Origin of the sequence: Haemophilus sp. UMB1048 (assembly GCF_030218125.1) — a bacterium.
Classification (GTDB): Bacteria; Pseudomonadota; Gammaproteobacteria; order Enterobacterales; family Pasteurellaceae; genus Haemophilus_D.
Genome location: NZ_JASOPB010000007.1, coordinates 1 through 57,671, shown reverse-complemented (window position 1 = coordinate 57,671; position 57,671 = coordinate 1). Strand labels below are relative to the sequence as shown.

Genomic DNA, 57,671 nt, shown 5'->3' with positions numbered 1-57,671 from the left:
GAATATGGTGCAAAAGCACTTTGTATCTGTACCGTTTCAGACCATATTCGTACACACGAACAAACTACCGCAGAAGAACGTCAATTAACCTTCAATGATATGATTGAAATTGCGTTAGAGTCCGTATTAATTGGCGATAAAGCATAATTTATCCGATTTTTAGAATAAAAAAGAGCGGTTAATTTGACCGCTCTTTTGTTTTTTCTACTTCGCTTTCGCTATTTTTCATACCAAATTCGATTCACATAAAGCACCACTTTTCCAGAGGGTGTCTCAACATGGATTTCATCGTCAACGCCTTTCCCGATTAAAGCACGTGCGACGGGAGAATCAATTGAGATCCAGTTTTTAGCGGGATCGAATTCATCGCAGCCGACAAGGCGATATTGCTTCACTTCACCTTCTTCATCTTCTAGCTCAACCCATGCACCGAAAAATACTTTGCCTTCTTGTTTCGGGTGGTAATCCACGATTTGTAGCACTTCTAAGCGTTTGGAAAGGAAACGCACACGGCGATCAATTTCACGTAAACGACGTTTACCGTAAATATATTCTGCATTCTCGCTACGGTCACCAAGCGCGGCAGCATCTGAAACCGCTTGGGTAACTTTGGGGCGTTCTTCTTTCCACAAAAATTTAAGTTCTTGGTCAAGGGCAAGCCAGCCTTGACGAGTAATGTAATTTGATTTTGCCATAATAAAAATAAAAGAAATTTTTTTGAATTATATTTGAGCCTGTTGTCTAAAACCAGTATTCTATTCCCGTTTTTATCGAATCCTTTAATAACAAAGAAGTATGACAATGTTAAATCAACAAATTAGCCAAATTATTGCGACAGAATTAACCGTTCAACCCCAACAAATCCTCGCTGCCATTCAATTATTAGATGATGGCAACACCATTCCATTTATCGCCCGTTATCGTAAAGAAGCCACTGGTGGCTTGGATGACACCCAACTTCGTCATTTTGAAACCCGTTTAATTTATTTACGTGAATTAGAAGATCGTCGTCAAACCATTTTGAAATCTATTGAAGAGCAAGGGAAATTGACCGATGAATTGCGTGACAAAATTCATGCGACACAAAGCAAAACCGAATTAGAAGATTTGTATTTGCCATACAAACCAAAACGCCGTACGAAAGGCCAAATTGCGATTGAAGCTGGTCTTGAGCCATTGGCTGATTTACTTTGGAATGAGCCGAAAAATGATCCAGAAACGGCTGCTGCGGAATTTGTGAATGCAGATAAAGGCGTAACAGATACTAAGGTAGCGCTTGATGGTGCACGCTATATTTTAATGGAACGGTTTGCTGAAGATGCAGGTTTATTAGCGAAAGTCCGTGATTATTTAGCAAAAAATGCCGTTATTGTATCTAAAGTGATCGAAGGTAAAGAAACGGAAGGGGCAAAATTCCAAGATTATTTCGACCATCAAGAATTATTGAAAAATGTGCCTTCTCACCGTGCATTAGCGATGTTCCGCGGACGTAATGAGGGCATTTTACAATTAAGCTTAAATGCTGATCCTGATGCGGAAGAGGGAAGTCGCCAAAGCTATTGTGAAGAGATTATTCGTGATTATTTAGATGTACGTTTCACGGGACAGCCTGCGGATAAATGGCGTGAGCAAGTGATTGCGTGGACATGGAAAATCAAAGTTTCGTTGCATTTAGAAACAGAATTAATGGCAAGTTTACGTGAAAAAGCGGAAGAAGAGGCCATTGATGTTTTCGCTCGAAATCTGACCGCACTTTTAATGGCAGCACCCGCTGGCGCGAAAAGTACCATGGGCTTGGACCCGGGCTTGCGTACGGGAGTGAAAGTTGCGGTGGTGGATAACACAGGTAAATTATTAGATACCACCACCATTTATCCACACACGGGCCGTGAAGCCGAAGCGCAAGTGACGATTTTCAGCTTAATCCGCAAACACAACGTAGAGTTAATTTCCATTGGTAACGGTACAGCTTCTCGTGAAACAGAACGTTTTGCGAAAGAAGTGATTAAAGAAATTAAAGAAAATAAACCACAAACTGTTGTGGTGAGCGAAGCGGGCGCATCGGTTTATTCTGCTTCTGAATTTGCAGCAAATGAATTCCCGAATTTAGATGTATCTTTACGTGGTGCGGTATCAATTGCGCGTCGTTTACAAGATCCATTGGCAGAATTAGTGAAAATCGAACCGAAAGCCATTGGTGTAGGGCAATATCAGCACGATGTAAACCAAACCCAACTTGCGCGTAAACTCGATGCGGTGGTGGAAGACTGTGTAAACGCGGTGGGTGTGGATTTGAATACGGCATCCGCGCCATTGCTCGCTCGCGTGGCTGGTATGACGAAAACCTTAGCGCAAAACATTGTGGAATATCGTGATGAAAATGGTCGTTTTGAAAGCCGTGCAGAATTGAAAAAAGTACCACGTTTAGGGCCAAAAGCCTTTGAGCAATGTGCAGGCTTTATGCGTATTGCAGACGGGAAAAATCCACTTGATGCTTCAGGTGTTCACCCAGAAGCTTATCCTGTAGTCGAAAAAATCTTGCAAGCCACCGCGCAATCTATTCAAGATTTAATGGGCAATGCCGGTGTGGTACGTCAGCTTGATGCAAAACAATTCATTGATGAGCAATTTGGTTTACCAACCGTTCAAGATATTTTCAAAGAATTGGAAAAACCAGGGCGCGATCCGCGTGGTGAATTCAAGACCGCTGTATTCGCAGAAGGTGTGGAAGAAATCACCGATTTAAAACCAGGTATGATTTTAGAAGGTACCGTCACCAATGTGACTAACTTCGGCGCATTTGTGGATGTTGGTGTTCACCAAGATGGTTTAGTACATATTTCATCATTGAGCGATAAATTCGTAGAAGATCCACATCAAGTGGTGAAAACAGGCGATATCGTAAAAGTGAAAGTATTGGAAGTGGATGTGCCGCGTAAACGTATTGCCTTGACGATGCGATTAGATGAAAGTGCGGTCAAAAATGACGGCAAATCTGACCGCACTTTAAGTGCAAAACCAAAAAGTAATTCGCCTCGCCAAGATCGTCATCCAAGAGGAAATAGTGCGATGGGCAATGCCTTTGCCGATGCGTTGAAAAATTGGAAAAAATAATTTCGTCATTTAGATGAACATTGTGGCCAAATAGGCGTACAATAAAGGGGATCTGGTCAATCATCCAATCCCCTTTTTTATTTCAACGAAAGGAATATTCTTATGGAAAAAGGTATTCTTGGGCCGCATGAAGGCAAGGAGCTGGAATTAATGTTAAGGGGCGAAAAGCAAGTGGCATTATTCAATCAGGAGCTCGGTATTCCTGACGCCTTTCTCCCTTATCTTGAGCAAGGAATGCTTCATTCAAAAACAGTGCAGCGTCATATTAATGATGTTTGCTTAATTGATTTTATTGTCTATTTACCCCAATCTCTTGCACTCGCTGAACAAATGGAAGTGTTACTTCCTGCAAGCACTGTGAATGGTTTTGATCCAAAAGTGGAACGTGAAATCGGACGAATTCTTGGCTACCGAGAAAAAGATATCGATTACTATATTCAGCATTTTCAAGATAATTTAGAGAAGTATCGGCAGCAGTATAGTTGATAATTAATGATGTGAACGTGTGATAAACATTTTATCTCTATCAGGGCGACGTCCAGCTCTCTCGTAAGCGGAGAGAGCTGAGTTTTTATTATGTTATTTGACTTTTTTTCCGCTGCTTACTTGTGGCCAGCATTCTACATCTGTTACACCAGCAGATATTACACCGCCAACAACCTTGCAGTTATATTTTTTTCCTGCCACATCAGCATTATAAGTTCCTTCAACAACACCGTTATTAAAATTAGAAATTTGCACTTGGCTAGCATCAACACCCAATTTAAATGCGGTATCTTTTTGAAGAGATGATTGGGTTACGCAAGCTGAAAGCGCACTTGCAGAAAGAATAATAAGAAATAATTTTTTCATAATACTCACTTAATAAAAGGTTAGATATATTTCTCAAAATGAGAAGTGGTGATCGGTTGACCAATTCTTATACTATAGTATTTTTGTCAGCTTCTCAAGTATGGCATTAATGTTGTAAGGAGCTTTAGAGATAATAAAAGTGCGGTCAAAAACACAAGCGATTTTGACCGCACTTTATTATGGATTAGAAGGATTACTCTGCATCTTCTTTTGCCCATTCTAATGAGCGTCTAACGGCTTTTTTCCAACCTTTATAACGACGTTCACGTTTTTCTTCATCATTATCTGGTGTAAAGGTTCGTTCTACACGTGCTTTGTCGTGAAGCTCGTCTAAATCTTTCCAGAAACCAACTGCAAGACCAGCAAGGTAAGCTGCACCAAGTGCAGTCACTTCTTTCACCACTGGACGCTCTACGTTCACATCCAAAATATCCGCTTGGAATTGCATTAAGAAGTTATTGTTGGTTGCGCCGCCATCAACACGTAAATATTGTAAGCGTTGGCCAGAGTCAGATTGCATTGCTTCTAATACGTCACGGGTTTGGTAAGCGATAGATTCAAGGGTTGCGCGTACAATATGGTTACGGTTAGAACCACGAGAAAGACCAAAAATTGCACCGCGTGCATACGGATCCCAATATGGTGCACCTAAACCGGTGAAGGCCGGAACAACGTACACGCCATTGCTGTCTGGAACTTTTTGTGCGAAGTATTCGGAATCGTGGCTGTCATGAACGATTTTGAGTTCATCACGTAACCATTGGATTGATGCGCCAGCGATAAACACAGAACCTTCAAGTGCGTATTCTGGTTCACCTTTAGCGTTACAAGCGATGGTGGTTAATAGACCATTTTTAGAGGTAATGGCTTTATCACCGGTGTGTAGCAACATAAAGCAGCCTGTACCATAGGTGTTTTTCGCTTGACCTGCGCGTGTGCATAGATGGCCGTAAAGTGCCGCTTGTTGGTCACCCGCAATACCCGCAACAGGAATACGTACGCCGCCTTTACCCCCGATGTTGGTTTGGCCATACACTTCGGATGAATTGCGTACTTCAGGTAGCATAGAGCGTGGAATATTTAATAATTCCAACATTTTGTCATCCCATTTTTTCGTATGGATGTTAAATAACATGGTACGGGATGCGTTGGTGTAATCCGTTACGTGAACACGGCCTTGGGTTAATTTCCACACAAGCCAGGTATCTACGGTACCAAATAGAAGTTCACCGCGTTCCGCTTTTTCGCGCGCGCCTTCTACATTGTCTAAAATCCATTTCACTTTTGTACCCGAGAAATAGGGATCCACCACTAAGCCCGTGGTATTGCGGATATAGTCTTCGTGACCATCCGCTTTAAGTTTGTCTGTAATATCTGCAGTACGACGACATTGCCACACAATCGCGTTATAAATCGGTGTGCCGGTTGCTTTTTCCCACACAATGGTGGTTTCACGTTGGTTAGTAATACCAATTGCCGCGATTTCGTCAGAGGTAATGCCTGCTTTTGCAACGACTTCGTTTAATGTTGAACTTTGTGTAGCCCAAATTTCCATTGGATTATGTTCCACCCAGCCTGCGCGTGGATAAATTTGTGTAAATTCACGTTGGGCGATTTCGACAACATTCGCATTGTGATCTAATAATACTGCTCGAGAGCTTGTGGTACCTTGGTCCAAAGCAATGATGTATTTTTTGTCTGTCATGGTTCTATTCCTTAGAGTGCTTGGCACTCTCATTAAATGAATGAAGAAATTTTGAGCTTAAACGAACAAATTGCGAACCTAACTTAATTGAATTCGAACCTAATTGGAACAAGCAATGTTGGGTTTTGTGATAGGTGTCACAGATTTCTCCCCAAAAAAATGTAAACGATTGCGTTAACGCACAAAATAATGTGATCGCTCTCTCATTTTTAGAAAATGGATCGGTTTTATCTATTGAATTAATTGGTAAAAACTAGATAATGAAGCCACTCACTTTGAGTATCTCAATATTTGATCAAACAACGAAACAAATTGCAAAGCAAGATTTCTTTAATGAAATCATTAAATTAATCATTATTTGGAGATTCTCTTATGAATGCCTATTTTGCAGAATTTTTTGGCACAGCACTTTTAATCCTTTTAGGTAACGGTGTGGTGGCTAACGTATGTTTAAATAAAACGAAAGGGCAAAGTTCTGGTTGGATTGTGATTACTACCGCGTGGGCATTTGCGGTGTATGTGGCCGTTGTTGTGACAGGTCCTTACAGTGGGGCACACTTAAATCCTGCGGTAACACTTGGTGTGGCAATGAAAGGTGCATTTGCTTGGGAACTGGTACCAGGCTACATCGCAGCACAAGTTGTGGGGGGCATGGTAGGTGCGTTGTTGGTTTACATTATCTATAAAGATCACTTTGCAGCGACCGAAGAAGAGGGCTTAAAACGTGCTTGTTTCTGTACTGAACCAGCAATTCGTAACTATCCAATCAACTTAGTGAACGAAATTGTTGGTACCTTCGTACTTGTCTTCGTGATTTTCTATCTTGCAGGGGCAAATATCACTTTACCTGGCACGGCAGAAAGCACGCCAATTGGTTTAGGCTCTATCGGAGCATTACCAGTAGCGATTCTAGTTTGGGCAATTGGTTTGAGCTTAGGTGGCACAACCGGTTATGCGATTAACCCCGCTCGAGATCTTGGTCCACGTTTAACCTTGGGTCTTTTCCTTGGGGGCACATTAAAGGCCAAAGCAGACTGGGGATACAGTTGGGTTCCTGTTGTAGGTCCATTTATCGGTGCGGCTTTAGCTGCAGTATTCTACAACGCCATTATGTAATTCATTCGAATAGAAAGAGCGGTCAAAATTCATGATGTTTTTTGACCGCTCTTTTTTATGTTTAATCTGGGATTAAATACAATAATCGTTTAATCCTGCAGGCATTTTAGCTTGCAATAAGAACTGCTTTGTACGTTCTTGTTGAGGGCGGCTGAAGAAGTTTGCCGCTGTATTTTGTTCAACAATTTGACCATTTTCCATGAGAATCACGCGATCTGCTACGTCTTTGGCAAAATTCAATTCATGGGTGACGATAATCATTGTCCAACCTTCTTGTGCGAGCATTTTGAGTGCCTGCAATACTTCACCGACAAGTTCTGGGTCGAGAGCAGAAGTGGGCTCATCTAACAAGATAATATCGGGTTTAACTGCTAAAGCTCGGGCGATCCCGACACGTTGCTGTTGACCACCAGACAGTTGAGAGGGATATAAATCCGCTTTTGCTTTTAAACCAACTTTTTCCAATAATGCCAATGATTTTTCACGTGCAGTCTCTTTCGGTTGTTTTTGCACAACCACCATGCCCTCCATAACATTTTCGAGTGCAGTGCGATGGGGAAATAGATTGTATTGTTGGAACACCATTGAGGAACGTCGACGCAATTTTAGTTCATCGGATTTGCTGATCTTCTTGCTGAAATCAATGGTTAAGCTTCCATCGGTAAATGCTAATATCCCTTTTTCCGGGCGTTCGAGTAAATTTAAACAGCGTAAAAAGGTCGTTTTGCCTGAACCTGACGGACCTAGAATGGCAACCACTTCACCTTTATTAATTTCAAAATCAATGCCTTTTAATACATAGTGGCCATTAAAACTTTTCTGAATATTCGTGACTTTTAACATAACCAGTCCTTATAAATGGCGAGAAAGGCGTTTTTCTAAACGGGTTTGCCCCATCGACAGCACAAAACAGAATACCCAATAAATGAGAGCTGCTTCACTATAAATTAAAATAAACTCATAGTTTTCAGCCGTGATGTTTTGCGCCACACGGAATAATTCAGCGATCCAAACGAGTGAAGCAAGAGAAGTATCTTTCACCGTGCTAATGAATGTGTTTGATAGCGAAGGGACGGAAATACGTAAAGCTTGCGGCATAATGGTACGCACGAAAGCTTGAGTGTAATTCATGCCTATCGCATAAGAGGCTTCCCATTGACCTTTAGGAATCGCAAGAATGGAGGCTCTCACCGTTTCTGCTGCATAAGCACCAATATTAATGGAGAATGCAATAATTGCAGTTGGGAAAGGCTCAAGTTTGATGCCAACTTCAGGTAAACCGTAGAAAATAATGAAGATCTGCACCAACATTGGCGTGCCACGAATAATTGAAATATAAGTGCGACAAATACCCTGTAGAATTTTGGTCATTAAATTGGGATGGGGTAATGTGCAAATCACAGCCACGATAACCGCAATGAATAAACCGCAAAAGAAGGAAATGACCGCCAGGGGAATCGTATATAAAATTGCCCCTTCCATCATAGGCCAAAACGAGCTGATTACATAATCAGCTCGTTCTGTGGTCATAAATGGAAGGCTTGCTAACCAATTATTGAGTAATGTCATCGCCAAACCATTTGATTGAAAGTTGTTTTAAAGTTCCGTCTTTGCGTAGTTCTTCAAGTGCTTGGTTCACTTTTGCAATAAGCGGTTCTTCACCTTTCAAGAAAGCAAAACCGGTCGGGATTTTTTTATCACTTTCTACAGCAATTTTTAAGCCTGCATTAGGTTGTTTTTTGAAGTAATCTAATACTGCTAATTTATCGTTTACTGTTGCATCAACACGACCTTGTTTTACCGCTTCAAGGTTTTGCGCCAAGCTATCAACGGTCACAATAATTGCACCATTATCACGTGCATCTTTGCTCCAGTTACTGGTTGCAGATTGTGCAGATTTTTTACCTTTTAAATCAGGGAATGATTTAATGCTATCGTTATCGGCTTTAGTCACGATTACGCCAGCAGAGTAGTTATAAGGTGCACTGTAATCATATTTTTTTAAACGTTCTGGGCTTGGATTGGTTTGGTTCGCAATAACATCAAAGCGTTTTGCATTTAAACCTGCATACATGCCATCCCAAGCGGTTTCTTTAAATTCAACTTTCCAACCTAATTTTTGAGCAACTTTTTCGATAATTTCCACATCAAAACCTGTTAACTTGCCATCTTTGTCGTGGAAAGTGAATGGTGCGTAAGTTCCCTCAGTACCGACTAATAAGGTTTTAGTTTGTTCAACGCGATCAGCAATTTCACCTGCGTTAGCAAAAGTAGAAAGGGCTAATCCTGCCGCTAAAAGTGCGGTGCTAAAAAATGATTTTTTCATAAGTATTCCTTTTTTAGATAAATAACGAAAGTGAAATGAATTATAAGAAGCGAAAAAGAAAAGAAAAGTATTATTTATTTATGAATTATTTCCTTTAGTTATATTAAATAGAAATTGTTTAATTAATAAACAAAAAAGGTCTGTGAAAACAGACCTTAGATAAAATGAATTCAATCAACAGATTAAGCTTCAATACCTTCAAATAACGCCGTACTTAAATAACGTTCAGAGGCAGAAGGTAAGATCGCAACGATTAATTTATCTTGGAATTCTGGTAGTTTTGCTAAGCGGTCAGCTGCTGCCACAGCGGCTCCAGAGGAAATACCCGCAAGAATCCCTTCTTCAGCCATTAAGCGGCGAGCGGTCGCAATTGCAGTATCGCTATCCACAGTTTCCACGCGATCGATGAGCGATAAATCCAAGTTTTTAGGAATAAAGCCCGCACCGATACCTTGAATTTTGTGTGGACCCGGTTTTACTTCTTGACCTGCAAGGGTTTGGCTAATAACGGGTGATTCTGTTGGTTCAACTGCCACAGAGGTGATTTTTTTACCGTGATCTAATTTGATCGCACGGGAAATACCGGAGATTGTACCGCCGGTACCCACACCAGCCACTACGACATCAACTTTACCTTCAGTGCCTTTCCAGATTTCTTCACCGGTAGTTTGACGGTGAATGTCTGGGTTAGCCGGGTTTTCAAATTGTTTTAGCATCACATAATGATTTGGATTAGACGCCACAATTTCTTCTGCTTTAGCGATCGCACCTTTCATCCCTTTTGAGCCTTCAGTGAGCACAAGATTGACGCCCAAACCACGTAATAAACGTTTGCGTTCAAGACTCATGGTTTCAGGCATGGTTAAGGTGATTTTATAACCACGTGCAGCAGCTACATAAGCTAAAGCAATACCGGTGTTACCGCTGGTTGCATCTACAATTTCTTTACCTGCCGTTAAAATGCCATCTTTTTCTGCTTGCCAAATCATATTGGCACCAATACGGCATTTCACGCTAAAGCTTGGGTTACGACCTTCAATTTTTACAACAACGTTACCATTGTGTCCGAAATGTTTTAAACGAACTAATGGCGTATTACCGATTGAGTATGAGTTATCTGCATAAATTGTCATCTTACTGTCCTTTTATATTTGGGAATTATTTGATGCAATAGTTATAACACCAGCTTTTAAATTCAAAAAATAGTTAATAGCTATATTTTATAACTAAATGCTATTTATTCACGATGCTGTTTCCCGAAGGCTTAATTTCCGTACTTGTGGAGCGTGTCACAATTTGTGTTGAACCTGAAGTGCGGTCAAAATTCATATCAAATTTTAATTGTGAGCGATAATTTTCCACCCACATTACGGTCGCACCACAGACTGCAACGGGAATAACGACTAAATTCACAATCGGTAATGCGGTACAAAGGGTGATTAATGCTCCGAATGTCAGGCTTTGTGTGCGTCTTTCGCCTAATGCATTTTTCATGATGCCAAAGGAAATCTTGTGGTTATCAAACGGATAGTCACAATATTGAATTGCCATCATCCAACAGGTAAATAAGAATGTCAGCACAGGAATAATGGTTTGTCCGATAACAGGGATAAAACTCAATAAGAACAAGCCTACAAATTTCGGTAAGCTGTACCATAGTTTTTGCCATTCACGATTTAGCATACGTGGCACATCTTTCATAATTTCGGCAAAACCATCATCATTAACTGCTTCACCAGTTAGCATTTTTTCGACTTTTTCTGCTAATAATCCATTAAACGGCGCGGCAATAAAGCCTGAAAGCGTTGTAAAGGTAAAATAGAAAAATAAGAGAATTGAGCCAATAGACAACACAAGCAAAATCACGCTTAAAAAGCTTAGCCAATCTGGAATAAAGCTCATCACCCAGTCAATCATCGTGGAGATTTGTGAGACAAATAGCCAGAATAAGCCTGTAAGCAGAACGACGTTAAGTAAAATTGGCATAATCACAAAACGACGGAGGCCTTTTTGCGTAATGAAATGCCAACCCATCACGAAATGATTGAAAGCAGATTTTATTTCATTTTGATCGATCATCATTGTTCCTTTAAATTGAAAAGTAAAAATACAAAATGTCACAGAAAGACAATATTTTTTGAGAAAAATTCCATCTCATCCCTTTTAATATCTTGTTTGCTTTCCTATTTTTTCACCTGTGGAAATGTGATAGGATTAGCAAAAATCATTGCGTTAAGGAGCAACAAGAATGGATTTAAATACCATTTTGATTATTTTAGGGGTAATCGCTTTAATTGCCTTAGTGGTACACGGATTATGGTCAAATCGCCGTGAGAAATCAAAATATTTTAAAAGCGCGAACACATTTAACCGCACTTCTAAAAACGGTGAGGTCAATCCTTTTTCGCAAGCTGCTGATCCTAATGCGGATATTCGTTTAACACATCGTGCTCAAGCGGCGCAGCCTGTACAACAACATGTTCAACCTAAAGTGGCACCACAGGCGACAAGCCAACAGCAATTTAATTTTGATGAGCAACGTGCTCAAGTGGATGCGCGTCAAATAGAAAAAAGCGTGGATGATATTAAAATCTCCTTACCAAATCAGCCGGTTTATGAGATGAATACAACGCAACCTGCTCCTGCGCCAGCTCCACAACCAGAACCCGTGGTTTATCCTGAAACGAATGTACAACCAAAACCGCGTGTAGCAGAAATGACAATCGAAGAATTAGAAGCACAAAGCAATGATTTTGACGGTGTGAATTCTTCTTCACCTGAATTGCGTGAGCAGTTAGCTGAGATGTCATTAAATCCAACTCAAGAACCTACTCATGAGAACGTGCATTTTAACTATCACGAACCGGTAGAAGTAGAAAAACCAAAACAAACCACTGGTTTTGTTCAACTTTATGTGATTTCGAATCAAAATCGTGAATTCTATGGTCCACAATTATCTCAATCTTTAGAAAACCTCGGTTTTATTTTTGGCGAGCGTCAAATGTATCACCGCCATTTTGATTTAAGTGTGGCAAGCCCAGTGTTATTTAGCGTGGCAAACATTGAACAACCAGGTACGTTTGATTATTACAATATGGCAGAGTTTTCAACCATGGGTGTGGTGCTCTTTATGCAGTTGCCATCACCAGGTAATAATTTGGCGAACTTACGTATGATGATTCGTGCAGCGAAAACCATCGCGGAAGATTTAGGTGGTGTGGTGCTGACTGATCAGCAAGAGATTTTTGATGATGTGGCTGAGCAGGATTACTTATCTCGCATCGCATAAAACGCACGAAAAAATAACCGCACTTTGGGCGAGCCGATGGTTCGCCCATTTTAATTCAATGAGCAAACTGTTAGAGAACATTATGAGCCTTCTGCAACAAATTGATACATTACGTCAGGATCTTCGTCGTTATGAATATGAATATCATGTATTGGATAACCCAACCATTCCTGATGCGGAATATGACCGTTTATTTCATCAACTTAAAGCCTTAGAAGCTGCCCATCCAGAACTCATTACGGCAGATTCACCTACTCAACGTGTGGGCGCCAAACCGCTTTCAGGTTTTGCACAAATTCGTCATGAAATTCCAATGTTATCTTTGGATAATGCTTTTTCAGACGAGGAATTTTATGCATTCGTAAAACGTATTGAAGATCGTCTTATTAGTTTGCCTGAACCACTCACTTTCTGCTGTGAGCCGAAATTAGATGGTTTAGCGGTAAGTATTTTGTATGTGAATGGCGTATTGACTCAAGCAGCAACTCGCGGTGATGGGACAACAGGGGAAGATATTACTGCGAATATCCGTACGATTCGAAATATTCCATTGCAACTTTTAATGGATAATCCGCCTGCACGTTTAGAAGTGCGTGGTGAAGTGTTTATGCCACATGAAGGCTTTGAGCGTTTAAATCAACAGGCTTTAGAGAAAGGCGAGAAAACCTTTGCTAACCCACGTAATGCCGCAGCAGGTTCGTTGCGACAGCTCGATCCAAAAATTACGAGTAAGCGTCCATTAGTATTGAATGCTTATGGTATTGGTATTGCTGAAGGGGTGGATTTACCGAATACGCATTATGATCGTTTGCAATGGTTGAAGTCTATTGGGATTCCAGTAAACCCAGAAATCCGTTTATGTAACGGCACAGATGAAGTGTTGGATTTTTATCGTGATATTCAAAATAAACGTAGTGCTCTTGGCTACGATATTGATGGTACCGTGTTGAAAATCAATGATATTGCGTTACAAGAGAAATTAGGTTTTATCTCAAAAGCGCCACGTTGGGCGATTGCTTATAAATTTCCTGCACAAGAAGAGTTAACTCGCCTAAATGATGTGGAATTCCAAGTGGGCAGAACGGGGGCAATTACACCTGTTGCCAAATTAGAACCGGTATTTGTGGCAGGGGTAACGGTAAGTAATGCCACATTACATAACGGCGATGAAATTGAACGCTTGGATATTGCTATTGGCGATACGGTAGTGATTCGCCGTGCGGGAGATGTGATCCCACAAATTATCGGCGTATTACACGACCGTCGCCCAGCAGATGCGAGACCGATCATTTTCCCTAAAACTTGTCCTGTATGTGATTCGGCCATTGTTCGTATTGAAGGTGAAGCGGTAGCGCGTTGTACGGGCGGTTTGTTCTGTGCAGCACAGCGTAAAGAAGCGCTTAAACATTTCGTTTCTCGCAAGGCCATGGATATTGATGGCGTAGGGGGTAAATTAATCGAGCAGTTAGTGGATCGTGAATTAATTCATACGCCAGCCGATTTATTCAAGTTAGATTTAACTACGCTAACCCGTTTGGAAAGAATGGGCGCAAAATCTGCTGAAAATGCGTTAGCAAGCCTTGAAAAAGCAAAAAATACGACGTTAGCACGTTTTATTTTTGCTTTAGGAATTCGTGAAGTGGGGGAAGCAACGGCATTGAATTTAGCGAATCATTTCAAAACCCTAGAAGCGTTGCAAAATGCAGATTTAGAAGCCTTGCAGCAAGTACCTGATGTAGGGGAAGTGGTGGCAAATCGTATTTTGGCGTTTTGGCATGAACCACATAATGTCGCGGTGGTGAATGACTTAATCGCTCAAGGCGTACATTGGGAAACCGTGGAAACCAAAGAGGTCACAGAAAACCGCTTTAAAGGCAAAACGGTTGTGTTAACCGGAACCTTAACTCAAATGGGACGTAATGAAGCTAAAGCCTTATTACAAGACATGGGCGCGAAAGTGAGCGGCTCGGTTTCAGCAAAAACGGATTTTGTGATTGCCGGTGATGCAGCGGGTTCTAAGCTCACAAAAGCACAGGAATTAGGTGTTACCGTTCTAACAGAAGAAGAATTTTTGGCTCAGATTTAACCATCTCAATCGAAAAAAAAACTAAAAAAATGACCGCACTTCATCTCATCTCAAGATTAAGTGCGGTTTAACTTTTCTTCTTAATAAACGATAGCGGACATTTTAAGCTCTTAATTTACTGGCTCCGCGTTCCAGTTGTTTTGCCAAGCATTCTTTTAAAGCAATAATCTGTTTACCAAAACGTTTATATAAACGTTGTTTTAATTTTGCCAACCCTTTCACTTTAGCACTTTTTTCTGCCCCAAATAACTGCTTAATATGGAGTGTCACCTGACCAATCTCTTGTAAGGCTATACCTGTTTTGGCTTTTAATTCGTTTAATTGGAACGTGATTTTTTCCTGTACATGCTGTTCCAATCGTTGCGTTAATTCTGTCGTATCGGCGGTTTCATTTTGACACAACTGTTCAAATTCGGTGATTTCTGTACTGAAATCTAGCTGTAACCCTTGTTCCAGTTCAATTAATACTGCCGTGCCGTATTCCAATTGTGATGTTAATTGCTTTTGGCTTTGAACTAATTGATTTTGAATGGCTTCACTTTGCTCAATACATTCATTTAATGACTGTTTCATTTCTGTTTGTTGCTGCATGGCAGAGGCTTTTATTGAATCAATTCGTTGTTGAATTTGCTGCATAAGATCTGACATTGTTTGTACGTTTTCCATTTTCTTCTCCTTTGGGATTTTTAACCGCACTTAAGAAAAGTGCGGTCATTTTGTTACTTATTTTTTGATGATTTGTTTCACATCCACTTCTGTTTTATTCCATTCTTTATCGACTTTACCGATAATTTGAATGTTATCTTGAGGTGCTATCGTTTCACCATTCCATGCTTTTTTGCTGACTTCAATTTGAATTTCTTTTCCACTTACGTCTTTAAATAAGAAATCCTTTTTACCAATTTGTTTTACAATTTGTCCGTCTAAACGAACTGGAGTGTCATCATTGGCATTTAATGCATCATCAACGGTTTTTACAATAACACTTTCATCGACAAAACCTTGTTGAGCGTTGTGCTTGTGACCATCATTAAATCCTTGTGCTATTGCGGTGTTATATACGGCAACAGAAGATAATGCGATAGCTGCAACAGTAAGTAATTTTTTCATAGTTTGTTCTCCTAAATAAGATAATCATAAAGTAAGTTGAAAGCTTTGCTTTCAGATGTATTAAATCATTCAAATCTTAATCTTTTCTTAAGTGATTAACATTTTTCAGATTTATTTATCGATTGGATTGTTTGCCTTTCGATGAGTGTATTTAAACAAGAGAATCTTAAGGAAAGATTAAGAGAGGTAAAAAAAATGAAAATTTTTTGAAAATAAAAAATAGGGCGTTTAAGCCCTACTTTTATGAGAAAAATGCCTTGGAAATCTACCGCACTTTAGCCTGCTACTGCAGGTAAATAACCTGCTTGAATTAAGAATGGTACGATCATAATGATTACGCCAATTACTAAGGCTATCACTAAGGTTACGTTTCCACCGATTACACGATAAGGCAGATTTGGATTTGCTTGACGTGTTTTCCATGCGAGACCAATAGGCAAAATCAAGCAGTAGAACGCACAGAGTAAACCCGCATAGCTTAATGCAGCGATAAAGCCTTCAGGATAATACAAGGCAAACGCAAGTGGTGGAGTAAAGGCTGCAACGGTAAGTGTTAACCGGTTGTGTGGCAATTTGTAACGTTTGAATAAATCGCCTAAACCTTCAAATACCCCTAGCATCACACCTAGGAAAGAAGTGATTAATGCAAGTGCAGAGAACACACGTACGATTTCGCCCATGATGTGAGAGTTCGTGATTTGGCGTGTTGCATTGACTAAGCCGTTAAGCGTTGGATCCGCTTGTAACACTTGCACGAATTCATTTTGACTTAATACGCCGTGAGTCGCTAATTGCCACACTAAATAAGCCACAAGTGGAATCGCTGTACCAATTAAAATCGCTTTACGGAATTGAGTAACGCTACCATCTAAATAGCTGTTTACGCTGCCCATGATGATGTGGAAGCCAAAGGAGGTAAAGAAAATTGGTGCCGCAGAGATCACGAAAGCATAATTTAAAGGTAAGGCCATCAGGTTATCGACAGATACTTTTGGTAACATCATGAACAACACAAATGCAAAGGCAATTAATTTACCGATGAACAGAATACGAGTGGCACCATCAACACCTCTTGTACCGACAACTACAAAGGCACCGAGTACGACAGTAAATAAAATGATTGAAAGTTCGGAGGAAAGACTTTCAAAACCAAAAGCGGTTGGTAAACCCGATAATAATGAACCGCCCCCGGTGATATAGGCCGCAGAAAGGGCATAAAGTAAAATGAGCAAGCTAAAAGTCGCTAAGACACGCCCTGTGATGCCGAAGTATTTTTCAGCGAGAGTCGCCACGCCATCATTCAAGCGATCTGCAGTTTGGTACACTTCAACAAAAAGCAAACCGCTGTAAACCAAAAGCGCCCATAAGCCGACTAATAAGAAAACGGTGTAACCAAAACCAATACCGGCAGAGGTTAATGGCATTGCGAGCATTCCCGCCCCGATGGTCGTGCCGGCAATGATTAAGGCACTGCCGAATGTTTTGTTTTTTAGCATAAAATTGTTCTCCGAGTATAAAATTGAAAAACGAGGTTAAAGCTGACCGCACTTTTCTTTGTAATGATAGCGGCAAACCGAAAGATAAGAGTCGTTTCCACCAATTTGGATTTGTTCCCCTTCCTTAATGACTTCACCTTGTTCATTTAAACGCAAAACGAAATTGGCTTTACGTCCACAATAACAGATTGTTTTTAATTCTTCTAGTTGGTCTGCCCAAGCAAGTAAATACTTACTGCCTTCAAATAGCTCTGCTTGGAAGTCGGTACGCAAGCCATAACAAAGCACAGGAATCTTCAGTTTATCCACGACATCGCTTAATTGATACACTTGCTGTTTCGTTAAAAACTGGGCTTCGTCAACTAAAACACAATGAATGTTTTCTTGTTGTAAACGTTGGCTTACTTCGGTAAAAAGGTCACTCGTTGACGTAAATAAATTGGCGTCTTCATGAATACCAATACGCGACGTGACTTTGCCTAATCCAAAGCGGTCATCAATGGCTGCCGTATAAACCATGGTGTTCATATTGCGTTCACGATAGTTATAGGAAGACTGCAGCAACGTGGTTGATTTGCCCGCATTCATCGTAGAGTAGTAAAAATAGAGTTTTGCCATTATTTAATCACCCATTTCCAGAAATAATAGGCAATAAATCCTGCAACAGGTGGACAGGCTGCTAGCATAAAGGTGCCGTAAGTTGCACCACCGCCAACCATTTTTCCGGCAGCTGAAAGCGCGCTAACGATATCACCACTTGGTGTGGTAAAAATCCATGCGCCAATAATAGCGAGCACTAAGAAACAAGCGATACCGGCTGCACGCATAGCTCTTACTTTAATCATATTTTCCATATTTTTTCCTTAAATTGCAGGGAGTTCAGTCATTGCCCAACGAGGTTTAACATCAATGGCGAGCTCACTATGCTGACCTTGTTTTAAGCGTAAAAAGCCCGTATAGGCAATCATGGCACCATTATCGGTACAAAATTGAGGTTGTGGATAAAATACTTCACCACCAAGATTTTTCATCATAGCGCCAAGGGTTTCACGTAATTTTTTGTTCGCGCTTACGCCGCCAGCAATGACCAAACGCTTATAACCGGTTTCTTTTAAGGCGCGTTTACATTTAATTGCAAGTGTATCCACGACAGAATCTTGGAAGGCAAAGGCAATATCAGCTTTGGTTTGTTCGGTTAATTCACCTTCTTGTTTGAGCGCTTGATTAATGGTGTTAGCCGCCGAGGTTTTTAAACCTGAAAAGCTAAAATCAAGGCCTGGTCGATCTGTCATTGGACGTGGAAATACAAAACGATCCGGCGATCCTTTTTCGGCTAAACGTGAAAGTGCCGCACCGCCAGGATAATCTAACCCTAATAATTTCGCGGTTTTATCAAAGGCTTCACCTGCCGCATCATCAATAGATTCTCCAATGACTTCATATTTTCCTATACCATCAACGCGTACTAACTGTGTGTGTCCACCTGAAACTAAGAGGGCAATGAATGGAAAGTGCGGTCGGTTTTCATCAAGCATTGGCGCAAGTAGGTGACCTTCCATGTGGTGTACGCCAATAGCGGGCACATTCCAGGCATAAGCCAGTGAACGCGCGATCGTTGCGCCTACTAATAATGCGCCCACTAAACCTGGGCCACTTGTATAGGCGATACCATCAATTTGATCAGCGGTTAAATTGGCTTCTTCTAATGCGGCCTTAATTAATGGTGCCGTTTTGCGAATGTGATCGCGGGAAGCCAGTTCTGGCACTACACCGCCGTAATCCGCATGCAAGGCAATTTGCGTGTAGAGTTGATTAGCAATTAAACCTTTATCTTCATCATAAATCGCGACACCTGTTTCATCACAGGAGGTTTCGATCCCTAAAATACGCATTTTCTTCTCATTTTATTAAAAAAATTGGCAAAGATTTTACCTTGTTTAGCCCGCTTAAACCAGTTCAAACGCCAAATTTTCAGCAAATAGGCGATCTTTCCTTTGCTTTTGCGGGGAAGATCGATTAGAATTGCGTCCTTTATTGAATTTGCCGTTCATTCGGCAGTAATAAAAATTTAAAATTGCAATTAAATTAAACTCATTGAGGTGATTGGCTTATGCCTGTAATTAAAGTACGTGAAAACGAATCATTCGACGTAGCTTTACGTCGTTTCAAACGCTCTTGCGAAAAAGCTGGTATTTTAGCAGAAGTTCGCGCTCGTGAATTCTATGAAAAACCAACTACAATCCGTAAACGTGAAAAAGCAACGCTTGCTAAACGTCACGCTAAACGTAACGCTCGCGAAAACGCGCGCAATACCCGTTTATACTAATTTGTAGTATTTTCTAACTCGAGTTAAGACAAACCGTGAAACCTTTTGGGTATCACGGTTTTGTTGCTTTAAACTCATCGAAAAAAGTCACGCAAAATCAACCGCACTTTCGCATCGTATTCAAGGAGGCAAGGCAATGAAAGGCTCAATTCCACGCCAATTTATTGATGATCTGCTCACAAAATCGAATATTGTCGATGTGATTAATGCGCGCGTGAAACTCAAAAAAGCGGGACGAGATTATCAAGCTTGTTGTCCGTTTCATCACGAAAAAACACCCTCCTTCACGGTAAGTGAAAAAAAACAATTCTATTATTGTTTCGGCTGTGGCGCGAAAGGTAATGCCATTTCATTTTTAATGGATTACGACAAGTTAGAATTTGTTGAAGCCGTTGAAGAACTTGCTGCTTCGGCAGGGCTTGAAGTGCCTTATGAAAAACGCCCAAATCAATTCGGCAATAAACCGGATGTGAGCTATCAAACAAAACGTAATTTATACGATTTGATGCAAGAGATTGCATCGTTTTATCAAGCTCAACTCCCGCTAAGTATTCCTGCTCAAAGCTATCTTCAGCAACGCGGTTTATCGCCAGAAATTATTGCTCGTTTTCAAATTGGTTATGTACCCAATGCGATGGATACGGTGTTGCGTCAATTTGGCAAAAATCGAGAAGAACAGAAAAAACTGTTTGATTTAGGTATGCTTTCTCGTAACGATCGTGGCAATGTGTACGATAAATTCCGTAATCGCATTATGTTTCCGATTCGGGATAAACGTGGTCGTACGGTTGCCTTTGGTGGACGTGTTTTAACGGATGAAAAACCCAAATATTTGAACTCCCCCGAAACCATTACATACCATAAAGGTAATGAACTTTATGGTTTGTATGAAGCCTTGCAAATCGATGATGAGCCAGAAAAATTGCTGGTGGTTGAAGGCTACATGGATGTGGTGGCATTAGCACAATTTGATGTCAATTATGCCGTGGCATCCCTTGGAACATCGACGACCTCGGAACAAATTCAATTATTGTTCCGTTCAACAGAGCAGGTAATTTGCTGCTACGATGGTGATAGAGCGGGGCGTGATGCCGCTTGGCGCGCACTTGAAAACGCCTTACCTTATCTGGAAGACGGACGACAAATTAAGTTTATTTTCCTGCCTGATGGAGAAGATCCAGATACTTATATTCGTCAATACGGTAAAGAAAAGTTTGAAGAATATATTGAGCAAGCCCAGTCTCTCACAGAATTCTTATTTGCACATTTAAGTCCACAGGTGGATTTTTCAACGCAAGAAGGACGAGGTAAATTAGTAGCACTCGCGGCGCCTTTAATTCGTCAAATTCCTGGTGATATGCTGCGCCTTTCATTGCGAAATATGTTGGCGCAAAAGCTCGGGATCTTTGATCAATCACAGCTTGAAAGCTTAATTCCAAATCAAATAGATAAGGCTGAACCAAAACCTAAAACGCCACAAAAAACCATTAAGAAAACGCCAATGCGCGTGGTGATTTCGCTGTTATTACAGAATTCACAATTAGTGAATCGTATTTCGGATGTGGGGTTGCAAGCCTTAAAGCATGAAGCGGGTTACGAATTGCTCGGAAAATTGACCGCACTTTGCCGTGAACGAGAAGGCATTACAACAGGGCAAATCTTAGAATATTTTCGCGATACAGAATTCAGCAAGCCCCTTGAAATATTGGCGTCTTGGGATCATCTATTAGACGACTTAGACATCATTAATGCATTCTCTCAAAACTACCGTCGATTGAATATTCAAGCAATTGAACGTGATATTGAGATGCTTATCGCCAAAGAAAGGGCGGAAGGCTTAACTGATCAAGAACGAGCAATTTTAGTGAATTTGCTCAAGGGAAAAGAAGAGCAGAAAAAACAGTTAGTTAATCCGTCATAACAATGGTAAAATCTCCTGTTCAAAACAAGGGCTTTTATCTTCCAAAAATAACGCAAAACGGGAATAAAAATGGAACAAAATCAACAATCTACCGCCGAGCAATATTCAGAACAAATTGAACAGCTTATGGAATTAGGTCGTACGCAGGGTTATTTAACCTATGCGGAGATTAATGACTTGCTTCCAGAAGATTTGATCGATCCAGAATATTACGATAAGTTGTTGCAAACTTTACAGCATGATGCTGGTATTCCGGTTCTGGATGAAGCACCGGAAAGTGACGAAATGATGTTGAATGACACGATTCCAGATGAAGATGCTGTGGAAGAAGCAACGCAAATTTTATCAAATGTGGAATCTGAAATCGGTCGTACAACCGACCCTGTGCGTATGTATATGCGTGAAATGGGAACGGTTGATCTTCTTACCCGTGAAGATGAAATCAGCATTGCAAAACGTATTGAAGAAGGAATTGACGAAGTTCAAACCGCCATTGCGGCGTACCCAGAAGCGTTAACCGAATTATTAGATAATTATGATCAAGTAGAAGCGGGTAATTATCGTTTAGCTGATTTAATTACCGGATTTGTGGATCCAAATATTGCCGCAGAGGAAGCAGCAAATATTGATGAGAATTTTGCTGACGAAGAGGAAAGTGTTGAAGCCGCTGCAGTAGTTGATGATGAGAGCGATGAGGAAGATGAAAGCGATAGCAGCTCAAGTTCTGATGACAGCGATTCTGATAATAGCATCGATCCTGAAGTAGCGCGTGAAAGATTTGCGGCATTAAGAGAGCAACATACTAAAACATTAGCAACTATTGCAAAACACGGACGCAGTGGTAAACGCGCAAAAGATCAAATTGTCCTACTCGCAGATATTTTTAAACAATTCCGTTTAGTGCCAAAACAATTTGATGTACTTGTTTTATCAATGAAGAATATGATGAAACGTGTACGTTCAGAAGAGCGTCAACTACAAAAAGTATTAGTTGATATCGCAGGTATGCCAAAAGATGAATTTGAGGCACTGATTATTGCTAATGGTAGCAGTGATGCATGGGTAGCAAAAGCATTAAAATCAACGAAAGCTTGGGCAAAACGTTTACCAAAATATGAAGAGCGTATTCGTTTATCTTTAGATAACTTAGCGAATATTGAACAGCAAACTAATCTTACCATCCAACAAATGCGTGAGATTTGCGATGCGGTGTCTCGTGGTGAACAAAAAGCTCGCCGTGCGAAAAAAGAAATGGTTGAAGCCAACTTACGTTTGGTCATTTCTATTGCGAAAAAATATACTAACCGAGGTTTACAATTTTTGGATTTAATTCAAGAAGGGAATATCGGTTTGATGAAGGCGGTAGATAAATTTGAATACCGTCGTGGTTATAAATTCTCCACCTATGCAACCTGGTGGATTCGTCAGGCCATTACTCGTTCGATTGCGGACCAAGCACGTACAATCCGTATTCCGGTTCATATGATTGAAACGATTAACAAATTAAATCGTATTTCTCGTCAAATGCTACAAGAAATGGGCCGTGAGGCGACACCAGAAGAGCTTGCTGAACGCATGGGTATGCCAGAAGATAAAATTCGTAAAGTGCTTAAAATTGCGAAAGAACCTATTTCTATGGAAACCCCAATTGGTGACGACGATGATTCACATTTAGGTGACTTCATCGAGGATTCAACCCTTGAATTGCCATTAGATTCTGCAACCGCACAAAGTTTGAAAGTGGCGACTCATGAAGTGTTAGAAGGTTTAACACCTCGTGAAGCAAAAGTATTACGTATGCGTTTTGGTATTGATATGAATACTGACCATACACTCGAAGAAGTGGGTAAACAATTTGACGTAACTCGTGAGCGTATTCGTCAGATTGAAGCTAAGGCATTGCGTAAGTTACGTCATCCAAGCCGTTCTGAAACATTAAGAAGTTTCTTGGATGAGTAATTATTCAGTAATATAAAAAAGAAAAGGCAGAGAACTCTGCCTTTTTTATTTGATTAAATTTAGTTATTTACCACGAAATCACATTCCTTTAAAATACGCGCCTTTCGTCATTTAAAAAATAAAAAAAGGAACTTTATGGAAGAATCTCAAGAACTCGAAAAACTGCCGAGAGTGGTTACTGGTGTATTAAAAGTAGTATTAAGTTTTTCACTTATTGCTTTGGCTTTAGTGTTGATTATTGCTTTAGCTAAAATCACGTACACTTTAGCGATTATGGTATTCAATACATCAAGCGTCGTGCCTTATGAAGTCGCTGAACAAGCCGTCATGTTTTTCTTATACTTCGGTTTTATTGGCCTTATCGTGCAATATTTTAAAAGTGGCTATCACTTTCCTTTGCGCTATTTTATTTACGCGGGGATTACCGCCATGTTGCGCCTGATTATTGTGAATCATGAGAGCTCAGTTGATACCATCTTATTCGCAGGCGCGATTTTAATTATGGTGATTGCACTTTGTTTAGTGTTGTATTCCAATAAAATTAAAATTTAAAAGTGCGGTTATTTTGACCGAGATTTTGGAATGGATTATTCAGGTACAATCCATTCCACTGTCCAACTTCCCGTACCTTCAGGAACGAGCGTTTGGGTCAAATAAGGCAAAATAGATTTCATTTGCTGTTCTAATTGCCAAGGCGGATTAATCACCACCATTCCACTTGCGGTCATGCCACGTTGATCGCTATCAGGGCGAACAGCCAATTCAATTTTCAAAATTTTACGAATTCCCGTTGCTTCTAATCCTTTAAAAATGCGTTTTGTTTGTTGACGTAGAACCACAGGATACCAAATCGCATAAGTACCCGTAGCAAAGCGTTTATAACCTTCTTCTATAGCTTTCACTACCAAATCATAATCTTCTTTTAATTCATAAGGCGGATCAATAAGCACTAAGCCACGGCGTTCTTTTGGTGGAAGCGTGGCTTTGAGTTGTTGGAAACCATTTTCTGATTTTGTGGTGATATTTTTAAATTCTTTGAAATTATTGCGTAATAATGGAAAATCACTTGGATGTAATTCTGTTAGTAATGCACGATCTTGAGAACGTAATAATTGCGCGGCAATCATTGGAGACCCAGCATAATAACGTAATTCTTTACCGCCATAATTGAGTTTTTTAATGAGATCCACGTAGCGAGCCACTTCTTCGGGTAAATCCGTTCTTTCCCAAAGTCTCCCAATTCCCTCTTTGTATTCGCCAGTTTTTTCTGATTCGTTAGAACTTAAACGATAGCGTCCGACTCCAGAATGGGTATCGAGGTAGTAAAAACCTTTTTCTTTCAGCGAAAGATTTTCCAATATCAGCATTAATACAATATGCTTTAATACATCAGCATGGTTGCCAGCGTGGAAACTGTGACGATAACTTAGCATGGTTTGTCCTTTTGACGTAAAAAAGTGCGGTCAAAATTAACCGCACTTTTAGTATTTAAATCAGGGTTAGAATAATTCTTCTGGTTGCGTTGCTGGAATCGCGTCTTTGGTTTTACCTGTTCCGCCATTCAAGCGTTGTTGCAACTCAGGTGGAACATAATAACCGCGCTCTTTCATTTCCGCAGTGTAAGTACGTTTAGGCTCGGTACCGACGATAAAGTATTCTTTACGGCCACCACCTTCAGAAAGTAAACCAGAGTTACTGTCAATGGTTTTCTCCACGATATTTGGAGGAAGATCAAGTTGACGTTCTGGTATATCAGAAAGTGCCGCTTTCATATAAGCGACCCAAGCAGGCATTGCGGTTTTCGCACCTGCTTCACCTCTACCTAATACACGCTTGTTATCATCAAAACCGACATAGGTCGTGGTCACTAAGTTAGCACCAAAGCCCGCATACCAAGCAACTTTCGCACTATTAGTTGTACCGGTTTTACCGCCAATATCACTACGTTTAATACTTTGCGCGATACGCCAGCTGGTACCTTTCCAACCGAGACCTTGTTCACCATAAATCGCCGTATTTAATGCACTACGAATTAAGAAAGCTAATTCTCCGCTAATCACACGAGGCGCATATTCTTGTTTCGCCACACCGTCTTTTGCATCAGCCATTAAATCAACAGAACCATCGTTTAATGCTGATGTTTGAAGCTCTGGTAAGTCAGGTACGTTCTCTGGTTGTTGATCGCCTTCTTCCGTATCCGTGTTGTTATTACCTTGCGCTGATTTTAGGTTGTCTGGATTAGCCACTTCTGCAACATCTTTAAAACCATCAATTTTATCTTTGGTTTCACCATAAATCACAGGAATGTCATTACAAGTGATACAAGCAATTTTCGGGTTAGCAATAAATAAATCTTTACCCGTGTTATCTTGAATTTTTTCGATGAGGTAAGGATCAATCAAGAAACCACCGTTATCAAAGACCGCGTAAGCACGTGCCATTTCAAGTGGAGTGAAAGAAGCCGCACCTAATGCAAGCGCTTCACTCGCAAAATATTGGTCACGCTTGAATCCAAATCGTTGTAAGAATTCAGCGGTGAAATCAACACCCGCAGTTTGTAACGCTCTGATCGCAATCATGTTTTTAGATTGGCCTAAACCCACACGTAAACGCATTGGACCGTCATAACGATCAGGTGAGTTTTTCGGTTGCCACAAAGGTTGTCCTGGTTTTTGAATCGCGATAGGACTATCTTGCAATACGCTTGAAAGGGTTAAACCTTTTTCTAATGCCGCAGCATAAATAAATGGTTTAATTGAAGAACCTACTTGCACTAAAGATTGGGTTGCACGGTTAAATTTACTTTGTTCGTAACTAAAACCACCCACCATGGCCTCAATTGCACCATTATCTGAGTTTAATGAAACTAATGCAGAGTTAGCTGCTGGAATTTGGCCTAACACCCACTCACCGTTATCACGTTTACGAATCCAAATCTGTTCGCCCACTTTAACGGGTGATTTACCAGCCCAACGCATTGCATTTGAAGAAAGCGTCATCGTTTCATTATTAGCTAAAAGTAATTCCGCGCCATTTTTACCCAATGCGGTTACCGCTGCTGGAATAAAAGGTTCTGAATCAGGTAATTTTTTCAAGAAAGCGACAATGCGCTCGTTATCCCATACAGCTTCACCTTTTTTCCATAGTGGCGCGCCACCACGCCAGCCATGACGCATATCATAATCGATCAGGTTATTACGCACGGCTTTTTGTGCTTCGGCTTGATCTTTTGACAGTACAGTTGTGAAGACTTTATAACCTTTGGTGTAAGCATCTTCCTCACCAAAACGTTTCACCATTTCCTGACGAACCATTTCAGTCACATAGTCTGCACGGAATTCAAATTTTGCACCGTGATAACTCGCGACGATTGGCTCTTTGATGGCTGCATCATATTCTGCTTTGGTGATTTTGTTTTCATCCAACATACGACCTAATACCACATTACGGCGTTCTTCAGCACGTTTTGGTGAATATAATGGGTTCATTGTTGAAGGTGCTTTTGGTAAGCCTGCAATCACAGCCATTTCAGAGAGCGTTAATTCATCTAAGTTTTTACCAAAGTAGGTTTGTGCAGCGGCTGCGACACCATAAGAACGATAGCCTAAGAAAATTTTATTCAAATAAAGCTCTAAAATTTCCTGTTTGCTCAAGGTATTTTCAATTTCAACCGCTAATACCGCTTCACGTACTTTACGAATAAGTTTTTTTTCTGGGGTTAAGAAGAAGTTACGCGCAAGCTGTTGTGTAATGGTACTTGCACCTTGAGAGGCTCCACCATTGCTGACTGCAACATAAATTGCACGGGCAATACCAATTGGGTCTAAACCATGATGGTCATAAAAACGACTATCTTCCGTTGCTAAGAAAGCATCTTGCAAACGTTGAGGCACGTTTTCTAATTTCACCGGAATACGGCGTTGTTCACCCACTTCACCGATTAATTTGCCATCAGCCGTATAGATTTGCATTGGTTGTTGCAACTCAACGGTTTTTAAGCTTTCTACCGACGGTAAGGAGGATTTTAAGTGAAAATAAAACACTCCACCGGCAACTAACCCCAGTATACATATCGTAAATAGGGTACTTAATATTAATTTTGCGATCCGCATCGTAAAATTCTCTCTGGTTTAATGAATATTCAAAAAATCAAAATTATGATTTTGGCTGCTAAGTATAAAAGATTAATCCCTTAAAGAATAGGAAAGAATATGGGAATTGCCAATAGAAAGCAGCAAAAACTACAAATTGGTGTGAGTAAACAACAAGATAACCTCTATTTTGTTTGGCTAGATGAATTACACAAAGTTCAATCAATTTGTTTAAATACGCAACAAAAAGATATTTTTTCCCAGTTATTGCCTCATTTGCCACAAAAAAACAGTCAATGCTGTTTTGTTGGCGCCATTTCGCCCCACTTAACTTGGTCTAAAACACTTATTCTACCACAAACACTCAATGCCCAGGAATGTGAACAACAATGTCGTTTTATTTTGCAAAAAGAATTACCGATTCCTTTGGATGAATTATGGTTTGATTATCTTACCACGCCATTAAAACAAGGTTTTCGTTTGGATATAACGGCGATTCGACAAGAAAGCGCGAATGCAGAATTAGAAAAATATTTGCCACTAAAATTGACCGCACTTGATTTACTGAATCACAGTATTTTACGCGCATTTTATGCCATTTTAGGTCAAGAGCCGATTAACACCTTATTTTTATATCAAGATCAACAAGGATGTCTCGCCGTTTGTGAACGCTTACAACAACGACAAGTTTTGCAATTTCAAGGAGATTTATCTGAACTTTATCAACAGTTTATTCAACGCTTTTCCGAAACGATAGAACAGGTTTATGTGTATCAAACGCCCGATATGTTGAATTCAGACACAATCGAATTACAGCCTCAGGATTGGCAGCGTATTGAAACGGATTTCCCTTTTATTGCTTTAGGTAATGCACTTTGGCAAACCGATTTAAAGCTAGTGGATTTATCTTTAAAACCACCCGCACTTTTGCCTTTAGTTAATTGGGAGAGTAGTGATGTTTAGCCTTAATTTATTGCCTTGGCGCTTAGAACAACATCAAAAGGCCTTTCGTCGTTTTATGTGGCAAGGTTTCATTTGGCTAGCTTGCTCAGTTTTGATTGTCGTTGGATTGAACCAACTCAATGAACAACAAGCGCAAACCTTAAATCAGACAAAAGAAAAACTGACACAAATCACTCATCAAGTCCATCAGAAGCGTATTCAAGCTCAGCAACTACAAAGTAACTTAAAAGAAATGAATGAGTTGACTGAGATGGATACGGAATATGTGTATCACCTGCTTAATTTATTAAGTGAGCTGCCATTACAACAGGGTGAGTTAGATGAATTTACGCTCAATGCGAAGCAAATTGTCCTTTCAGGCATGACAGAAAGCCAACAAGAGTTTGAGGAGATACATCAATTTCTCAAACGCCATTTTACAGAGGTTAACTTAACTAAGTTTCAGCCAGTGCAACAGCAGTTATTTTTTCAATTTGATATTCATTTATCGGAGTCTGTGCAATGAGGAACTTTATCAATGAGCTTGTTCAAAAAAGTGCACAAAGTTGGTTTGGGAGATGGCTTCGATTACCTCAAATGGTCCATGCTGCCTTTTGGTTGAGTGCATTAAGTGCGGTTATCTTTTTACCTGTTTTTCATTACGTTGAAAATAGCAACGAACGACATCGACTTGACGCAGAATTGAGTTTGCAGCAGCAAGAGTGGGATAAACAGGAAAAGATTTTACAAACCTTAAGGCAAAAGTCAGACAGCCGACAACTTTCTCCAGAATTAGCTAATTCTGTGTTGCCAATTAATCAGCATGTACAGGCGTTGTTAAATGGGCGACTTCGAGCGTTGGATTTACGTTGGGATTTTTCTCAACATACTTTGTTGCATTTGTCATTGCAAGGCTATTTTGTCGATTTACAGCAATTTTTGACCGCACTTTTAAACGATGTTCCTACACTTTCTTTAACTCAATTAAACATTGAGAAATTAGATGAAGAGGAAAATGCTTCTATTACATGCGAGTTAATTTTCCAACTAAATAAGGACAAATAATGAAAAAGCTTTTCTTAATCTTGATAGCGTTTTTTTCTGTATCAGCATTTTCGCAAGATCCTTTTGATCGTAAACAAAGAGAACAAACCGAATATCCAAAAGAGGGGCTCACCCTACCGCCGGTGTCGGCTTGCGTGTATTCGGAGCCGAGACTGGCGGAGGAACGCCCATTGGCTCAGCTACATATTGTGGGAGTCGTGCAATATGGTAAACAGGCAGAAGTGTTATTTAATGATGATGGGCATATTCTGTCAGTTCAAGTCGGCCAGAGGATTGGAAAAGAAGGCTATTTAATCGAAAAAGTGAGTAAAAACAGCGTGACGCTTCAAGGTTATAAAGCAGGGCAATGTGAACAAACGACCTCAATCATAATGAGATTTTAAAATGATAATGATAAAGCAGAAAATAAAAACAAAGTGCGGTCAGTTTTTAATGTGTTTTTTGATCCTATGGACAACTTACTCAGCGGCAGAGAATCGCGTATTTTCACTTCGCTTAAAGCAAGCTCCCATGGTGGCGACACTCCAACAACTTGCTTTTGAGCAAAATGCTAATTTAATGATTGATGATGAGCTAGAAGGAACGCTTTCATTACAATTAGATAACGTAGATTTTGATCGTTTATTGCGTTCTGTCGCAAAAATCAAAGGGCTCTCTTTTTATCAAGAAAATAATATTTATTATTTGGGTAAGCCTTCTCAACATGAACAATATGCAGAGAAAATGACAGAACCTATGGCGATTATCGGGGAAAGTTTATCTAGTGAAATGCCACTTGTGAGTACAACGGTTAAATTGCATTTTGCCAAAGCTTCTGATGTGATGAAATCGTTAACAACAGGGAGCGGTTCTTTGCTTTCACCTAGCGGCACAATTACATTTGATGATCGAAGCAATGTATTACTGATTCAGGATGATGCACGTTCTGTCAAAAATATCAAAAAATTAATTGCAGAACTGGATAAACCCATTGAACAAATTGTCATTGAAGCACGTATTGTGACGATTACTGATGAAAGCCTGAAAGAGTTAGGTGTACGTTGGGGCATTTTTAATCCTACTGAGGCTGCCCATCGAGTGAGTGGCAGTCTAGATGCGAATGGTTTTAGTAATATCAGTAATAATTTAAATGTGAATTTTGCGACAACGGTCACGCCAGCTGGCTCATTAGCACTTCAAGTCGCTAAAATTAATGGCCGATTATTAGACTTAGAATTGACCGCACTTGAACGTGAAAATAACGTGGAGATCATTGCGAGTCCTCGCTTACTTACGACCAACAAGAAAAGTGCAAGCATCAAACAAGGGACAGAAATTCCTTATGTGGTGACGAATGGGAAAAATGATACACAGTCAGTAGAGTTTCGCGAGGCTGTCTTAGGATTAGAAGTTACGCCGCATATTTCTAAGGATAATAATATCTTATTGGATTTATTAGTCAGTCAAAATTCCCCGGGAAATCGTGTGGCTTACGGGCAAAATGAAGTGGTATCCATTGATAAACAAGAAATTAATACGCAAGTTTTTGCCAAAGATGGAGAAACAATTGTATTGGGTGGTGTATTCCACGATACGATCACGAAAGGTGTCGATAAAGTGCCATTATTGGGCGATATTCCAGGTATTAAGCGCTTATTCAGTAAGGAAAGTGAACGTCATCAAAAACGAGAACTCGTCATTTTTGTGACCCCTCATATTTTGAAACAAGGTGAAAGAATGGAAATGGCTAAGAAAGAAAAGCATTTTAAGCAAATTGAAAAAGCGAAAAAATAAAAGAGCGGTCAATTTCTCTCATGTTTTCTCATTTTTTTCAATTTAGTTGTGTGCATTGCAAGCGATCTATTCATCTTGGTCGAAATGGATTGTGTAGTCTATGCCAAAAGAAAGTTAAAACTTTCCCTTATTGTGGGCGATGTGGTTCACCCTTGCAGCATTATGCAATGGGCTGTGGACATTGTTTGAGAAATGAACCCGCTTGGGATCGTATTGTGATTATTGGGCATTATCTTGAGCCGCTTTCTTCACTTATTCATCGTTTAAAATTCCAAAAACAGTCTTGGTTAGATCGCAGTTTATCGCGTTTGCTTTATCTTGCGGTGCGAGAGGCAAGACGAACGCATGGGCTCTCGCTGCCACAGGCGATTATTCCTGTGCCACTATATCATTTTCGACAGTGGCAACGGGGCTATAACCAGGCTGATTTACTAGCGAACTGGTTAAGTCGCTGGTGTCATGTGCCTAACTGTAATCATGTGGTGAAACGGATTAAACATACCCACACTCAACGAGGTTTAACGGCGAAAGATCGACGACACAATCTTAAAAATGCTTTTACAGTGAATACCAAAAAGCCTTTTCCTTATGAACGCGTTGCTTTGGTAGATGATGTGATTACAACTGGTTCAACGTTGGCAGAAATAGCCAAACAACTTCGAAAATTAGGTGTAAAAGAAATACAAGTGTGGGGCTTAGCGAGAGCCTAAATTTTTAAAGATAGGATTTATCTATATCTATAAAAATAGGAATAAATGTAGAAAAAATTGCCGTATAGGAGTATCATTCTTGATATATTGCATCAAGTATTAGGACTGTATTTATGGAACAAATTTTTATTTCAGATGCTGCACAAGCACATTTTCGGAAACTTTTAGATACACAAGAAGAAGGTACAAATATTCGTATTTTTGTTGTGAATCCGGGTACACCTGGAGCAGAATGTGGCGTGTCTTACTGTCCGCCAAATTCAGTTGAAGCGACTGATACTGAAATGAAATACGATACTTTTTCAGCATTTGTAGATGAAATCAGTTTACCGTTTTTAGAAGATGCAGAAATTGATTACGTAACAGAAGAGCTCGGTGCTCAACTGACTTTAAAAGCACCTAACGCAAAAATGCGTAAAGTTGCAGATGATGCGCCTTTAATTGAGCGCGTAGAGTACGTGATCCAAACACAAATTAACCCACAATTAGCCAGCCATGGCGGTAAAATCACGTTAATTGAAATTACCGATGACGGTTATGCAGTTCTACAATTTGGTGGTGGCTGTAACGGTTGTTCAATGGTTGATGTCACCTTAAAAGATGGTGTAGAGAAACAATTGGTCGCACTTTTCCCAAATGAACTAAAAGGCGCACGAGATGTAACAGAACACCAACGTGGTGAACATTCTTATTATTAAGAATAGAAGATAAAAAAGGGCGAATTATTCGCCCTTTTATTTTTAAGCAGCAGACAATTTCTGTAACAACCGATCCATGGCCCGATATCCTAGCGCTTCTGCTAAATGAGATTGTTGTATTTCTTTTTCGCCATTTAAATCAGCAATCGTGCGTGAGACTTTTAAAATCCGATGATAGGCTCTTACTGAAAGTCCTAGCTTATTGAGTGCATTCTCAAGGAATAATGCATCTTTATCTTGTAATTTACAGTCCCGTTCAATTTCTTTGCTTGAAAGATACGCATTGATTTTACCGGCTCGAGCAAGTTGAATTTCTCTCACTTTCAACACTTTTTCTCGTACTTGCTGGCTTGTCTCGCCTCTATCCCCTGTATTCTGTAAGCTACCTTGTGGCAGAAGAGGGACTTCAATAGATAAATCAAAACGATCTAAAAATGGCCCTGAAAGTCGGTTTAAATAACGCATCACTTGTTGTGGTGAGGTTCGGTTATGTGTTCCAGTATAATGACCCGTTGGACTTGGATTCATCGCGGCAACGAGTTGAAAGCGAGCGGGGAACTGGATTTTCGCATTGGCACGCGAAATAATAATTTCTCCACTTTCTAATGGCTGGCGAAGCGCATCAAGCACTTTACGCTCAAACTCAGGCAATTCATCAAGAAAAAGTACGCCGTTATGTGCGAGCGATATTTCGCCTGGTTTTGGAATGGTTCCTCCTCCTACTAAGGCAGGTAATGAGGCACTATGATGTGGCGCTCGAAACGGACGTTGTTTCCAGTTATGAAAATTTAATTCATTTTGTACTAAACTCGTAACCGAAGCGGTTTCAATCGCTTCTAAATCCGTCATTTCAGGGAGCAATGCAGTGAGACGACTTGCTAACATGGTTTTACCTGTCCCAGGTGGCCCTAAAAAGAGCAGGTTGTGCTGGCCTGCGGCAGCTATCATTAGTGCTCGTTTAGCATGTTGCTGACCAATAATATCGGTCAAATCTAAGTGATTTTTAGCTGAAAATCCGACCGCACTTTCTTGTGCGAGTAATGAGGCCAAAGGTAATTTTTCTTGATTATTTAAGAATTGCACGACTTCCAAAAGATTTTTAGCGAAATAAGTCTCTTGCTCTGAGACAAGTGAAGCTTCATTGGCATTTTGATAAGCGATAATGGGGGCTCGTTTCGCTTTTTGTGCCGCTAAAATGGCGGGAATCACGCCGTGTACGCCACGTAATTCACCCGTTAATGCGAGCTCGCCAACGAATTCAAACTGTTTTAAACGACTGCCATCAAGTTGATCTGATGCAGCTAAAATACCGATTGCAATAGGTAAATCAAATCGTCCCCCTTCTTTGGGTAAATCGGCCGGTGCAAGATTGACGGTGATGCGTTTAGCAGGATATTTGAACTGGGCATTTATTAATGCACTTCTGACACGATCTTGCGCTTCTTTTACGGTTTTTTCGGGTAGACCAACTAAGGTAAATCCAGGCTTTCCGTTACTTAAGTGTACTTCAATGGTAACAAGAGGGGCTTGTACACCCATTGATGCACGGCTATAAACAATGGCAAGAGACATTCAGATTCCTTAAAGTGCGGTCAAAAATAATCAGATTTTCGCACTATAAAAAAAGCACAGAATGAAAGCATACATTCTGTGCTTTTTTTGCGATCTTGATCGCAGAAATTGCTTTTTCTTGATAAAAAATTACGAAAAAAGTGGCGCAAACCAACTATCTAATTTGGCAGCCAATTTATCAATGCCAATTTTGTTTTGTGCAGAAAAAGCCTCAACCTGAATATCACCTTGGAAGGGTAAAATGGCTTCACGTACCATTTTGACTTGTTTGCTACGCGCGCTTTGACTGAGTTTATCTGCTTTAGTTAAAAGTAACATAACCGGTAAGTCAGCTGAAACAGCCCATTCAATCATTTGTTGGTCGAGATCTTTTAAAGGATGGCGAATATCCATTAAAACAACCAGCCCGCCTAAACATTCGCGTTTTTGTAAATATTCCCCGAGGGATTTTTGCCATTCAATTTTCATTTTCTCAGGAACAGCAGCATAACCATAGCCAGGTAAGTCCACCAGTTTACAATTCGGCTCTACTTCAAAAAGGTTGATTAGCTGTGTACGACCAGGTGTTTTAGAGGTTCTAGCTAAGCTTTTTTGATTGGTTAACGCATTAAGTGCGGTTGATTTCCCTGCATTTGAGCGTCCAGCAAAAGCAATTTCAATTCCAGTATCTTCTGGGATGGAACGAATATTTGGGGCGCTCGTAAGAAAATGCGTTTTATGATAATTCAGTTTAATTTCAGACATAATAGTTCCTTTCATCAATTGACCCTAGCATATCACAAATAGAAAAATTGCTGAAATTATGAGAAAATGCGCGCTTTGCGTGATTTAAAGCCTCTTTAATTATATTAATAACTATGGAATCTCAAGAGAAGCAATATCGCTGGCCAAAAGCAGAAGCCGTTTATCCCGATAGACCTGGGCGTTCTTATGCGCTTAAGCGTTTACGTTATCGTCTTCGTGCTTTTTTATCCCGTGAATTAATTGCTCAATTTGAGCAATTTATTAACCAGCATCCTTTTCTTGTGACGTTATTAAATGAACATGCAGATTATAGCTATCCGTTAGTTTATCGTTTTTTAGATAAACGTTTTAACAGTAAACAGCGTTTCCAAGCTATCTGCGATAATCTACTTTTTTTACCTGAAAAATTGACCGCACTTTCAGCACCCATTTATAAAACGTCATTAAGTTTTGGTGACGTGATTCCTGATTTTGAGATGACATTGTCGATGACCATGCACCAACCAATGGAAGGCTATTGGGTATTGGAGTTATGGCATAAACCACGTAATGAATTAGTGTATTTGCTTACTTTTGCCAAACTTGATGAGGCATTGCTTATTTCTGTTGTGCAGGGGCCCAATTTTGAAGGTTCTAAAGAGATGGTGAAGCAACTCACAAAAACGAGCCATGGTTTACGTCCTGCTTATTTGATGGTGGAAACGATGAAAGCATTGACGAAAGCGTTGGGTTTTAAGACGTTATTGGGCATTCCACAAAAATATCAAAATAAATCGCGTTTTATTCAAAGTTCTCATTATGTTGTAGATTATGATGCGATTTTTGCTGAATCAGGTGGACAGTTGAAAGATTATTGGGAATTGTCTTTAGAAATAGATAGAAACCTTGATGATGTGCCGAGTAAAAAGCGATCCATGTATCGCAAGCGTTATGCGATGTTAGATGATTTAGCTAAAGTAATCGAAGAAACGTTAGGATTGTAAAAGTAAAAAGTGCGGTGAATTTTGACCGCACTTTTTGTTTTATAAGACTTTCAAACAAGCCACAAAATGGCTGTTGTTTTGGCTGGTTAAAGGTGGTTTTTGTTTCGCACAATTTTCATCAGCTTTCAGGCAGCGAGTTCGGAACACGCAACCAGACGGTGGATTAATTGGCGAAGGCAGCTCACCTTCAAGTAATTCGATGGACTTATTGCGTTCCAATTTTGGATCGGGAATTGGAACTGCAGACATTAAGGCTTTGGTATAAGGATGTTTGGTATTGTTATATACCTCCTCATCACTGCCTAATTCCATAGCATTGCCTAAATACATCACTAACACGCGGTCAGAAATGTGTTTTACCACCGCCAAATCATGAGCGATGAAAATTAAGGAAAGCCCCATTTCTTTTTGCAGGGATTTCAATAAATTCACCACTTGAGCCTGAATTGACACATCCAGAGCAGAAACAGGCTCATCACAAATGATCATTTTCGGCTCAATGATTAACGCGCGAGCGATACCGATACGCTGACATTGGCCACCAGAAAACTCATGCGGATAGCGGTTAATCAAGTTGGGTAAAAGCCCAACTTTTAACATCATAGCTTGCACTTTTTCTTTCACTTCAGCGGTGCTTAAGTGCGGTTGGTAGATCTTTAATGGTTCAGCAATGATTTCACCAATATTCATTCGTGGATTGAGAGAGGCGAGAGGGTCTTGGAAAATCATTTGAATATCTTTACGCGTTTCTTTCCATTGTTTCGCTGATTGTTTTCGCAAATTTTTGCCAAGCCACAAGATTTCCCCTTCACTCGCTTCGACTAAACCGATAATAGCGCGTGCAAGAGTTGATTTACCGCAACCTGATTCACCCACTACACCGAGAGTTTCACCTGCGTAAAGTTTAAAAGACACATCCTTCACCGCTTTTAAGGTTTGCGGTTTGGCGAAGAAAAGGGATTTCTCATTTTTAATTTTAAAACTGACGCCTAAGTGATTGACTTCAAGGAGTAATTCTTTGTTGTTTGAGACTGTCATAGGTTAAATTTCTCCGCTGGTAACCAACAATTACGTAATTGACCGTGATTAAATGTAGTCAGTTTTGGCGCAGTTTGGCATTGTTCGGTAGCAAATTGGCAACGAGGTGAGAATGGACAACCTTTTGGTAAATGCAGTAAATTCGGTGGATTACCAGGAATGGTTACCAAGTGTTCTTCATTGCCGTCTAAGCGAGGAATTGCATCCATTAAGCCAATGGAATAAGGATGAGTCGGATGATAGAAAATTTGTTCCGCTGTGCCGTATTCCATGGTTCGCCCTGCATACATCACCATGACTTGATCGCAGATACCAGCCACTACACCAAGATCATGGGTAATCATAATAATCGCAGTATTAAATTCACGTTTTAACTCATTTAATAAGGTCATGATTTGTGCTTGAACCGTCACGTCTAAAGCAGTGGTTGGTTCATCTGCAATGAGTAATTTCGGGCGACATAGTAAGGCCATCGCAATCATCACCCGTTGACGCATACCGCCTGAAAATTCGTGCGGATACATGCCCATACGTTTTTTGGCTTCCGGCATTTTAACTGCATCTAACATTTTCACGGATTCGGCAAAGGCAGTTTGTTTATCATAGCCTTTGTGCAATTGCAGTACTTCCATGAGTTGTTCACCGATTTTCATGTAAGGATTTAGCGACGTCATTGGGTCTTGGAAAATCATGGAAATTTGCTCGGCACGGATTTTATTCAATTCAGCATTCGGTAAATTAACTAATTCTTTCCCTTCAAAAATGGCTGAACCTTCCACTTCACCGTTGGCTGCCAATAAACCCATTAAAGCAAAGGCCGTTTGTGACTTACCTGAACCACTTTCACCTACAATACCGAGCGTGCTTCCGGCATTCAGCGTGAAGTTTAAATCATTCACCGCTGTGACGACACCATCCGGTGTTTTGAAGCGAACGTAGAGATTTTTTACATCTAATAAAGGATTCATTATTCGCTCCTATCTATCTTTCGGATCGAGTGCATCACGCAACCCGTCACCGATAAAGTTAAAACAAAATAGGGTAAGACAAAGGAAAAATGCCGGGAAAATTAATAACCAAGGCGACACTTCCATTTGTGCAGCACCATCACTTAAGAGTGCACCCCAACTACTCATTGGCTCCTGAGTTCCTAAGCCTAAGAAACTTAAGAATGATTCAAATAGAATGAGTCCCGGAACTTCAAGCGAGGCATAAACTGCTACTAAGCCTAATACATTTGGAATGATGTGTTTCAAAATGATTTGGCGACGAGGTACGCCACAAACGATGGCGGCTTCGACGAATTCTTTATTTTTTAGGCTGAGCGTTTGTCCACGCACGATACGTGCAAGGCCAAGCCAAGCAATGGCCCCGATTGCGATAAAAATTAAGAAAATGTTTTGGCCAAAAAGGGTCACTAACAAAATGACGAAAAACATAAATGGAAATGAGCTGAGAATCTCTAAAAAGCGCATCATCAACATATCTGTTTTACCGCCTACATAACCGGAAATAGCCCCATAAATTGTGCCGATAGTTACGGAAATGAAAGCACCAGCAATACCGACCAATAAGGAAATACGTCCACCGATAGCAGTACGTACCAATAAGTCGCGACCCGAGGCATCGGTACCGAAGAAGTGATAGCCTTCCATTGTTGGTGGGGAGCTCATCATATTCCAATCGGTATCTTCATAGGTAAAGGGGAAGAACCAAGGCGCTACGGTAATAAATACAATAATAAACGCTAGAATAATCAGACTGGCAACGGCCGCTTTGTTGCGGAAAAAACGGCGTTTCGCATCTTGCCATAGACTGCGGCCTTCTAGTTGCATTTCTTCAATACGGTCAGCCACGTGTTCCACAAAATCCGCATTTTTCTGATTAATCGGCTGAGTACGATAATCTGTCATAACTTATCCTTAATAACGAATTTTTGGATCGATGATGGCGTATAAAATATCCACAATCGCATTAAATAAAATGGTTAATGTGCCAACTAAGATAGTGAGGCTCAAAACTAATGAATAATCGCGGTTCAATGCGCCGTTTACAAATAATAATCCCATGCCAGGTAAACCAAATACGCTTTCGATAACCATTGAGCCGGTAATAATCCCTACGAAAGCGGGGCCTAAATAGGTTATCACGGGTAAAAGAGCAGGGCGTAAAGCATGTTTTAAAATGATTCTCGAAGTAGAAAGTCCTTTAGCTTTGGCGGTACGAATAAAGTTGGAGTGCAGCACTTCAATCATCGAGCCACGCATGATACGCGCAATCCCTGCAACATAAGCGATAGTTAAGGATGCTACGGGTAAAATAATGTACATTGCTGAACCGCCATTCCAACCGCCAGCGGGTAACCACCCCAAATAAATGGCAAAAATCAGTACTAAGACTGGTGCGAAGACGAAACTTGGCATAATTACGCCAAGCATTGAGAAACTCATCAAAATATAATCCCAACGGCTATTTTGATTGAGTGCGGCAAGCGTACCCGCTGTGACACCTAATACCACTGCAAAGGCGAAAGCGACCATCCCTAATTTTAAGGAAACAGGGAAGGCTGATGCGATTAAATCATTGACCGATTGATCTTTATATTTGAAAGAGGGGCCAAAATCGCCTTTGGAAAGGTTCTCCAAATAAAGGAAATATTGTTTATGTAATGGTTCATTTAAATGATACTTCGCTTCGATATTAGCCATGACTTCTGGTGGATAAGCGCGTTCAGAAGTGAACGGGCTGCCAGGGGCGAGACGCATCAAAAAGAAAGAAAAAGTAATCAAAATAAACAGCGTTGGCAAGGCTTCCAACAGCCGTTTAAAAATAAACTTGAGCATAATAACTCCAACCAAAATGGGCGAAAAGTGCGGTCAAAAAACACGATAATTTTTAACCGCACTTAAATACGAACAACGAATTAATGTTTAATAATATAAAGGTTGCGTAAGTAAATGTGATCTTGTGGATCTTTGCCTGAATAGCCTTTTACGTAAGGTTTCACTAAGCGTGGATTCACATAGTTAAAGATTGGTACGATACCGAAATCTTTTGCAAGAATTTCTTCGGCTTTCGCGTAGGCTTTTGCACGTCCTTCCGCATCCGTTGCAACGTAAGATTCAGCAATGGCTTTATCGTATTCTGGGTTCGCATATTTCGCGGTATTGTTACTCGAATTAGATAAGAAATAGTTGCCGAATGTTGTTGCTTGGTTGTAATCCGCATTCCATCCTGCACGTGCCGCGTCGTAACGACCCGCACGACGGCTATCAATGTAAGTTTTCCACTCTTGGTTTTCTAATTTCACATCAATCAAACCTTTAGTGTTCGCTTTCCACATAGATGCCGCAGCAATGGCCACTTTTTTGTGGTTTTCATTGGTATTGTAAAGAATGCTGAATTTCAACGGATTCGCTTTGCTGTAACCAGCTTCTTCTAAGAGTTTAATGGCTTCTTCATTACGTTGTGCCATCGGTTCTTTTGAATAAGCAGGTTGTTGAATGAGATGACCTTCTTCGATGTAAGTTGGGGTAAACACATAGGTTGGTGTTTGACCTTGGCCCAATACTTTATCGGTGATCACATTACGATCAAGGGATAAGTTCAAGGCTTTGCGAATATTCACGTTATCAAAAGGTGCTTTCTTATTGTTTAACTCATAAGAATAAGTTGCTAGGGTACGAGTAATGTATACTTCGCCTGGCAATTCTTTTTGTAATTTAGCGAATTGTTCTGGCGGTAAACCATAATTGGTCATGTCTAAATCACCTGCACGATAACGCGCTACATCGGTGCTTGGGTTCTCAATAGCGAGGAATGTAGCGCTATTGATTACGGTTTCTTTATCGTTCCAATAAAGTGGGTTGCGTTCAAATTCAATTTTTTCGTTAATGATGTGGTTTGCCAGTTTATAGGCACCGTTACCTACATAGTTTTCTTTTTTCACCCATGCATCACCTAATTTTTCGACTACTTTTTGCGGTAATGGCAATAAGGATTGGTGAGTCGTTAAACTGACCGCATAAGGGACAGGATTGGTCGCATGAACTACAAAGGTATAACCATCTTTTGCTTCAACCCCTAATTCAGCTGGTTTTTTCTTACCGTCAATGATGTCTTGCGCATTTTCAACTTGTAAATAACTTAGGTAACTTGCATAAGGCGCAGCAGTTGCAGGATCCACTAAACGACGCCAAGCAAACACGAAATCGTGCGCGGTAACGGGATCGCCATTTGACCATTTTGCATCTTTACGTAAATGGAATGTCCAAGTTTTAAAGTCTGGTGTGTTTTCCCAGCTTTCAGCTACACCCGGTTGAAGTTTACCTTCAGAGTCTGAGGTGACTAAGCCTTCAAGTAATTGATAAGCAACGGCAGATTCTGGCACACCTTCAGTTTTTTGTGGGTCAAAACTTTGTGGTTCAGCCCCGTTATTGATGACGATATGCTGTTTTTCATCTAATTGTGTTCCTTCAGGCACTATAACTGCTTGCGCAGAATAGGAAAGAGCAAGAGCGATTGCTGAGAAGAGTAGTTTGTGTTGCATTTGAGCCTCCTTGTCATTAGGCGATATTTTTATAAAGAGTCTTCCACTTATTAGCTCAAAAATTCATTTTTGTAAAGATTTGTCAGGAAATTATTTGAAGAAAAATTGAGTTTTGTGATTTGTGTCTAATAAATCGCTAAAAAAATTGCTAAAAGTGATGATACGAGAGGAGAAATCTAGAATGTATTGGTTTTTCCTATCGTAAATATTTTCCTAGACGAATTACCCTTTTAAAGCTAATTATGCTATCGTAAGACAGTTGAATTCAAACAAATCCATTCAAGGAGAATATAATGACAACTCAGTTAGATTCACTTCGTAGTATGACCGTCGTTGTGGCTGATACTGGCGATATTGATGCAATCAAAAAATACCAACCGCAAGATGCAACAACAAACCCATCTTTAATTTTAAGTGCTTCAGCATTACCACAATACGCCCCATTAATTGATGAAGCGGTTGCTTATGCAAAAGCACAAAGTGCAGACAAAACGCAACAATTAATTGATGCAGAAGATAAATTAGCGGTAAACATCGGTTTAGAAATTTTAAAAATTGTTCCAGGACGCATTTCAACAGAAGTAGATGCTCGCCTTTCTTACGATACCCAAGCAACCGTTGAAAAAGCACGTAAACTTATCGCACTTTATAATGCTGCAGGTATTTCAAATGATCGTATCTTGATCAAAATTGCTTCAACATGGCAAGGTATCCGTGCAGCAGAAATTCTTGAAAAAGAAGGGATTAACTGTAACTTAACCTTATTATTCTCCGAAGCACAAGCTCGTGCCTGTGCTGAAGCGGGTGTTTACTTAATTTCGCCATTCGTAGGCCGTATTTTAGACTGGTACAAAGCAAATACCGATAAAAAAGAATATGCTCCGGCAGAAGACCCAGGCGTAATTTCTGTAACCAAAATTTATAACTACTACAAAGAATATGGTTATAAAACGGTGGTGATGGGCGCAAGTTTCCGTAATGTAGGTGAAATCACTGAATTAGCAGGCTGTGACCGTTTAACTATTGCTCCTGCTTTACTTAAAGAATTACAAGAAAACACAACTCCACTTGTGCATAAATTAGAGTACAAAGGTGAAGTAAAAGCGAAACCTCAACCGTTAACTGAAGCAGAGTTCTACTGGCAACATAACAGTGATGCGATGGCTGTAGAAAAATTAGCAGATGGTATTCGTAAATTTGCAGTAGACCAAGAGAAATTAGAAGCAATGCTTTCAGCAAAACTTTAATTTGATAGAGAAGAAAGTGCGGTTAGAAATAACCGCACTTTTTGTTTATGCAGGGAACAAAGGTGATTTTTTGAAAACTAAAAAATACGATTTCAATAATGGCTAACAGGAAGAGCAATCTCAAGGTTTAAATAAATTCTTTTGTAGTTATCTTTCAAGTTGGTTAGAATAAAGACAATTTTTTGTAATAGGAAAGTGGAATGAAAAAAGCACCTTTACTTGCGGTAGGCTTAATGGCAACGGCTGTTTTAACAGGTTGTGCAACCAAAGCTGATGGTGAACGCAATGATAAATTAGAAGGTTTTAACCGTACGATGTTTGATTTTAACTATAAAGTCATAGATCGCTATGTGTTGGAACCAGCAGCAAAAGGCTGGCGTGATTACGTGCCGACACCGGTCACAAAAGGTTTATCCAATGTGGCAAACAACTTGGATGAGCCAGTGAGCTTTGTAAACCGTTTATTAGAAGGTGAGCCGAAAAAAGCTTTTGTTCACTTCAACCGTTTTTGGATTAACTCAACCTTTGGTATCGGTGGTTTATTTGACTTTGCAAGTTCAAGCAAGGAATTACAAGTTTATGATCAACGTAGCTTTGGTGAAACATTGGGCACCTACGGTGTAGATGCGGGAGCCTATATTGTATTGCCTATCTATAATGCGACGACACCTCGTCAATTAACGGGGGCAGTAGTTGATGCAGCTTATACCTATCCGTTCTGGAATTGGGTAGGTGGTCCGTGGTCACTTGTGAAATACGGTGTGCAAGCGGTAGATAAACGCTCGAAAACATTGGACCAAACCGAGTTGCTCAATCAAGCACAAGATCCTTATGTCACCTTCCGCGAAGCTTATTATCAGAATTTAGAATTTAAAGTAAATGATGGTAAAGTGAAAGAAGGTTCACAGAAAGAACTCTCTGATGATGTATTAAAAGAGATTGATTAAGAATACTCATATAAGTGACTAAGACGCTTATATGTTAGGATAGCAAGCGTGTTTATACGTCAAGATTAAAGGAGAATATCATGACTAAAATCATTCATACAGAAAAAGCCCCGGCAGCAATCGGCCCTTATGTTCAAGCGGTAGATTTAGGTAATTTAGTTTTAACATCGGGACAAATTCCCGTTAATCCGGCGAATGGTGAAGTGCCGAAAGATATTGTGGCACAAGCGCGTCAATCTTTAGAGAATGTGAAGGCGATTATTGAACAAGCGGGTTTGACCGTGGGTGATATTGTGAAAACTACTGTGTTTGTGAAAGATCTGAATGATTTTGCTGCAGTAAATGCAGAGTACGAGAAGTTCTTTAAAGAAAATAATCATCCTAACTTCCCTGCACGTTCTTGTGTTGAAGTGGCTCGATTACCAAAAGATGTAGGTGTGGAAATCGAAGCAATTGCGGTAAGAAAATAATCGAAAAGTGCGGTTAAAATCTGCAGATTTTTTCTACAATAGACTTTACAAGAGCGAGATTAATCACTATAATCTCGCTCCTAAATTACGCTTAGCGTAAAATTTCTGGTTGGTGCTTGACCTATTCAAGCCCCGTCCAAGACCGTAGGGAATGGTTAGCAATAATCGTCTTAATAATCCTACGTAGATGGTGAACAGAATAAGAATATTTCTTGCTTCTGGGCACCGAAGTCGTCCTAGTCTGAAAGATAACTCTTTCGATGAGGTAAATTAATTCCGAGAAATCGGAGTGTATTCAGGAGCTAAAAGCCAATGGCATTAAATCTTCAAGACAAACAAGCAATTGTTGCTGAAGTAAATGAAGCAGCCAAAGGTGCACTTTCAGCAGTAATCGCGGATTCTCGCGGTGTAACTGTTGATAAAATGACTGAATTACGTAAAGCAGCTCGTGAAGCTGGTGTAACAATGCGCGTTGTTCGTAATACTTTATTACGTCGTGCGGTTGAAGGCACTGATTTCGAATGCTTACAAGATACGTTTGTAGGTCCAACACTTATCGCATTCTCTAATGAACACCCAGGTGCAGCAGCACGTTTGTTCAAAGATTTTGCTAAAGCAAACGATAAGTTTGAAATTAAAGGTGCAGCCTTTGAAGGTAAGATCCAAGATGTTGAATTCTTAGCAACATTACCAACTTACGAAGAAGCAATTGCACGTTTAATGGGCACAATGAAAGAAGCTGCGGCAGGCAAACTTGTTCGCACTTTTGCGGCATTACGCGACAAATTACAAGAAGCAGCTTAATCATTAAGCGTTTCTTACTTCATTTAACTTTATTAATTTTAGGAATTGATTGTTATGTCATTAACTAACGAACAAATCATTGAAGCGATTGCTTCTAAATCTGTAACTGAAATCGTTGAATTAATCGCAGCGATGGAAGAAAAATTCGGCGTTTCTGCAGCAGCAGTAGCAGCAGCTCCAGCAGCTGGCGGCGCAGCAGCAGCGGCAGAAGAAAAAACTGAATTCGACGTAGTTCTTGCTGAAGCTGGTGCTAACAAAGTAGCAGTTATCAAAGCAGTACGTGGTGCAACTGGTTTAGGCTTAAAAGAAGCTAAAGACTTAGTTGAATCTGCTCCAGCTAACTTAAAAGAAGGCATTTCTAAAGAAGAAGCTGAAGCACTTAAGAAAGAATTAGAAGAAGCTGGTGCAAAAGTAGAAATCAAATAATTTTTGATTTACTTATGTCCTGTTTCTCAGGCTTAATGGCTGGTGGTTTACCATCAGCCATTTTGTGCTATCAAAAACAGCACAAAAAACAGATAGGCATTTTCCGTTTAATGGTATCTGTTTCCACTTAAATTAATCAGACGTTTTAATTTAAGTAGCCCACTACAGAAGTAAGGTTCAGAGTGCGGTATCCGAAACGGCGTCAATCTCCGATATAAATAAAAGCGTCAATCAATTTGACCGCACTTTTTTATATCAACTCGGTCTCACTAAAATTTACAGAGGAAAACCAATAATGGGTTACTCCTATACTGAGAAAAAACGAATTCGTAAAGACTTCGGCAAACGTCCGCAAGTTTTAAATGTACCTTATTTATTAACCATCCAATTAGATTCTTTTGATAAATTCATTCAAAAAGATCCTGAAGGTCAACAAGGCTTAGAAGCTGCATTCCGTTCTGTTTTCCCAATCGTAAGCAATAACGGTTATACAGAATTACAATATGTTGATTACCGTTTAGAAGAGCCAGAATTTGATGTACGTGAATGCCAAATTCGCGGTTCAACTTATGCGGCAGGTTTACGCGTAAAATTACGTTTAGTTAGCTACGATAAAGAATCTTCATCACGCGCAGTCAAAGACATTAAAGAAAGCGAAGTATATATGGGTGAAATCCCATTAATGACTGACAACGGTACCTTTGTTATCAATGGTACTGAGCGTGTTATCGTTTCACAATTACACCGTAGCCCGGGCGTATTCTTTGATTCTGACAAAGGTAAAACACACTCTTCAGGTAAAGTGCTTTATAACGCACGCATTATCCCTTACCGTGGTTCTTGGTTAGATTTCGAATTTGATCCAAAAGATAACTTATATGCGCGTATTGACCGCCGCCGTAAATTACCGGCAACCATTATTTTGCGTGCGTTAGGTTACACCGTTGAAGAAATCTTAAACTTATTCTTCGACAAAGTAACTTTCGAAATCGCTGGCAATAAATTACTCATGACATTAGTGCCAGAACGTCTACGTGGTGAAACGGCAACATTTGATATTGAAGCAAATGGCAAAGTCTATGTAGAACGCGGTCGTCGTATTACAGCTCGTCACATCAAAGCATTAGAAAAAGATAATGTGACCCAAGTTGAAGTGCCAACTGAATATATCGCAGGTAAAGTTGCAGCGAAAGATTATGTAGATCTTGAATCAGGTGAAATCATTTGCCCAGCAAATGGCGAGATTTCTTTAGAAGTGTTAGCGAAATTATCGCAAGCAGGCTATAAAGTGATCGAAACATTATTCACCAATGACTTAGATTACGGTCCATATATCTCTGAAACATTACGTGTTGATCCAACTTACGATCGTGTAAGTGCATTATATGAAATCTATCGTATGATGCGTCCAGGTGAACCACCTACACCAGAATCTTCAGAAGCATTATTCAATAACTTATTCTTCTCTGCAGAACGTTATGATTTATCTGCAGTAGGTCGTATGAAGTTTAATCGCTCGTTAGGTATTCCTGAAGGCGAGGGTACGGGTATTTTAAGTAACGACGATATCATTCGTGTGATGAAAAAACTCATCGATATCCGTAATGGTCGTGGTGAAGTGGATGATATCGACCACTTGGGTAACCGTCGTATTCGTTCTGTGGGTGAAATGGCAGAAAACCAATTCCGTATTGGTTTAGTTCGTGTAGAAAGAGCAGTTAAAGAGCGTTTATCTTTAGGCGATTTAGATGCGATCACGCCACAAGACTTAATTAATCCAAAACCAATTTCTGCGGCAGTGAAAGAATTCTTTGGTTCTTCACAACTTTCGCAATTCATGGACCAAAACAACCCATTATCAGAAGTGACACACAAACGTCGTATTTCTGCATTAGGTCCAGGCGGTTTAACGCGTGAACGCGCAGGCTTTGAGGTACGTGACGTACATAACACCCACTATGGTCGTTTATGTCCAATCGAAACCCCTGAAGGTCCAAACATCGGTTTGATCAACTCACTTTCTGCGTTTGCTCGTACTAACGATTACGGTTTCTTAGAAACTCCATATCGTAAAGTGGTTGATGGTCAAGTAACCGAAGAAATCGAATACTTATCTGCAATTGATGAAGCAAACTACATCATTGCACAGGCGAACTCAAACCTTGATGAGAATAATCGCTTTACAGATGCATTCGTTACTGCACGTGGTGAACGTGGTGAATCTGGTCTTTATAAACCAGAAGAAATTCACTATATGGACGTTTCAACTCAACAAGTCGTATCTGTGGCTGCAGCGTTAATTCCATTCTTAGAGCATGACGATGCGAACCGTGCCTTAATGGGTGCGAACATGCAACGTCAAGCAGTTCCTACTTTACGTGCTGATAAGCCGTTAGTGGGTACAGGTATGGAAAAACCAATCGCACTAGACTCAGGTGTGGCGGTTGTAGCGAAACGTGGTGGTACAGTTCAATATGTTGACGCGTCTCGTATTGTTATCAAAGTAAATGAAGACGAAACCGTAGCAGGCGAAGCGGGTATCGATATTTATAACTTAATTAAATACACCCGTTCTAACCAAAATACCTGTATCAACCAAATTCCTTGTGTGAATTTAGGCGATCCAATTAACCGTGGTGAAGTATTAGCAGATGGTCCTTCAACAGACTTAGGTGAATTAGCATTAGGTCAAAATATCCGCGTGGCATTCATGCCTTGGAACGGTTATAACTTCGAAGACTCAATGTTAGTTTCTGAGCGTGTTGTACAACAAGACCGTTTCACAACAATCCACATTCAAGAATTATCTTGTGTGGCGCGTGATACTAAATTAGGTTCTGAAGAAATCACTGCGGATATTCCAAACGTAGGTGAATCTGCATTAAGCAAATTGGATGAATCAGGTATCGTTTATGTGGGTGCTGAAGTGAAAGGTGGTGACATCTTAGTCGGTAAAGTCACCCCTAAAGGCGAAACTCAATTAACACCAGAAGAAAAATTGTTACGTGCAATCTTCGGTGAAAAAGCATCTGATGTGAAAGACTCTTCATTACGTGTACCAAACAGCGTAAGCGGTACAGTAATTGACGTTCAAGTCTTCACCCGTGATGGCGTAGAAAAAGACAAACGTGCATTAGAAATTGAAGAAATGCAGTTAAAACAAGCTAAGAAAGACCTTTCTGATGAATTAGAAATCTTAGAAGCTGGCTTGTTTGCTCGTGTACGTAATGTACTTATTGCTGGCGGTATTGATGCGGCTCAATTAGATAAAATGGATCGCACTAAATGGTTAGAACAAACCATTTCAGATGAAGAAAAACAAAACCAATTAGAACAGCTTGCTGAGCAATATGAAGAATTACGTAAAGAGTTTGAACACAAACTTGAAGTAAAACGTAAGAAAATCATTAAAGGCGATGACCTTGCACCAGGCGTGTTAAAAGTGGTTAAAGTTTACCTTGCGGTGAAACGTCACATCCAACCAGGTGATAAAATGGCGGGTCGTCACGGTAACAAAGGTGTTATCTCAAAAATCAACCCTGTGGAAGATATGCCATACGATGAAAACGGTCAACCGGTTGAAATCGTATTGAACCCACTGGGCGTACCGTCTCGTATGAACATCGGTCAGATCTTAGAAACCCACTTAGGCTTAGCGGCGAAAGGTATCGGTGATCAAATCAATGCGATGATCAAACAAAAACAAGATGTTGAGAAACTTCGTGGCTATATGCAAAAAGCATACGATTTAGGTCATGGCGCACAAAAAGTTGATTTAAGCACCTTTAGCGATGACGAAATCATGCGTTTAGCGGAAAACCTACGTAAAGGTTTACCGGTAGCAACACCTGTGTTTGATGGTGCTGCTGAGCAAGAAATCAAAGAAATGTTGAAACTCGGTGGCTTACCAACTTCAGGTCAGATTACGTTATACGATGGCCGTACGGGTGAGAAATTCGAGCGTCCAGTAACCGTAGGTTATATGTACATGCTCAAATTGAACCACTTAGTTGATGACAAAATGCATGCTCGTTCAACGGGTTCTTATAGTCTTGTTACTCAACAGCCACTTGGTGGTAAAGCACAATTCGGTGGTCAACGTTTCGGTGAGATGGAGGTATGGGCACTTGAAGCATACGGTGCGGCTTATACCTTACAAGAAATGTTAACTGTGAAATCCGATGACGTGAACGGCCGTACGAAGATGTATAAAAACATCGTCGGTGGCAACCAACAAATGGATCCGGGTACACCGGAATCTTTCAACGTAATTATGAAAGAAATCCGTTCACTTGGTTTGAATATCGAGCTAGACGAAGAGTAATCGACAAACCGGTCTTCCCCTGTACGCAGGGGAAGCAAAAGGAAGAAATCGCCGAAGTGCGGTTAAAAAATAAAATATTTTTGACCGCACTTTGAAACCCTTAACTCCGACAGGAGACTATTTGTGAAAGACTTAGTTAAGTTTTTAAAAGCACAATCAAAAACGAGTGAAGATTTTGATGTGATTAAAATTGGGTTAGCTTCTCCAGACATGATCCGTTCTTGGTCATTTGGTGAAGTTAAAAAACCTGAAACAATCAACTATCGTACGTTCAAACCTGAGCGTGACGGTCTTTTCTGTGCACGTATTTTCGGGCCTGTAAAAGATTACGAATGTTTATGTGGTAAATATAAACGCTTAAAACACCGTGGTGTGATTTGTGAAAAATGTGGTGTTGAAGTAACACAAACTAAAGTACGTCGTGAGCGTATGGGCCACATTGAATTGGCTTGTCCAGTTGCACACATTTGGTTCTTAAAATCACTTCCGTCCCGTATCGGTTTATTACTTGATATGCCGTTACGTGATATTGAACGTGTGCTTTATTTTGAAATGTACATCGTGACCGAACCGGGCATGACCGATTTGGAACGTGGACAGTTATTAACTGAAGAACAATTCCTTGATGCAGAAGACCGTTGGCAAGATGAATTCGAAGCGAAAATGGGTGCTGAAGCAATTCAAGATTTACTTAAAGGTATTGATCTTGAAGTGGAATGTGAAAAATTACGTGAAGAGTTACAAGAAACTAACTCTGAAACAAAACGTAAGAAAATCACTAAACGCTTAAAATTATTAGAAGCTTTCCAACAGTCTGGTAATAAACCAGAGTGGATGGTGATGACTGTATTACCAGTACTTCCACCAGATTTACGTCCATTAGTACCATTAGATGGTGGTCGTTTTGCAACGTCTGACTTGAACGATTTATATCGTCGCGTGATCAACCGTAACAACCGTTTAAAACGTTTATTAGATTTAATCGCACCAGATATTATCGTGCGCAACGAAAAACGTATGTTACAAGAATCTGTTGATGCGTTATTAGATAATGGTCGTCGTGGTCGTGCGATTACGGGTTCTAACCGTCGTCCATTAAAATCACTTGCGGATATGATCAAAGGTAAACAAGGTCGTTTCCGTCAAAACTTATTAGGTAAACGTGTTGACTATTCAGGCCGTTCTGTAATCACTGTAGGTCCATACTTGCACTTACACCAATGTGGTTTACCGAAGAAAATGGCATTGGAATTATTCCGTCCGTTTATCTATGCAAAATTAGAAAGCCGTGGTTATGCAACCACAATTAAAGCGGCTAAGAAAATGGTTGAGCGTGAAGACGCGATCGTTTGGGATATCTTGGCAGAAGTTATTCGTGAGCACCCAATTCTATTGAACCGTGCGCCAACACTTCACCGTTTAGGTATCCAAGCGTTTGAACCACTTCTAATCGAAGGTAAAGCAATCCAGTTACACCCACTTGTTTGTGCGGCGTTCAACGCGGACTTCGATGGTGACCAAATGGCGGTTCACGTACCATTAACACTTGAAGCACAGTTAGAAGCACGTGCGTTAATGATGTCAACCAACAACGTACTTTCACCAGCAAACGGTGATCCTATTATCGTTCCATCACAAGACGTGGTGTTGGGTCTTTACTATATGACCCGTGAAAAAGTAAACGGTAAAGGCGAAGGCATGTTATTGCAAGATCCGCGCGAAGCTGAAAAAGCGTATCGCACAGGTGAAGCGGAGTTACATTCTCGTGTTAAAGTACGTATTACTGAATATGTGAAAAATGAAGCTGGCGAATTAGAAGAGAAAACCACATTAACCGATACCACTATCGGTCGTGCAATCTTATGGATGATCGCGCCGAAAGGCATGCCTTATTCATTGTTCAACCAAACATTAGGTAAAAAGGCAATTTCTAAACTCATCAACGAAGCGTATCGTCGTTTAGGTTTGAAAGAAGCGGTAATGTTTGCTGACCATATTATGTATACCGGTTTTGCTTATGCTGCACGTTCAGGTTCTTCTGTGGGTATCGACGATATGGTTATCCCAGAGAAAAAATACGAAATTATTTCTGCAGCGGAAGAAGAGGTGGCAGAAATTCAAGAGCAGTTCCAATCTGGTCTTGTAACAGCAGGAGAACGTTATAACAAAGTCATCGATATTTGGGCTGCGGCGAATGAGCGCGTAGCTAAAGCGATGATGGAAAACTTATCTCAGGAAGAAGTCATCAACCGTGAAGGTAATCCTGAGAAACAAGCTTCTTTCAACAGTATTTTTATGATGGCTGACTCTGGTGCGCGTGGTTCTGCAGCTCAGATTCGTCAGTTAGCAGGTATGCGTGGTTTGATGGCTCGTCCAGATGGCTCGATCATCGAAACCCCAATTACAGCGAACTTCCGTGAAGGTTTGAACGTACTTCAGTACTTTATTTCAACCCACGGTGCGCGTAAAGGTTTAGCGGATACCGCATTAAAAACAGCAAACTCTGGTTACTTAACTCGTCGTTTAGTTGACGTAGCACAAGACTTAGTGATCGTTGAAGATGACTGTGGTACGCACGAAGGCTTAGTCATGACTCCATTAATTGAAGGTGGTGATGAGAAAGTTCCACTTCGCGAATTAGTGCTAGGTCGTGTTGTAGCTGAAGATGTGTATAAACCAGGTACAGAAGAAGTCTTAATTGCACGTAACACTTTATTAGATGAAAAACTTTGTGATGTGTTAGATGCAAACTCAGTGGACAGCGTAAAAGTACGTTCTGTTGTAACTTGTGATACTGACTTCGGTGTATGTGCGAAATGTTACGGTCGTGACTTAGCGCGTGGTCACCTCATCAACCAAGGTGAAGCAGTTGGTGTTATCGCTGCTCAATCTATCGGTGAACCAGGTACACAGTTAACAATGCGTACGTTCCACATCGGTGGTGCAGCTTCTGCAGCAGCGAAAGAATCTAGCGTACAAATCAAAAACAACGGTACTTTACACCTTGCTAACGCGAAATTCGTTGTTAATGACGAAGGTAAATTAGTTTTAACTTCTCGTAATACTGAATTAACCGTTACAGATGAATTTGGTCGTACGAAAGAACACTATAAAGTGCCTTACGGTACAGTGTTGAATAAAGCAGATGGTCAAGAAGTATCAGCGGGTGAAACTGTGGCAAACTGGGATCCACATACCATGCCAGTGGTATCTGAAGTATCAGGTTTTGTGAAATTCATCGATATCGTGGACGGTTTAACTGTAACTCGTCAAACGGATGAATTAACTGGTCTTTCTTCTATCGTCGTACAAGACGTGGGTGAGCGTGCAACAGCAGGTAAAGATTTACGTCCAACCATCAAATTAGTTGATGCAAAAGGTAACGATATCTTCTTACCTGAAACTGACGTTATTGCACAATACTTCTTACCAGGTAAAGCAATCGTAAGTTTAGATGACGGTGCGGAAGTGAAAGTGGGTGAACCACTTGCACGTATTCCACAAGAATCTGTAGGTACTAAAGATATTACCGGTGGTCTTCCACGAGTTGCTGATTTATTCGAAGCTCGTAAACCGAAAGAGCCTGCTATCTTGGCAGAAATTTCAGGTATCGTGTCCTTCGGTAAAGAAACCAAAGGTAAACGTCGTTTGCTAATCACCCCAACTGAAGGTGAAATCTACGAAGAAATGATTCCAAAATGGCGTCAGCTCAACGTATTTGAAGGTGAGATGGTAGAACGTGGTGACGTGATTTCTGATGGTGCAGAGACACCACACGATATCTTACGTTTACGTGGTGTTCGTGCTGTAACTGAATATATCGTGAACGAAGTGCAAGAAGTTTACCGCTTACAAGGGGTAAAAATTAACGATAAGCACATCGAAGTTATCGTACGTCAAATGCTACGTAAAGCAGTCATCACGAAAGCTTATGACAGCGAATTCCTTGAAGGGGAACAAGTTGAAGTGGCTCGCGTGAAAATTGTGAACCGTAAACGTGAAGCGGAAGGTAAACCACCAGTTGAATTCGAACGTGAATTACTTGGTATTACCAAAGCGTCATTGGCGACAGAATCCTTCATTTCTGCGGCATCGTTCCAAGAAACCACTCGCGTGCTTACTGAAGCAGCAGTGGCGGGTAAACGTGATGAATTACGCGGCTTGAAAGAGAACGTAATCGTAGGTCGTTTAATCCCTGCAGGTACTGGTTTTGCGTATCACCAAGGTCGTCACAAAAAACGTATTGTAGACGATGTTGTGATTAAATTGTCTGAAGACGATGAAGCAGCAATTGCTGATGAATTCGTGATGACAGCAGATGATGCAACAACTAACTTGGCAGAAATGCTTAATATGGCAGATGATGCAGAGTAATCGCTAATCGATAAAAAGAAAACCCGAGTTTAGGCTCGGGTTTTTTATTATATCAATAAAGAAAGTGCGGTCAGTTTTTAATGAATTTTTCTTTTGGAAAAGTATTGTAAAAAATGACCGCACTTTCTTTTCATCAATAAAAAGCCACCTTGTTGGTGGCCTTAAAATATTGAGTTTAAGCTAAGATTACCAGCCTTTTACAACACCATCTTTAAAGTGTTTTTTCGCTTCTTGGTAAACTTCTTCAGTTTGGTATGCTTTTACGAAATCTTGGATCGCTTTGCTGTCTTTGTTGTCAGTACGTGCAACGATGATGTTTACGTATGGAGAATCTTTATCTTCTACGAATACACCGTTATCTTGTGCATTTAAGCCAACTTGACCCGCATAAGTGTTATTTACAACCGCAAGATCAACATCATCTAATGCACGAGCTGCAACAGAGGTATCCACTTCAGAAATTTTTAAGTTTTTCGGATTTTCAACGATATCTGCGACAGTTGAAAGAAGATCGTTAGAATTTTTAAGTTTGATTAAACCTTGTTTCTCAAGAAGAATTAATGCACGACCGCGGTTTGAAGGATCGTTTGGAACAACGATTTTAGCGCCTTCTTTTAAGTCGTTTACATTTTTGATAGTTTTAGAATAACCAGCAAGTGGGTAAACAAAGGTATTACCAACGATCACTAAGTTGTTTAAGTTTTTCGCTTTTACATCTTCATCTAAGTAAGGTTTGTGTTGCATTGCGTTAGCATCTAAATCACCTTTAGATACAGCAGTATTTGGCAATGCGTAGTCATTGAATAAAACAAATTCAACATTTAAGTTGTATTTATCTTTTGCCACTTTTGCAGCGGTTTCGGCTACTTGGTGCTCAGGACCTGCCATTACACCAACTTTGATTGATGTTGCTGCAGGCGCAGTTGATGTAGCATCTGCTTTTTTCTCTTCTTTACAACCTGTTAATACTAATGCTGACGCGATAGCAGTGATAGCAAATAAGTTTTTTAATTTCATGTTTTTTCCTTGTTGTGAATAAAATGGTATAGAAAATAATTAACGGTGATCCACTCGTTTTGCGAGCGTATCGCCTAATTTTTGACTGAGCATCACGATAATCACGATAACAATCGTTGCAGCCCAAGTTACCGATGGCATATTGCGATAGACACCATAGTTAATGGCAAGACTTCCTAAACCGCCACCGCCTTGCGTTCCCGCCATTGCGGTATAGCCAATTAATGTTACGAAGGTGAGTGTAATAGCATTAATAAGCGTTGGTAAAGATTCAGGCAAATAGAATTTACGAATAATTTGCCAATTGGTTGCACCCATGGCTTTTGCTGTTTCAGTCAAACCGGTTGGAATCTCAAAGAGTGCATTACTTGTTAGGCGAGCAAAAAATGGTGTTGCCGCTGCACTTAATGACACAATTGCCGCATTAGAACCAATACTACCGCCAGGAAGTAACCAACTGGTAAGCGGAATTAAAGCAAGTAACAAAATAATATAAGGGATTGAACGTCCGATATTAATAATGACGTTTAAGAACGCATTGAGTTTTTTGTTTTCTAAAATCGCGCCTTTATTGGTTAAGAAGGTTAAAAAACCAAGTGGTAAACCGAATAAAGCGGCGATTAATGTCGATAATACTGACATATAAATTGTTTCAACGGTTGATACCGTTAGTAAACTCGCGAAGTTATCGGGGAATTGTTGGCTAAATGTTGCCAATAACTCATTGAACATAGCCTAGCACCTCTACTCGAACATTATTTTCCATTAAATAAACCTTGGTTTGCGTAATTGCATCTTCATCACCTTCAACTTCTGCAATGGTAAAGCCAAATTTAACACCACCGGCATAATCAATTTGTGATGTTAAGATACTGAGTTCTACACCAAACTTTTTCGATGCTTGAGAAAGTAATGGTGCATCGACAGAGCGACCAGTAAATTCAAATTTGATGATTGGATACGATTTGGCATGTTTTGGCGTATCAGATAAATTTTCTAAATATTCTTCCGGCAAGGTAATGTGAAAGGTTGAGCTGATAAACTCTTGGGCCAATTCTGTTTTCGGATTAGAGAAAATTTCGCTAACCGTGCCTTGTTCAATGAGGCGACCTTTATCAATTACCGCAACTTGATCGCAGATGCGTTTAACCACTTCCATTTCATGGGTTATAAGAAGAATGGTGATACCTAAAGTGCGGTTGATTTCTTTTAATAATTTTAGAATGGATTGAGTTGTGGCCGGATCCAATGCGCTGGTGGCTTCATCACAAAGTAAGACTTTTGGATCGCTTGCAAGTGCACGCGCAATAGCTACACGTTGTTTTTGACCACCAGAGAGATTAGCAGGATATACATTATGTTTATCACTTAATCCTACAAGCGCTAAAAGTGCGGTCGTTTTTTCTTGAATTTCTGCTTTCGATTTATTTTCTAATTCAAGTGGTAACGCTACGTTTTCAAAAACGGTTCGAGAGGTCAACAAATTAAAATGCTGGAAAATCATGCCGATTTGGCGGCGTGTTTTCACTAATTCAGCGTCAGAAAGCTGAGTTAGATCTACATTATTGATGACAACAGCACCATGAGTTGGTCTTTCTAATAGGTTTACACAACGGATAAGTGTACTTTTACCTGCACCAGAGGCGCCAATGACACCGCAAATCTGACCTTTTGGTACATGTAATGAAACATTATCAAGTGCGGTCAGTTTTTTATCTGGAAGTGTAAAAATCTTCGTAATGTTATTTAGCTTAATCATATAAGCCCTTGTTCTCAGTTAATATTTGAATTTTATTTGTATTCTAGACGTCTAGAATGCTGTGTCAATATCTTAAGGGATCTTTTTTAGACAGATCGGTTATGACTTATTATTGCTTATATTAAGGATAAAAGGGATAATTTTGTCTTAAGAAAAAGATAAATGAGAAAATATATGAAGAAAGCTGTTTTTTTAGATCGTGATGGCACTTTAAACATTGACCATGGTTATGTCCATAAAATTGATGATTTCCAATTTATAGAAGGCAGTATTGATGCATTAAAAGCATTAAAAGAAATGGGATATCTTTTGGTTTTAGTGACTAATCAATCGGGTATCGCACGTGGGTATTTTTCAGAAGATCAGTTTTTGCAACTTACTGAATGGATGGATTGGTCATTAGCTGATCGTGGAGTAGATTTAGATGGCATCTATTATTGTCCTCATCATCCAGAAGGGAAAGGCGAATATAAAGACGACTGTGCATGTAGAAAACCAAAATCAGGTATGTTATTAGAGGCGATTAAAGCGCTGAAAATCGATCCTGCACAATCTATTATGGTTGGCGATAAGATTGAAGATCTTAAAGCAGGTATTGGCGCAAAAGTGAAAACAAATATTTTAGTGCGAACAGGTAAACCCATTACAGAAGAGGGAGAGAATCTCGCAGATTATGTTTTAGACTCCATTGCAGATTTGCCAAGAATAGCAAAACGATTAATTAAGTAACAAAAATGATCTATTTTTTGTGCGAATAGGCGAAAAGATCTTCAACCAATAAAAAATTTACATTTTTTTACAAAAAGATCTTGCAAAGGCGTCTGAAATGCCTATAATA

52 protein-coding genes (1 of these 52 running past the window's edge) are annotated in these 57,671 nt (G+C 40.1%); 26 read left to right on the top strand and 26 right to left on the bottom strand.

Features of this window, described 5'->3' with window-relative positions:
* A protein-coding gene (gene deoD, locus QP437_RS07560; RefSeq protein WP_049365725.1) for a purine-nucleoside phosphorylase crosses the window boundary here: on the top strand, positions 1 to 147 show its final stretch. 570 nt of this gene lie to the left of the window's left edge; only the last 147 of its 717 coding nucleotides appear in the window; the start codon falls outside the window, past its left edge; its stop codon occupies positions 145 to 147.
* 71 nt (positions 148 to 218) lie between these two features.
* Here deoD and greB read toward each other — a convergent pair whose 3' ends face one another.
* Positions 219 to 695, bottom strand: a complete 477-nt coding sequence (greB, locus tag QP437_RS07555; RefSeq protein ID WP_005697419.1) for a transcription elongation factor GreB — start codon at positions 693 to 695, stop codon at positions 219 to 221.
* A 106-nt stretch (positions 696 to 801) separates the two neighbouring features.
* On the opposite strand from greB, the gene QP437_RS07550 reads away from it, so the two are divergent.
* Positions 802 to 3,114, top strand: coding sequence for a Tex family protein (locus QP437_RS07550; protein WP_285267459.1), 2,313 nt, complete (start codon positions 802 to 804; stop codon positions 3,112 to 3,114).
* A gap of 102 nt (positions 3,115 to 3,216) precedes the next feature.
* Positions 3,217 to 3,600: a hypothetical protein gene (locus tag QP437_RS07545; protein WP_285267458.1), complete on the top strand. Its 384-nt coding sequence runs from the start codon at positions 3,217 to 3,219 to the stop codon at positions 3,598 to 3,600.
* A gap of 93 nt (positions 3,601 to 3,693) precedes the next feature.
* Here the strand turns inward: QP437_RS07545 and QP437_RS07540 are convergent, their stop codons facing one another.
* A complete protein-coding gene (locus QP437_RS07540) occupies positions 3,694 to 3,966 on the bottom strand; it encodes a hypothetical protein (RefSeq protein WP_054420339.1) in 273 nt (90 codons plus the stop codon).
* A 193-nt stretch (positions 3,967 to 4,159) separates the two neighbouring features.
* Entirely contained in the window at positions 4,160 to 5,671 is a 1,512-nt protein-coding gene (glpK, locus tag QP437_RS07535) for a glycerol kinase GlpK (protein ID WP_285267457.1), read from the bottom strand.
* A 372-nt stretch (positions 5,672 to 6,043) separates the two neighbouring features.
* On the opposite strand from glpK, the gene QP437_RS07530 reads away from it, so the two are divergent.
* On the top strand, positions 6,044 to 6,787 hold the full coding sequence (locus tag QP437_RS07530; RefSeq protein ID WP_285267456.1) for an MIP/aquaporin family protein: 744 nt from the start codon (positions 6,044 to 6,046) through the stop codon (positions 6,785 to 6,787).
* A gap of 72 nt (positions 6,788 to 6,859) precedes the next feature.
* Here QP437_RS07530 and QP437_RS07525 read toward each other — a convergent pair whose 3' ends face one another.
* The 5 genes from QP437_RS07525 to cysZ form a co-directional block, all read right to left on the bottom strand.
* Complete coding sequence (locus QP437_RS07525; protein WP_285267455.1) at positions 6,860 to 7,630, bottom strand: amino acid ABC transporter ATP-binding protein; 771 nt, start codon at positions 7,628 to 7,630, stop codon at positions 6,860 to 6,862.
* Between the two features lie 9 nt (positions 7,631 to 7,639).
* Positions 7,640 to 8,356: an amino acid ABC transporter permease gene (locus tag QP437_RS07520; protein ID WP_049365735.1), complete on the bottom strand. Its 717-nt coding sequence runs from the start codon at positions 8,354 to 8,356 to the stop codon at positions 7,640 to 7,642.
* Entirely contained in the window at positions 8,340 to 9,113 is a 774-nt protein-coding gene (locus QP437_RS07515) for an amino acid ABC transporter substrate-binding protein (RefSeq protein WP_005694744.1), read from the bottom strand. Before QP437_RS07515 ends, QP437_RS07520 begins: the two co-directional genes overlap by 17 nt.
* Before the next feature lie 182 nt (positions 9,114 to 9,295).
* Positions 9,296 to 10,246, bottom strand: coding sequence for a cysteine synthase A (gene cysK / locus QP437_RS07510; protein ID WP_177992708.1), 951 nt, complete (start codon positions 10,244 to 10,246; stop codon positions 9,296 to 9,298).
* Positions 10,247 to 10,346: 100 nt separating this feature from the next.
* Entirely contained in the window at positions 10,347 to 11,192 is an 846-nt protein-coding gene (gene cysZ / locus QP437_RS07505) for a sulfate transporter CysZ (protein ID WP_285267454.1), read from the bottom strand.
* Between the two features lie 169 nt (positions 11,193 to 11,361).
* Between cysZ and zipA the strand changes: the two genes are divergently transcribed.
* Both zipA and ligA read left to right on the top strand, forming a co-directional pair.
* The gene (gene zipA, locus QP437_RS07500; protein WP_285267453.1) at positions 11,362 to 12,402 is read left to right on the top strand and encodes a cell division protein ZipA; all 1,041 of its coding nucleotides are present in this window, start codon (positions 11,362 to 11,364) and stop codon (positions 12,400 to 12,402) included.
* Positions 12,403 to 12,484: 82 nt separating this feature from the next.
* Positions 12,485 to 14,488 carry an NAD-dependent DNA ligase LigA gene (ligA, locus tag QP437_RS07495; protein ID WP_285267505.1) on the top strand — a complete coding sequence of 668 codons (2,004 nt, stop codon included), beginning with the start codon at positions 12,485 to 12,487 and terminating at the stop codon, positions 14,486 to 14,488.
* 102 nt (positions 14,489 to 14,590) lie between these two features.
* Here the strand turns inward: ligA and QP437_RS07490 are convergent, their stop codons facing one another.
* The 6 genes from QP437_RS07490 to tsaD form a co-directional block, all read right to left on the bottom strand.
* Entirely contained in the window at positions 14,591 to 15,154 is a 564-nt protein-coding gene (locus QP437_RS07490; protein WP_285267452.1) for a hypothetical protein, read from the bottom strand.
* A 57-nt stretch (positions 15,155 to 15,211) separates the two neighbouring features.
* Complete coding sequence (locus tag QP437_RS07485; RefSeq protein ID WP_285267451.1) at positions 15,212 to 15,598, bottom strand: YgiW/YdeI family stress tolerance OB fold protein; 387 nt, start codon at positions 15,596 to 15,598, stop codon at positions 15,212 to 15,214.
* Positions 15,599 to 15,873: 275 nt separating this feature from the next.
* On the bottom strand, positions 15,874 to 17,094 hold the full coding sequence (locus QP437_RS07480; RefSeq protein ID WP_065243623.1) for an aromatic amino acid transport family protein: 1,221 nt from the start codon (positions 17,092 to 17,094) through the stop codon (positions 15,874 to 15,876).
* Positions 17,095 to 17,130: 36 nt separating this feature from the next.
* Positions 17,131 to 17,712, bottom strand: a complete 582-nt coding sequence (locus QP437_RS07475) for a thymidine kinase (RefSeq protein WP_054420349.1) — start codon at positions 17,710 to 17,712, stop codon at positions 17,131 to 17,133.
* Positions 17,712 to 17,948 carry a hypothetical protein gene (locus tag QP437_RS07470; RefSeq protein ID WP_049357145.1) on the bottom strand — a complete coding sequence of 79 codons (237 nt, stop codon included), beginning with the start codon at positions 17,946 to 17,948 and terminating at the stop codon, positions 17,712 to 17,714. The genes QP437_RS07475 and QP437_RS07470 overlap by 1 nt, the downstream gene beginning before the upstream one ends.
* 9 nt (positions 17,949 to 17,957) lie before the next feature.
* Positions 17,958 to 18,986 (bottom strand): tRNA (adenosine(37)-N6)-threonylcarbamoyltransferase complex transferase subunit TsaD, encoded by a 1,029-nt coding sequence (gene tsaD, locus QP437_RS07465; protein WP_285267450.1) that lies wholly within the window; start codon positions 18,984 to 18,986, stop codon positions 17,958 to 17,960.
* A 218-nt stretch (positions 18,987 to 19,204) separates the two neighbouring features.
* On the opposite strand from tsaD, the gene rpsU reads away from it, so the two are divergent.
* The 4 genes from rpsU (at position 19,205) to psiE (ending at position 23,852) form a co-directional block, all read left to right on the top strand.
* Positions 19,205 to 19,420, top strand: coding sequence for a 30S ribosomal protein S21 (gene rpsU / locus QP437_RS07460; protein ID WP_005694732.1), 216 nt, complete (start codon positions 19,205 to 19,207; stop codon positions 19,418 to 19,420).
* Between the two features lie 136 nt (positions 19,421 to 19,556).
* The gene (dnaG, locus tag QP437_RS07455) at positions 19,557 to 21,341 is read left to right on the top strand and encodes a DNA primase (protein WP_285267449.1); all 1,785 of its coding nucleotides are present in this window, start codon (positions 19,557 to 19,559) and stop codon (positions 21,339 to 21,341) included.
* A gap of 69 nt (positions 21,342 to 21,410) precedes the next feature.
* Positions 21,411 to 23,300: an RNA polymerase sigma factor RpoD gene (gene rpoD / locus QP437_RS07450; RefSeq protein WP_285267448.1), complete on the top strand. Its 1,890-nt coding sequence runs from the start codon at positions 21,411 to 21,413 to the stop codon at positions 23,298 to 23,300.
* Between the two features lie 135 nt (positions 23,301 to 23,435).
* Complete coding sequence (gene psiE, locus QP437_RS07445; protein WP_049362461.1) at positions 23,436 to 23,852, top strand: phosphate-starvation-inducible protein PsiE; 417 nt, start codon at positions 23,436 to 23,438, stop codon at positions 23,850 to 23,852.
* Positions 23,853 to 23,887: 35 nt separating this feature from the next.
* Here psiE and QP437_RS07440 read toward each other — a convergent pair whose 3' ends face one another.
* Both QP437_RS07440 and QP437_RS07435 read right to left on the bottom strand, forming a co-directional pair.
* A complete protein-coding gene (locus QP437_RS07440; protein ID WP_285267447.1) occupies positions 23,888 to 24,733 on the bottom strand; it encodes a 23S rRNA (adenine(2030)-N(6))-methyltransferase RlmJ in 846 nt (281 codons plus the stop codon).
* 66 nt (positions 24,734 to 24,799) lie between these two features.
* Positions 24,800 to 27,412 carry a penicillin-binding protein 1A gene (locus QP437_RS07435; RefSeq protein WP_285267446.1) on the bottom strand — a complete coding sequence of 871 codons (2,613 nt, stop codon included), beginning with the start codon at positions 27,410 to 27,412 and terminating at the stop codon, positions 24,800 to 24,802.
* Positions 27,413 to 27,511: 99 nt separating this feature from the next.
* Here QP437_RS07435 and QP437_RS07430 point away from each other — a divergent pair, with 99 nt between their 5' ends.
* The 7 genes from QP437_RS07430 (at position 27,512) to nfuA (ending at position 32,579) form a co-directional block, all read left to right on the top strand.
* Positions 27,512 to 28,354: a competence protein ComA gene (locus QP437_RS07430; RefSeq protein WP_285267445.1), complete on the top strand. Its 843-nt coding sequence runs from the start codon at positions 27,512 to 27,514 to the stop codon at positions 28,352 to 28,354.
* Positions 28,347 to 28,859, top strand: coding sequence for a competence protein ComB (locus QP437_RS07425; protein WP_285267444.1), 513 nt, complete (start codon positions 28,347 to 28,349; stop codon positions 28,857 to 28,859). The genes QP437_RS07430 and QP437_RS07425 overlap by 8 nt, the downstream gene beginning before the upstream one ends.
* A gap of 71 nt (positions 28,860 to 28,930) precedes the next feature.
* A complete protein-coding gene (locus tag QP437_RS07420) occupies positions 28,931 to 29,398 on the top strand; it encodes a competence protein ComC (RefSeq protein ID WP_285267443.1) in 468 nt (155 codons plus the stop codon).
* On the top strand, positions 29,398 to 29,781 hold the full coding sequence (locus QP437_RS07415; protein ID WP_285267442.1) for a pilus assembly protein PilP: 384 nt from the start codon (positions 29,398 to 29,400) through the stop codon (positions 29,779 to 29,781). Before QP437_RS07420 ends, QP437_RS07415 begins: the two co-directional genes overlap by 1 nt.
* Before the next feature lie 7 nt (positions 29,782 to 29,788).
* On the top strand, positions 29,789 to 31,171 hold the full coding sequence (locus QP437_RS07410; RefSeq protein ID WP_285267441.1) for a type IV pilus secretin PilQ: 1,383 nt from the start codon (positions 29,789 to 29,791) through the stop codon (positions 31,169 to 31,171).
* Between the two features lie 20 nt (positions 31,172 to 31,191).
* The gene (locus QP437_RS07405; protein WP_285267440.1) at positions 31,192 to 31,881 is read left to right on the top strand and encodes a ComF family protein; all 690 of its coding nucleotides are present in this window, start codon (positions 31,192 to 31,194) and stop codon (positions 31,879 to 31,881) included.
* Positions 31,882 to 31,994: 113 nt separating this feature from the next.
* A complete protein-coding gene (nfuA, locus tag QP437_RS07400; RefSeq protein WP_014064659.1) occupies positions 31,995 to 32,579 on the top strand; it encodes a Fe-S biogenesis protein NfuA in 585 nt (194 codons plus the stop codon).
* 42 nt (positions 32,580 to 32,621) lie between these two features.
* On the opposite strand, the gene QP437_RS07395 is transcribed toward nfuA, so the two are convergent.
* Positions 32,622 to 34,151 (bottom strand): YifB family Mg chelatase-like AAA ATPase, encoded by a 1,530-nt coding sequence (locus QP437_RS07395; RefSeq protein WP_285267439.1) that lies wholly within the window; start codon positions 34,149 to 34,151, stop codon positions 32,622 to 32,624.
* 129 nt (positions 34,152 to 34,280) lie between these two features.
* Positions 34,281 to 34,895, bottom strand: coding sequence for a ribosome biogenesis GTP-binding protein YihA/YsxC (gene yihA, locus QP437_RS07390; protein WP_065243638.1), 615 nt, complete (start codon positions 34,893 to 34,895; stop codon positions 34,281 to 34,283).
* Positions 34,896 to 35,008: 113 nt separating this feature from the next.
* On the opposite strand from yihA, the gene QP437_RS07385 reads away from it, so the two are divergent.
* Positions 35,009 to 35,878 (top strand): DUF535 family protein, encoded by an 870-nt coding sequence (locus QP437_RS07385; protein WP_285267438.1) that lies wholly within the window; start codon positions 35,009 to 35,011, stop codon positions 35,876 to 35,878.
* Positions 35,879 to 35,917: 39 nt separating this feature from the next.
* On the opposite strand, the gene oppF is transcribed toward QP437_RS07385, so the two are convergent.
* From oppF to QP437_RS07360, 5 genes are all read right to left on the bottom strand, one after another.
* Positions 35,918 to 36,916, bottom strand: a complete 999-nt coding sequence (oppF, locus tag QP437_RS07380; RefSeq protein ID WP_285267437.1) for a murein tripeptide/oligopeptide ABC transporter ATP binding protein OppF — start codon at positions 36,914 to 36,916, stop codon at positions 35,918 to 35,920.
* Complete coding sequence (locus QP437_RS07375) at positions 36,913 to 37,884, bottom strand: ABC transporter ATP-binding protein (protein WP_128786786.1); 972 nt, start codon at positions 37,882 to 37,884, stop codon at positions 36,913 to 36,915. Before QP437_RS07375 ends, oppF begins: the two co-directional genes overlap by 4 nt.
* Positions 37,885 to 37,893: 9 nt before the next feature.
* Positions 37,894 to 38,829, bottom strand: coding sequence for an oligopeptide ABC transporter permease OppC (gene oppC, locus QP437_RS07370; protein WP_285267436.1), 936 nt, complete (start codon positions 38,827 to 38,829; stop codon positions 37,894 to 37,896).
* A 9-nt stretch (positions 38,830 to 38,838) separates the two neighbouring features.
* Positions 38,839 to 39,759, bottom strand: a complete 921-nt coding sequence (gene oppB / locus QP437_RS07365; protein ID WP_005700169.1) for an oligopeptide ABC transporter permease OppB — start codon at positions 39,757 to 39,759, stop codon at positions 38,839 to 38,841.
* A gap of 80 nt (positions 39,760 to 39,839) precedes the next feature.
* Positions 39,840 to 41,465: an ABC transporter substrate-binding protein gene (locus QP437_RS07360; protein WP_285267435.1), complete on the bottom strand. Its 1,626-nt coding sequence runs from the start codon at positions 41,463 to 41,465 to the stop codon at positions 39,840 to 39,842.
* Between the two features lie 293 nt (positions 41,466 to 41,758).
* Between QP437_RS07360 and tal the strand changes: the two genes are divergently transcribed.
* The 7 genes from tal to rpoC all read left to right on the top strand — a co-directional run bounded on the left by tal (position 41,759) and on the right by rpoC (position 54,057).
* On the top strand, positions 41,759 to 42,712 hold the full coding sequence (gene tal / locus QP437_RS07355) for a transaldolase (RefSeq protein ID WP_285267434.1): 954 nt from the start codon (positions 41,759 to 41,761) through the stop codon (positions 42,710 to 42,712).
* Between the two features lie 200 nt (positions 42,713 to 42,912).
* Positions 42,913 to 43,659, top strand: coding sequence for a VacJ family lipoprotein (locus tag QP437_RS07350; protein WP_285267433.1), 747 nt, complete (start codon positions 42,913 to 42,915; stop codon positions 43,657 to 43,659).
* An 80-nt stretch (positions 43,660 to 43,739) separates the two neighbouring features.
* Positions 43,740 to 44,129: a RidA family protein gene (locus QP437_RS07345; RefSeq protein WP_054420364.1), complete on the top strand. Its 390-nt coding sequence runs from the start codon at positions 43,740 to 43,742 to the stop codon at positions 44,127 to 44,129.
* 312 nt (positions 44,130 to 44,441) lie between these two features.
* Entirely contained in the window at positions 44,442 to 44,933 is a 492-nt protein-coding gene (gene rplJ / locus QP437_RS07340) for a 50S ribosomal protein L10 (protein WP_005694693.1), read from the top strand.
* A gap of 54 nt (positions 44,934 to 44,987) precedes the next feature.
* Positions 44,988 to 45,359: a 50S ribosomal protein L7/L12 gene (gene rplL, locus QP437_RS07335; protein ID WP_049357197.1), complete on the top strand. Its 372-nt coding sequence runs from the start codon at positions 44,988 to 44,990 to the stop codon at positions 45,357 to 45,359.
* Between the two features lie 295 nt (positions 45,360 to 45,654).
* On the top strand, positions 45,655 to 49,683 hold the full coding sequence (gene rpoB, locus QP437_RS07330; protein WP_285267432.1) for a DNA-directed RNA polymerase subunit beta: 4,029 nt from the start codon (positions 45,655 to 45,657) through the stop codon (positions 49,681 to 49,683).
* 123 nt (positions 49,684 to 49,806) lie between these two features.
* The gene (gene rpoC, locus QP437_RS07325) at positions 49,807 to 54,057 is read left to right on the top strand and encodes a DNA-directed RNA polymerase subunit beta' (RefSeq protein ID WP_070776030.1); all 4,251 of its coding nucleotides are present in this window, start codon (positions 49,807 to 49,809) and stop codon (positions 54,055 to 54,057) included.
* A 186-nt stretch (positions 54,058 to 54,243) separates the two neighbouring features.
* Here the strand turns inward: rpoC and QP437_RS07320 are convergent, their stop codons facing one another.
* Genes QP437_RS07320 through metN form a run of 3 tightly spaced genes read right to left on the bottom strand, consistent with a single transcriptional unit; the run spans position 54,244 to position 56,833 of the window.
* The gene (locus QP437_RS07320) at positions 54,244 to 55,074 is read right to left on the bottom strand and encodes a MetQ/NlpA family lipoprotein (RefSeq protein ID WP_285267431.1); all 831 of its coding nucleotides are present in this window, start codon (positions 55,072 to 55,074) and stop codon (positions 54,244 to 54,246) included.
* A gap of 39 nt (positions 55,075 to 55,113) precedes the next feature.
* Positions 55,114 to 55,806, bottom strand: a complete 693-nt coding sequence (locus QP437_RS07315) for a methionine ABC transporter permease (protein ID WP_197542734.1) — start codon at positions 55,804 to 55,806, stop codon at positions 55,114 to 55,116.
* On the bottom strand, positions 55,796 to 56,833 hold the full coding sequence (gene metN / locus QP437_RS07310) for a methionine ABC transporter ATP-binding protein MetN (protein WP_285267430.1): 1,038 nt from the start codon (positions 56,831 to 56,833) through the stop codon (positions 55,796 to 55,798). Before metN ends, QP437_RS07315 begins: the two co-directional genes overlap by 11 nt.
* Positions 56,834 to 57,007: 174 nt before the next feature.
* Here metN and gmhB point away from each other — a divergent pair, with 174 nt between their 5' ends.
* The gene (gmhB, locus tag QP437_RS07305) at positions 57,008 to 57,562 is read left to right on the top strand and encodes a D-glycero-beta-D-manno-heptose 1,7-bisphosphate 7-phosphatase (protein WP_070592493.1); all 555 of its coding nucleotides are present in this window, start codon (positions 57,008 to 57,010) and stop codon (positions 57,560 to 57,562) included.
* Positions 57,563 to 57,671 lie beyond the last annotated feature (109 nt).

Excerpts from the sequence above, each read along its gene's own strand:
- greB (WP_005697419.1), bottom strand. The coding sequence starts at position 695 with ATGGCAAAATCAAATTACATTACTCGTCAAGGCTGGCTTGCCCTTGAC.
- QP437_RS07550 (WP_285267459.1), top strand. The coding sequence starts at position 802 with ATGTTAAATCAACAAATTAGCCAAATTATTGCGACAGAATTAACCGTT.
- QP437_RS07545 (WP_285267458.1), top strand. The coding sequence starts at position 3,217 with ATGGAAAAAGGTATTCTTGGGCCGCATGAAGGCAAGGAGCTGGAATTA.
- QP437_RS07540 (WP_054420339.1), bottom strand. The coding sequence starts at position 3,966 with ATGAAAAAATTATTTCTTATTATTCTTTCTGCAAGTGCGCTTTCAGCT.
- glpK (WP_285267457.1), bottom strand. The coding sequence starts at position 5,671 with ATGACAGACAAAAAATACATCATTGCTTTGGACCAAGGTACCACAAGC.
- QP437_RS07530 (WP_285267456.1), top strand. The coding sequence starts at position 6,044 with ATGAATGCCTATTTTGCAGAATTTTTTGGCACAGCACTTTTAATCCTT.
- QP437_RS07525 (WP_285267455.1), bottom strand. The coding sequence starts at position 7,630 with ATGTTAAAAGTCACGAATATTCAGAAAAGTTTTAATGGCCACTATGTA.
- QP437_RS07520 (WP_049365735.1), bottom strand. The coding sequence starts at position 8,356 with ATGACATTACTCAATAATTGGTTAGCAAGCCTTCCATTTATGACCACA.
- QP437_RS07515 (WP_005694744.1), bottom strand. The coding sequence starts at position 9,113 with ATGAAAAAATCATTTTTTAGCACCGCACTTTTAGCGGCAGGATTAGCC.
- cysK (WP_177992708.1), bottom strand. The coding sequence starts at position 10,246 with ATGACAATTTATGCAGATAACTCATACTCAATCGGTAATACGCCATTA.
- cysZ (WP_285267454.1), bottom strand. The coding sequence starts at position 11,192 with ATGATCGATCAAAATGAAATAAAATCTGCTTTCAATCATTTCGTGATG.
- zipA (WP_285267453.1), top strand. The coding sequence starts at position 11,362 with ATGGATTTAAATACCATTTTGATTATTTTAGGGGTAATCGCTTTAATT.
- ligA (WP_285267505.1), top strand. The coding sequence starts at position 12,485 with ATGAGCCTTCTGCAACAAATTGATACATTACGTCAGGATCTTCGTCGT.
- QP437_RS07490 (WP_285267452.1), bottom strand. The coding sequence starts at position 15,154 with ATGGAAAACGTACAAACAATGTCAGATCTTATGCAGCAAATTCAACAA.
- QP437_RS07485 (WP_285267451.1), bottom strand. The coding sequence starts at position 15,598 with ATGAAAAAATTACTTACTGTTGCAGCTATCGCATTATCTTCTGTTGCC.
- QP437_RS07480 (WP_065243623.1), bottom strand. The coding sequence starts at position 17,094 with ATGCTAAAAAACAAAACATTCGGCAGTGCCTTAATCATTGCCGGCACG.
- QP437_RS07475 (WP_054420349.1), bottom strand. The coding sequence starts at position 17,712 with ATGGCAAAACTCTATTTTTACTACTCTACGATGAATGCGGGCAAATCA.
- QP437_RS07470 (WP_049357145.1), bottom strand. The coding sequence starts at position 17,948 with ATGGAAAATATGATTAAAGTAAGAGCTATGCGTGCAGCCGGTATCGCT.
- tsaD (WP_285267450.1), bottom strand. The coding sequence starts at position 18,986 with ATGCGTATTTTAGGGATCGAAACCTCCTGTGATGAAACAGGTGTCGCG.
- rpsU (WP_005694732.1), top strand. The coding sequence starts at position 19,205 with ATGCCTGTAATTAAAGTACGTGAAAACGAATCATTCGACGTAGCTTTA.
- dnaG (WP_285267449.1), top strand. The coding sequence starts at position 19,557 with ATGAAAGGCTCAATTCCACGCCAATTTATTGATGATCTGCTCACAAAA.
- rpoD (WP_285267448.1), top strand. The coding sequence starts at position 21,411 with ATGGAACAAAATCAACAATCTACCGCCGAGCAATATTCAGAACAAATT.
- psiE (WP_049362461.1), top strand. The coding sequence starts at position 23,436 with ATGGAAGAATCTCAAGAACTCGAAAAACTGCCGAGAGTGGTTACTGGT.
- QP437_RS07440 (WP_285267447.1), bottom strand. The coding sequence starts at position 24,733 with ATGCTAAGTTATCGTCACAGTTTCCACGCTGGCAACCATGCTGATGTA.
- QP437_RS07435 (WP_285267446.1), bottom strand. The coding sequence starts at position 27,412 with ATGCGGATCGCAAAATTAATATTAAGTACCCTATTTACGATATGTATA.
- QP437_RS07430 (WP_285267445.1), top strand. The coding sequence starts at position 27,512 with ATGGGAATTGCCAATAGAAAGCAGCAAAAACTACAAATTGGTGTGAGT.
- QP437_RS07425 (WP_285267444.1), top strand. The coding sequence starts at position 28,347 with ATGTTTAGCCTTAATTTATTGCCTTGGCGCTTAGAACAACATCAAAAG.
- QP437_RS07420 (WP_285267443.1), top strand. The coding sequence starts at position 28,931 with ATGGTCCATGCTGCCTTTTGGTTGAGTGCATTAAGTGCGGTTATCTTT.
- QP437_RS07415 (WP_285267442.1), top strand. The coding sequence starts at position 29,398 with ATGAAAAAGCTTTTCTTAATCTTGATAGCGTTTTTTTCTGTATCAGCA.
- QP437_RS07410 (WP_285267441.1), top strand. The coding sequence starts at position 29,789 with ATGATAAAGCAGAAAATAAAAACAAAGTGCGGTCAGTTTTTAATGTGT.
- QP437_RS07405 (WP_285267440.1), top strand. The coding sequence starts at position 31,192 with ATGTTTTCTCATTTTTTTCAATTTAGTTGTGTGCATTGCAAGCGATCT.
- nfuA (WP_014064659.1), top strand. The coding sequence starts at position 31,995 with ATGGAACAAATTTTTATTTCAGATGCTGCACAAGCACATTTTCGGAAA.
- QP437_RS07395 (WP_285267439.1), bottom strand. The coding sequence starts at position 34,151 with ATGTCTCTTGCCATTGTTTATAGCCGTGCATCAATGGGTGTACAAGCC.
- yihA (WP_065243638.1), bottom strand. The coding sequence starts at position 34,895 with ATGTCTGAAATTAAACTGAATTATCATAAAACGCATTTTCTTACGAGC.
- QP437_RS07385 (WP_285267438.1), top strand. The coding sequence starts at position 35,009 with ATGGAATCTCAAGAGAAGCAATATCGCTGGCCAAAAGCAGAAGCCGTT.
- oppF (WP_285267437.1), bottom strand. The coding sequence starts at position 36,916 with ATGACAGTCTCAAACAACAAAGAATTACTCCTTGAAGTCAATCACTTA.
- QP437_RS07375 (WP_128786786.1), bottom strand. The coding sequence starts at position 37,884 with ATGAATCCTTTATTAGATGTAAAAAATCTCTACGTTCGCTTCAAAACA.
- oppC (WP_285267436.1), bottom strand. The coding sequence starts at position 38,829 with ATGACAGATTATCGTACTCAGCCGATTAATCAGAAAAATGCGGATTTT.
- oppB (WP_005700169.1), bottom strand. The coding sequence starts at position 39,759 with ATGCTCAAGTTTATTTTTAAACGGCTGTTGGAAGCCTTGCCAACGCTG.
- QP437_RS07360 (WP_285267435.1), bottom strand. The coding sequence starts at position 41,465 with ATGCAACACAAACTACTCTTCTCAGCAATCGCTCTTGCTCTTTCCTAT.
- tal (WP_285267434.1), top strand. The coding sequence starts at position 41,759 with ATGACAACTCAGTTAGATTCACTTCGTAGTATGACCGTCGTTGTGGCT.
- QP437_RS07350 (WP_285267433.1), top strand. The coding sequence starts at position 42,913 with ATGAAAAAAGCACCTTTACTTGCGGTAGGCTTAATGGCAACGGCTGTT.
- QP437_RS07345 (WP_054420364.1), top strand. The coding sequence starts at position 43,740 with ATGACTAAAATCATTCATACAGAAAAAGCCCCGGCAGCAATCGGCCCT.
- rplJ (WP_005694693.1), top strand. The coding sequence starts at position 44,442 with ATGGCATTAAATCTTCAAGACAAACAAGCAATTGTTGCTGAAGTAAAT.
- rplL (WP_049357197.1), top strand. The coding sequence starts at position 44,988 with ATGTCATTAACTAACGAACAAATCATTGAAGCGATTGCTTCTAAATCT.
- rpoB (WP_285267432.1), top strand. The coding sequence starts at position 45,655 with ATGGGTTACTCCTATACTGAGAAAAAACGAATTCGTAAAGACTTCGGC.
- QP437_RS07320 (WP_285267431.1), bottom strand. The coding sequence starts at position 55,074 with ATGAAATTAAAAAACTTATTTGCTATCACTGCTATCGCGTCAGCATTA.
- QP437_RS07315 (WP_197542734.1), bottom strand. The coding sequence starts at position 55,806 with ATGTTCAATGAGTTATTGGCAACATTTAGCCAACAATTCCCCGATAAC.
- metN (WP_285267430.1), bottom strand. The coding sequence starts at position 56,833 with ATGATTAAGCTAAATAACATTACGAAGATTTTTACACTTCCAGATAAA.
- gmhB (WP_070592493.1), top strand. The coding sequence starts at position 57,008 with ATGAAGAAAGCTGTTTTTTTAGATCGTGATGGCACTTTAAACATTGAC.